This window comes from Alteromonas salexigens (assembly GCF_025628895.1).
Taxonomy (GTDB): Bacteria; Pseudomonadota; Gammaproteobacteria; order Enterobacterales; family Alteromonadaceae; genus Alteromonas; species Alteromonas salexigens.
On record NZ_JAOTJC010000012.1, the window covers coordinates 230,686 to 288,356 of the forward strand.

General features: G+C 52.2%; 52 protein-coding genes and 5 tRNA genes (2 of these 57 only partly in view). 46 read left to right on the plus strand and 11 right to left on the minus strand.

Annotated elements, in window-relative coordinates:
* Positions 1-584, plus strand: the 3' portion of a protein-coding gene (secD, locus tag OCL06_RS13810; RefSeq protein WP_262995543.1) for a protein translocase subunit SecD. Its footprint begins 1,261 nt before the window's first position; the window shows 584 of its 1,845 coding nt (coding positions 1,262-1,845); its start codon lies beyond the left edge, outside the window; the stop codon is at positions 582-584.
* Between the two features lie 10 nt (positions 585-594).
* Positions 595-1,536, plus strand: a complete 942-nt coding sequence (gene secF / locus OCL06_RS13815; protein WP_262995545.1) for a protein translocase subunit SecF — start codon at positions 595-597, stop codon at positions 1,534-1,536.
* A gap of 157 nt (positions 1,537-1,693) precedes the next feature.
* Here the strand turns inward: secF and suhB are convergent, their stop codons facing one another.
* Positions 1,694-2,470 (minus strand): inositol-1-monophosphatase, encoded by a 777-nt coding sequence (suhB, locus tag OCL06_RS13820; protein WP_262995547.1) that lies wholly within the window; start codon positions 2,468-2,470, stop codon positions 1,694-1,696.
* A gap of 187 nt (positions 2,471-2,657) precedes the next feature.
* Between suhB and trmJ the strand changes: the two genes are divergently transcribed.
* The 20 genes from trmJ to der all read left to right on the plus strand — a co-directional run bounded on the left by trmJ (position 2,658) and on the right by der (position 22,592).
* Positions 2,658-3,377 carry a tRNA (cytosine(32)/uridine(32)-2'-O)-methyltransferase TrmJ gene (gene trmJ, locus OCL06_RS13825; RefSeq protein ID WP_262995549.1) on the plus strand — a complete coding sequence of 240 codons (720 nt, stop codon included), beginning with the start codon at positions 2,658-2,660 and terminating at the stop codon, positions 3,375-3,377.
* 4 nt (positions 3,378-3,381) lie between these two features.
* Complete coding sequence (cysE, locus tag OCL06_RS13830; RefSeq protein ID WP_262995551.1) at positions 3,382-4,200, plus strand: serine O-acetyltransferase; 819 nt, start codon at positions 3,382-3,384, stop codon at positions 4,198-4,200.
* A 190-nt stretch (positions 4,201-4,390) separates the two neighbouring features.
* Positions 4,391-4,876, plus strand: a complete 486-nt coding sequence (gene iscR, locus OCL06_RS13835) for a Fe-S cluster assembly transcriptional regulator IscR (protein ID WP_262995553.1) — start codon at positions 4,391-4,393, stop codon at positions 4,874-4,876.
* Complete coding sequence (locus OCL06_RS13840) at positions 4,876-6,030, plus strand: IscS subfamily cysteine desulfurase (protein WP_262995555.1); 1,155 nt, start codon at positions 4,876-4,878, stop codon at positions 6,028-6,030. The genes iscR and OCL06_RS13840 overlap by 1 nt, the downstream gene beginning before the upstream one ends.
* Before the next feature lie 282 nt (positions 6,031-6,312).
* Positions 6,313-7,767: a Fe-S cluster assembly protein SufB gene (gene sufB / locus OCL06_RS13845; protein ID WP_262995792.1), complete on the plus strand. Its 1,455-nt coding sequence runs from the start codon at positions 6,313-6,315 to the stop codon at positions 7,765-7,767.
* Between the two features lie 3 nt (positions 7,768-7,770).
* Complete coding sequence (sufC, locus tag OCL06_RS13850) at positions 7,771-8,532, plus strand: Fe-S cluster assembly ATPase SufC (RefSeq protein ID WP_262995557.1); 762 nt, start codon at positions 7,771-7,773, stop codon at positions 8,530-8,532.
* Complete coding sequence (gene sufD, locus OCL06_RS13855) at positions 8,529-9,785, plus strand: Fe-S cluster assembly protein SufD (RefSeq protein WP_262995559.1); 1,257 nt, start codon at positions 8,529-8,531, stop codon at positions 9,783-9,785. The genes sufC and sufD overlap by 4 nt, the downstream gene beginning before the upstream one ends.
* Positions 9,782-10,999, plus strand: a complete 1,218-nt coding sequence (locus tag OCL06_RS13860; protein WP_262995561.1) for an aminotransferase class V-fold PLP-dependent enzyme — start codon at positions 9,782-9,784, stop codon at positions 10,997-10,999. The genes sufD and OCL06_RS13860 overlap by 4 nt, the downstream gene beginning before the upstream one ends.
* 9 nt (positions 11,000-11,008) lie before the next feature.
* The gene (locus tag OCL06_RS13865; RefSeq protein WP_262995563.1) at positions 11,009-11,365 is read left to right on the plus strand and encodes a HesB/IscA family protein; all 357 of its coding nucleotides are present in this window, start codon (positions 11,009-11,011) and stop codon (positions 11,363-11,365) included.
* Between the two features lie 11 nt (positions 11,366-11,376).
* Positions 11,377-11,910, plus strand: coding sequence for a putative Fe-S cluster assembly protein SufT (gene sufT / locus OCL06_RS13870; protein WP_262995565.1), 534 nt, complete (start codon positions 11,377-11,379; stop codon positions 11,908-11,910).
* Between the two features lie 21 nt (positions 11,911-11,931).
* A complete protein-coding gene (locus tag OCL06_RS13875) occupies positions 11,932-12,345 on the plus strand; it encodes a SufE family protein (protein ID WP_262995567.1) in 414 nt (137 codons plus the stop codon).
* Between the two features lie 151 nt (positions 12,346-12,496).
* Positions 12,497-12,928: a nucleoside-diphosphate kinase gene (gene ndk, locus OCL06_RS13880; RefSeq protein WP_218311929.1), complete on the plus strand. Its 432-nt coding sequence runs from the start codon at positions 12,497-12,499 to the stop codon at positions 12,926-12,928.
* Positions 12,929-13,344: 416 nt separating this feature from the next.
* A complete protein-coding gene (rlmN, locus tag OCL06_RS13885; RefSeq protein ID WP_262995571.1) occupies positions 13,345-14,463 on the plus strand; it encodes a dual-specificity RNA methyltransferase RlmN in 1,119 nt (372 codons plus the stop codon).
* Between the two features lie 28 nt (positions 14,464-14,491).
* On the plus strand, positions 14,492-15,568 hold the full coding sequence (gene pilW, locus OCL06_RS13890; RefSeq protein ID WP_262995573.1) for a type IV pilus biogenesis/stability protein PilW: 1,077 nt from the start codon (positions 14,492-14,494) through the stop codon (positions 15,566-15,568).
* An 8-nt stretch (positions 15,569-15,576) separates the two neighbouring features.
* Entirely contained in the window at positions 15,577-16,569 is a 993-nt protein-coding gene (locus OCL06_RS13895) for a RodZ domain-containing protein (RefSeq protein WP_262995575.1), read from the plus strand.
* 2 nt (positions 16,570-16,571) lie between these two features.
* Positions 16,572-17,690 (plus strand): flavodoxin-dependent (E)-4-hydroxy-3-methylbut-2-enyl-diphosphate synthase, encoded by a 1,119-nt coding sequence (ispG, locus tag OCL06_RS13900; protein WP_262995577.1) that lies wholly within the window; start codon positions 16,572-16,574, stop codon positions 17,688-17,690.
* A 116-nt stretch (positions 17,691-17,806) separates the two neighbouring features.
* Entirely contained in the window at positions 17,807-19,084 is a 1,278-nt protein-coding gene (hisS, locus tag OCL06_RS13905) for a histidine--tRNA ligase (protein WP_262995579.1), read from the plus strand.
* Positions 19,085-19,135: 51 nt separating this feature from the next.
* Positions 19,136-19,756 carry a YfgM family protein gene (locus tag OCL06_RS13910; protein ID WP_262995581.1) on the plus strand — a complete coding sequence of 207 codons (621 nt, stop codon included), beginning with the start codon at positions 19,136-19,138 and terminating at the stop codon, positions 19,754-19,756.
* Between the two features lie 18 nt (positions 19,757-19,774).
* Positions 19,775-21,034 (plus strand): outer membrane protein assembly factor BamB, encoded by a 1,260-nt coding sequence (bamB, locus tag OCL06_RS13915; protein ID WP_262995583.1) that lies wholly within the window; start codon positions 19,775-19,777, stop codon positions 21,032-21,034.
* Between the two features lie 112 nt (positions 21,035-21,146).
* A complete protein-coding gene (gene der / locus OCL06_RS13920) occupies positions 21,147-22,592 on the plus strand; it encodes a ribosome biogenesis GTPase Der (RefSeq protein WP_262995585.1) in 1,446 nt (481 codons plus the stop codon).
* A gap of 76 nt (positions 22,593-22,668) precedes the next feature.
* On the opposite strand, the gene OCL06_RS13925 is transcribed toward der, so the two are convergent.
* Positions 22,669-23,814, minus strand: coding sequence for a hypothetical protein (locus OCL06_RS13925; protein ID WP_262995587.1), 1,146 nt, complete (start codon positions 23,812-23,814; stop codon positions 22,669-22,671).
* A 106-nt stretch (positions 23,815-23,920) separates the two neighbouring features.
* Complete coding sequence (gene xseA / locus OCL06_RS13930; protein WP_262995589.1) at positions 23,921-25,288, minus strand: exodeoxyribonuclease VII large subunit; 1,368 nt, start codon at positions 25,286-25,288, stop codon at positions 23,921-23,923.
* A 101-nt stretch (positions 25,289-25,389) separates the two neighbouring features.
* On the opposite strand from xseA, the gene guaB reads away from it, so the two are divergent.
* The 5 genes from guaB to OCL06_RS13955 all read left to right on the plus strand — a co-directional run bounded on the left by guaB (position 25,390) and on the right by OCL06_RS13955 (position 32,578).
* The gene (guaB, locus tag OCL06_RS13935; RefSeq protein ID WP_262995591.1) at positions 25,390-26,859 is read left to right on the plus strand and encodes an IMP dehydrogenase; all 1,470 of its coding nucleotides are present in this window, start codon (positions 25,390-25,392) and stop codon (positions 26,857-26,859) included.
* A gap of 72 nt (positions 26,860-26,931) precedes the next feature.
* Positions 26,932-28,509 (plus strand): glutamine-hydrolyzing GMP synthase, encoded by a 1,578-nt coding sequence (gene guaA / locus OCL06_RS13940; protein WP_262995593.1) that lies wholly within the window; start codon positions 26,932-26,934, stop codon positions 28,507-28,509.
* Positions 28,510-28,792: 283 nt separating this feature from the next.
* Positions 28,793-29,812: a zinc-binding alcohol dehydrogenase family protein gene (locus OCL06_RS13945; RefSeq protein ID WP_262995794.1), complete on the plus strand. Its 1,020-nt coding sequence runs from the start codon at positions 28,793-28,795 to the stop codon at positions 29,810-29,812.
* A 183-nt stretch (positions 29,813-29,995) separates the two neighbouring features.
* Positions 29,996-31,615, plus strand: a complete 1,620-nt coding sequence (locus OCL06_RS13950) for a methyl-accepting chemotaxis protein (protein WP_262995594.1) — start codon at positions 29,996-29,998, stop codon at positions 31,613-31,615.
* A gap of 66 nt (positions 31,616-31,681) precedes the next feature.
* On the plus strand, positions 31,682-32,578 hold the full coding sequence (locus tag OCL06_RS13955) for a histone deacetylase family protein (RefSeq protein WP_262995596.1): 897 nt from the start codon (positions 31,682-31,684) through the stop codon (positions 32,576-32,578).
* 14 nt (positions 32,579-32,592) lie between these two features.
* On the opposite strand, the gene OCL06_RS13960 is transcribed toward OCL06_RS13955, so the two are convergent.
* From OCL06_RS13960 to tsaA, 4 genes are all read right to left on the minus strand, one after another.
* A complete protein-coding gene (locus OCL06_RS13960) occupies positions 32,593-33,474 on the minus strand; it encodes a phospholipase A (protein WP_262995598.1) in 882 nt (293 codons plus the stop codon).
* 57 nt (positions 33,475-33,531) lie between these two features.
* Positions 33,532-34,371, minus strand: a complete 840-nt coding sequence (locus OCL06_RS13965) for an MBL fold metallo-hydrolase (RefSeq protein ID WP_262995600.1) — start codon at positions 34,369-34,371, stop codon at positions 33,532-33,534.
* A gap of 41 nt (positions 34,372-34,412) precedes the next feature.
* Entirely contained in the window at positions 34,413-36,113 is a 1,701-nt protein-coding gene (locus tag OCL06_RS13970; protein WP_262995602.1) for a proline--tRNA ligase, read from the minus strand.
* Between the two features lie 101 nt (positions 36,114-36,214).
* Positions 36,215-36,934, minus strand: coding sequence for a tRNA (N6-threonylcarbamoyladenosine(37)-N6)-methyltransferase TrmO (tsaA, locus tag OCL06_RS13975; protein ID WP_262995604.1), 720 nt, complete (start codon positions 36,932-36,934; stop codon positions 36,215-36,217).
* Positions 36,935-37,200: 266 nt separating this feature from the next.
* Here tsaA and OCL06_RS13980 point away from each other — a divergent pair, with 266 nt between their 5' ends.
* From OCL06_RS13980 to OCL06_RS13995, 4 genes are read left to right on the plus strand one after another with little or no spacing between them, the layout of a single operon-like run.
* Positions 37,201-38,130: an ABC transporter ATP-binding protein gene (locus OCL06_RS13980; RefSeq protein ID WP_262995606.1), complete on the plus strand. Its 930-nt coding sequence runs from the start codon at positions 37,201-37,203 to the stop codon at positions 38,128-38,130.
* The gene (locus OCL06_RS13985) at positions 38,127-38,861 is read left to right on the plus strand and encodes an ABC transporter permease subunit (RefSeq protein ID WP_262995608.1); all 735 of its coding nucleotides are present in this window, start codon (positions 38,127-38,129) and stop codon (positions 38,859-38,861) included. Before OCL06_RS13980 ends, OCL06_RS13985 begins: the two co-directional genes overlap by 4 nt.
* A gap of 4 nt (positions 38,862-38,865) precedes the next feature.
* Complete coding sequence (locus OCL06_RS13990; RefSeq protein ID WP_262995611.1) at positions 38,866-40,713, plus strand: GldG family protein; 1,848 nt, start codon at positions 38,866-38,868, stop codon at positions 40,711-40,713.
* Complete coding sequence (locus tag OCL06_RS13995; RefSeq protein WP_262995612.1) at positions 40,710-41,702, plus strand: DUF4340 domain-containing protein; 993 nt, start codon at positions 40,710-40,712, stop codon at positions 41,700-41,702. The genes OCL06_RS13990 and OCL06_RS13995 overlap by 4 nt, the downstream gene beginning before the upstream one ends.
* A 21-nt stretch (positions 41,703-41,723) precedes the next feature.
* Here the strand turns inward: OCL06_RS13995 and OCL06_RS14000 are convergent, their stop codons facing one another.
* Positions 41,724-42,278 carry a DUF1415 domain-containing protein gene (locus tag OCL06_RS14000; RefSeq protein ID WP_262995614.1) on the minus strand — a complete coding sequence of 185 codons (555 nt, stop codon included), beginning with the start codon at positions 42,276-42,278 and terminating at the stop codon, positions 41,724-41,726.
* Positions 42,275-43,129 carry a bifunctional methylenetetrahydrofolate dehydrogenase/methenyltetrahydrofolate cyclohydrolase FolD gene (gene folD, locus OCL06_RS14005; RefSeq protein ID WP_262995616.1) on the minus strand — a complete coding sequence of 285 codons (855 nt, stop codon included), beginning with the start codon at positions 43,127-43,129 and terminating at the stop codon, positions 42,275-42,277. The genes OCL06_RS14000 and folD overlap by 4 nt, the downstream gene beginning before the upstream one ends.
* Before the next feature lie 298 nt (positions 43,130-43,427).
* Between folD and OCL06_RS14010 the strand changes: the two genes are divergently transcribed.
* The 11 genes from OCL06_RS14010 (at position 43,428) to OCL06_RS14060 (ending at position 53,018) form a co-directional block, all read left to right on the plus strand.
* Positions 43,428-43,504: transfer RNA gene (locus OCL06_RS14010), tRNA-Pro, on the plus strand.
* Between the two features lie 26 nt (positions 43,505-43,530).
* A tRNA-Arg gene (locus tag OCL06_RS14015) sits at positions 43,531-43,607 on the plus strand.
* A gap of 110 nt (positions 43,608-43,717) precedes the next feature.
* Positions 43,718-43,793: transfer RNA gene (locus OCL06_RS14020), tRNA-His, on the plus strand.
* Between the two features lie 6 nt (positions 43,794-43,799).
* Positions 43,800-43,884: transfer RNA gene (locus tag OCL06_RS14025), tRNA-Leu, on the plus strand.
* Between the two features lie 22 nt (positions 43,885-43,906).
* A tRNA-Pro gene (locus OCL06_RS14030) sits at positions 43,907-43,983 on the plus strand.
* A 354-nt stretch (positions 43,984-44,337) separates the two neighbouring features.
* Positions 44,338-45,642, plus strand: coding sequence for a trigger factor (tig, locus tag OCL06_RS14035; RefSeq protein WP_262995618.1), 1,305 nt, complete (start codon positions 44,338-44,340; stop codon positions 45,640-45,642).
* Between the two features lie 98 nt (positions 45,643-45,740).
* Positions 45,741-46,370, plus strand: a complete 630-nt coding sequence (clpP, locus tag OCL06_RS14040; RefSeq protein ID WP_262995620.1) for an ATP-dependent Clp endopeptidase proteolytic subunit ClpP — start codon at positions 45,741-45,743, stop codon at positions 46,368-46,370.
* Between the two features lie 77 nt (positions 46,371-46,447).
* Positions 46,448-47,722 carry an ATP-dependent protease ATP-binding subunit ClpX gene (clpX, locus tag OCL06_RS14045; RefSeq protein WP_262995622.1) on the plus strand — a complete coding sequence of 425 codons (1,275 nt, stop codon included), beginning with the start codon at positions 46,448-46,450 and terminating at the stop codon, positions 47,720-47,722.
* A 239-nt stretch (positions 47,723-47,961) separates the two neighbouring features.
* Positions 47,962-50,316 carry an endopeptidase La gene (gene lon, locus OCL06_RS14050; RefSeq protein ID WP_262995624.1) on the plus strand — a complete coding sequence of 785 codons (2,355 nt, stop codon included), beginning with the start codon at positions 47,962-47,964 and terminating at the stop codon, positions 50,314-50,316.
* Between the two features lie 318 nt (positions 50,317-50,634).
* On the plus strand, positions 50,635-50,907 hold the full coding sequence (gene hupB, locus OCL06_RS14055) for a nucleoid-associated protein HU-beta (protein WP_262995626.1): 273 nt from the start codon (positions 50,635-50,637) through the stop codon (positions 50,905-50,907).
* A gap of 218 nt (positions 50,908-51,125) precedes the next feature.
* Positions 51,126-53,018, plus strand: a complete 1,893-nt coding sequence (locus tag OCL06_RS14060) for a SurA N-terminal domain-containing protein (protein WP_262995628.1) — start codon at positions 51,126-51,128, stop codon at positions 53,016-53,018.
* A gap of 117 nt (positions 53,019-53,135) precedes the next feature.
* On the opposite strand, the gene OCL06_RS14065 is transcribed toward OCL06_RS14060, so the two are convergent.
* Positions 53,136-53,309 carry a hypothetical protein gene (locus OCL06_RS14065; RefSeq protein WP_262995630.1) on the minus strand — a complete coding sequence of 58 codons (174 nt, stop codon included), beginning with the start codon at positions 53,307-53,309 and terminating at the stop codon, positions 53,136-53,138.
* A gap of 316 nt (positions 53,310-53,625) precedes the next feature.
* Between OCL06_RS14065 and OCL06_RS14070 the strand changes: the two genes are divergently transcribed.
* Positions 53,626-53,928, plus strand: a complete 303-nt coding sequence (locus tag OCL06_RS14070; protein ID WP_262995632.1) for a hypothetical protein — start codon at positions 53,626-53,628, stop codon at positions 53,926-53,928.
* Between the two features lie 305 nt (positions 53,929-54,233).
* Here the strand turns inward: OCL06_RS14070 and rpsT are convergent, their stop codons facing one another.
* Positions 54,234-54,497, minus strand: a complete 264-nt coding sequence (rpsT, locus tag OCL06_RS14075) for a 30S ribosomal protein S20 (RefSeq protein WP_262995634.1) — start codon at positions 54,495-54,497, stop codon at positions 54,234-54,236.
* Positions 54,498-54,703: 206 nt separating this feature from the next.
* On the opposite strand from rpsT, the gene OCL06_RS14080 reads away from it, so the two are divergent.
* From OCL06_RS14080 to ribF, 3 genes are all read left to right on the plus strand, one after another.
* Positions 54,704-55,135, plus strand: a complete 432-nt coding sequence (locus OCL06_RS14080; protein ID WP_262995636.1) for a CBS domain-containing protein — start codon at positions 54,704-54,706, stop codon at positions 55,133-55,135.
* 90 nt (positions 55,136-55,225) lie between these two features.
* On the plus strand, positions 55,226-56,785 hold the full coding sequence (murJ, locus tag OCL06_RS14085) for a murein biosynthesis integral membrane protein MurJ (protein WP_262995638.1): 1,560 nt from the start codon (positions 55,226-55,228) through the stop codon (positions 56,783-56,785).
* 85 nt (positions 56,786-56,870) lie between these two features.
* Positions 56,871-57,671, plus strand: the 5' portion of a protein-coding gene (gene ribF, locus OCL06_RS14090; protein ID WP_262995641.1) for a bifunctional riboflavin kinase/FAD synthetase. Its footprint extends 135 nt past the window's final position; 801 of the gene's 936 nt are visible here — the first part of the coding sequence; the start codon lies at positions 56,871-56,873; its stop codon lies beyond the right edge, outside the window.

Here is a 57,671-nt window from a genome sequence, read left to right on the forward strand (position 1 = left end):
TGCTACTACGTGCCGGTGCCCTGATTGCACCTATCCAGATTGTTGAGGAACGTACTGTCGGTCCGAGTCTGGGTCAGGAAAATATCGAGCTGGGAATGCAGGCTATTATCTGGGGTCTGGCAGCGGTACTGGTATTCATGCTGATTTATTACAAAGCGTTCGGCATAGTGGCAAACTTCGCACTGGTAACGAACCTGGTAATGATCGTGGGTATTATGTCGATGATCCCAGGCGCCACGCTCACGTTGCCCGGTATGGCAGGTATCGTGCTGACGGTAGGTATGGCGGTGGACGCCAACGTACTTATTTTTGAGCGCATCCGTGAGGAAATAAGAGAAGGCCGCAGTCCACAACAGGCCATTCACCATGGTTACGACAGTGCATTCTCTACCATTCTTGACGCCAACATCACCACCTTCATCGCGGGCCTTATCTTGTTCGCTGTGGGCACCGGTCCAATCAAAGGGTTCTCAATTACTCTGATGATTGGTATTGCAACGTCTATGTTTACTGCCATCCTGGTTACCCGTGTCATTGTGAACGCGGTGTACGGTGGTCGTAAGCTAGAAAAACTGGCGATTTAAGGAGAACCGCATGCAGTTATTAAAGTTATCCGAAACCGTCAAGTTTATGCGCCTGCGGGTGCCGGCGATGATACTGTCAGCAGTTTTGCTTCTGGGGTCTATTGCCTCTCTGGCTGTCAATCAGCTGAACTGGGGGCTGGATTTTACTGGCGGGACGCTGATTGAAGTAGGCTACCCGGATTCCGCGAACCTGGAATCTATTCGTGAGCAGCTCAACGCTGCTGACTTTGACGATGCCATCGTACAGAACTTTGGCAGCAGTCAGGACGTGCTTATCCGCTTGTCACCCCGTGAAGGCGTAAAAGCGGCCACCATTGGTGACCAGGTCTTGCAGGCACTGCGTGCTGACGGCACCGATGTGGATATGCGTCGCATTGAGTTTGTTGGCCCTAATGTGGGTGAAGAACTCACCGAGCAGGGTGGTCTGGCTATGTTGGTCGCACTGATCTGTATCCTGGTGTACGTGGCTATGCGGTTTGAATGGCGCTTTGCATTGGGTTCTGTTTCAGCACTGATCCACGATGTGCTGCTGACACTGGGTTTGTTCTCAGTACTGCAGATTGAGTTTGACCTGACCGTACTGGCCGCGGTGCTGGCGGTAATTGGTTACTCGCTTAACGATACCATCGTGGTGTCTGACCGTATTCGTGAAAACTTCCGCAAGATCCGTAAGGGCGAGCCGGAAGAAATTGTGAATATCTCGCTGACGCAGACCCTGAACCGGACCATTATTACCTCACTGACCACGGTGTTGGTACTACTGGCGTTGTTCTACAAAGGCGGAGCGCTTATCCATGGATTTGCCACGGCATTGCTGTTTGGTGTAGTCGTAGGTACTTACTCGTCTATCTATATCGCCAGTTCAGTTGCGCTGGCGCTGGGGATCAGTAAAGAAGATCTCATGCCTCCACAGGTAGAAAAGGAAGGGGCGGATTTAGATCCCATGCCCTAGCCGGTAACTTCCCGCCATAAAAAAAGCCGCATGATGCGGCTTTTTTTATGGGAGGCTGTCACCGATATAGTTAAAGAATACTAATAACCAAAACACTAACGAGCAGGCATAAAAAAAGCGGTGCCATGCACCGCCTTTTAACAACAATGGGCGTGTTTTATTTCAGATGCTTTACCAGTGCCTGCACAACACGTGGGGCGCCTGCGACAATCTCACCTTTGAACAGGGGGTCATTGCCGCCTTTAAAGTCAGTCACCAAACCACCGGATTCACGCACCAGCAGTTCACCGGCAGCGATATCCCAGGGTTTAATGCCTTTTTCCCAGTAACCATCGTGGCGGCCTGCAGCCACATAAGCCATATCCAGTGCAGCAGAACCGGCACGACGGATATCACCACATTCGTGAAAAATTTTGTTCAGGCTAAGGGCGTATTCGCCGAATTGGGATTTGTCTTTAAACGGCAAACCGGTCGCCAGTACAGTTTCGTTCAGATCTTTGCTTTTGCTTGCGCGGATGCGGTAGCCATTTAACTGCGCGCCTTTACCGCGGCTGGCTGTGAATAGCTCACCACGAATAGGATCGAAAACCACCGCCTGGTCCAGACGGCCTTTATATAGCAGGGCAATGGAAACGGCAAAATGAGGGATGCCTTTTATAAAATTGGTGGTGCCGTCCAATGGATCAATAATCCACTGAAAGTCTTTATCAGAGCCTTCAATCTCACCGCTTTCTTCGCCCATGAAGGCGTGGTCAGGGTAAGACTGCTGAATTTTTTGAATGATCGCCTGCTCAGCGTCTTTGTCGATTTTGGTCACATAATCGTTGGACCCTTTTGATTCGGTCCCTTGCTCGCTGTGATTTTCAAAACCACGGGCAATGATTGTTCCGGCAACACGCGCAGCGCGCACCGCAATATTCAGCATCGGATGCATAATTTTTCCACCAATTGTCAAAGATCAGGTAGGCAGCTGTAGCGCTGCCTGAAACGCGCGCAGTGTAACAGAACCGTATACTGTTGCAAGATCAGACTGAGCTGCGCATTGATGAGAAGATAGCCATCTAGACCGCTGCGTGCTAGGATCCTTCGCAGATTTTTAGTAAGACTGGCAGCTATTATACATGTTAGACAATGTTCGTATTATTCTGGCTAATACTTCTCATACCGGCAACATAGGTTCGGCGGCGCGTGCGATGAAAACCATGGGCCTGAGTGATTTATATCTGGTCGACCCGGTACAGGCCCCCGACGGCAAGGCCAGTGCGCTGGCCGCTGGCGCCGGCGACGTGCTGGCGAACGCCAAAATTGTCTCTACGCTGGATGAAGCGGTGGCAGATTGCGGATTGGTGGTCGGTACGTCGGCCCGGTCTCGTACCCACTCCTGGCCGATGCTGGAGCCACGTGAGTGTGGTGAAAAGCTTATCCAGGAAGTCAATAAATATCCTGTGGCCCTGGTATTTGGCCGGGAGAACAACGGGCTTACCAATGAAGAACTGCAACAGTGTCATTTTCATGTTTGCATTCCTGCTAACCCTGAGTACAGCTCGCTCAACCTGGCTGCCGCTGTGCAGACTTTGTGTTATGAAACCCGCATGGCCTACCTGGCCACCGAAGCGCATGAGGAAGTTGAAGCCGATTACCCGCTTAATGACGATCTGGAACGTTTTTATGTGCATCTGGAGTCTACGTTAAAGTCCACTGGTTTTATTGTTGAGAATCACCCCGGCGTGGTGATGACCAAATTGCGCAGGCTGTTTAACCGGGCCCGCCCTGAGTCGCAGGAGCTGAATATTCTTCGTGGTATTCTATCCTCCATAGATAAGACCGTTAAAAAAGGCTAACAACGTGTTTTCCCGTATCCGAGATGATATTAAGGGCGTGTTTCACCGTGACCCCGCCGCCCGCAACACTTTCGAGGTGCTGACCAATTACCCCGGCCTGCACGCAGTATGGTTACATCGCATCAGCCATAAGCTGTGGAAGCACGACTGGAAATGGCTGGCCCGCAGCCTGTCGACGTTCGGACGCTGGTTAACCGGCATTGAAATCCACCCTGGCGCAACGCTGGGGCGACGGGTGTTTATCGATCACGGAATGGGTGTGGTCATCGGTGAGACTGCAGAGATAGGGGACGATGTCACCTTGTATCATGGTGTCACATTAGGGGGCACTACCTGGAAAGCGGGCAAGCGGCATCCGACGCTGGAAAGCAATGTAGTTATCGGGGCCGGCGCCAAGGTTCTGGGCCCTATTACCATTGGCGAAAATGCCAAGGTAGGCTCTAACTCTGTAGTCGTAAAGGACGCACCGGCGAACTCGACTGTAGTAGGGATCCCTGGTCGTATTGTGATCTCGGCCAATACGCCGCAGGACAGTAACGACAAACGCAACAAAATTGCCCGTAAGTACGGGTTCGATGCCTATGCGGTGTCACCGGATAATCCGGACCCGGTCGCCAATGCCATGGGCGTAATGCTCGAGCACATGCATTTAATGGACTCGAAAGTTGAGGAAATGTGCAAGGTCATCCAGTCAATGGGCGGGGAGGTGTGTACCGACAACCTGCACGCTATTTCAGCGCAGGACTTTGCTGAAACCGGGCTTTCTCCGGTAATGCCAGAAGCTCAGGATGGCTCACACGAGTCCTTCGATCCCAAGATATAGTGCACGCCAGAAGAGCAGGTTCCGCATAGCCCGTGCACAGGGGAGGCGGACCTGTCCTGGATGTCCTGACCCGTCTAATTGACGAGCCTGAGCGTTACCCAAATACCCGACCAAATTACTCAGGTAAATACTTGACCGTTTTACTCGGGTATGGAACAATTTTACCATCTGAACGAGATGGAGCGATACGATGAAATTGACGTCAAAAGGGCGCTATGCGGTCACCGCAATGCTGGATGTGGCCTTACATTCTACCCGGGGACCGGTACCGCTGGCTGATATCTCTGAGCGCCAGGAAATCTCGTTATCCTACTTAGAACAACTTTTCTCCCGCCTGCGCAAAGAGAAGCTGGTCGACAGCGTGCGTGGCCCCGGTGGCGGTTACCTGCTTGGGCGTGAAGCGGCCGACATTGCGGTCGGCGAGGTCATCAGGGCGGTAGATGAAACTGTCGATGCCACCCGTTGCGCCGGTCAGGCGGATTGTCAGGGAGGCGAGCGTTGCCTTACCCACAGCCTGTGGCAGGATTTAAGTGATCGTATCAGCCAGTTTCTTAATTCAATTACCTTAGGGGAGCTAATGGCCCAGCGGGATGTAAAAGAAGTCGCTGGCCGCCAGGACAAGAACAAGTCTCTTGCTCACCTCACTAAAGATATCGAAGTTAGTATTCAACTGTAATGCATCAGACACCTGTTTATTTAGATTACGCAGCGACCACGCCGGTTGACCCGGCGGTGGCGGAAAAAATGGTGGGCTGCCTTACCCTGGATGGCAATTTTGGCAATCCGGCGTCACGAAGCTATCGCTTTGGGTGGATGGCCGAAGAAGCCGTCGACATTGCCCGCAACCAGGTAGCCGATTTAATCAATTGTGACCCCCGTGAGGTGGTGTTTACCTCCGGTGCCACAGAGTCCGACAATCTGGCGATTAAAGGCGCAGCCCATGCGTATGCCGACAAAGGCCGTCACATTATTACCGTCAATACTGAACACAAAGCGGTAATCGACACCTGCGAAGCGCTACGGCAAGACGGTTTCGACGTCACTGTACTGGAAGTCGACAGTCAGGGGTTGGTGAGCGCCGAACAACTGACCGCTGCACTGCGACCGGATACCAGTGTAGTGAGCATCATGCATGTGAACAACGAGCTAGGCGTGGTCCAGGATATCGCCGCGCTAGGCGCAGTATGCCGTGAAGCCGGGGTGGTATTCCATGTGGACGCCGCGCAGAGTGCCGGCAAACTTCCCATTGACCTGGCAAACCTGCCGGTAGATCTGATGTCGTTTTCGGCACATAAGCTATATGGTCCTAAGGGCATTGGCGCGCTGTATGTCAGACGCCGGCCAAAAGTCCGCTTACAGGCGCAAATTCATGGTGGCGGTCATGAACGGGGCATGCGTTCTGGCACCCTGCCTACTCATCAGATAGTCGGCATGGGGGAAGCGTTTGCACTGGCTGCGGACTGCCTCGAAGAAGAAATAACACGATTAACGGCATTACGGGAAAGGCTGTGGAAAGGACTGCAAACACTGGATGATGTGCATCTGAATGGCCATCCAGAGCAGCGTGTGGCGGGTATTCTGAATGTCAGTTTTGGCGGCGTCGATGGTGAAAGCCTGATTATGGGCCTGAATGACATCGCAGTCTCGTCCGGTTCAGCGTGTACCTCTGCAAGCCTGGAGCCGTCCTACGTGTTACAGGCCATTGGTCGCAGCGCGGAACTGGCCCATGCCGGGATACGTTTTAGCGTAGGCCGCTTCACCAGCGCAGACGACGTAGACTACGCGCTGGAAAAAGTTACCACGGTCGTCTCCCGCTTGCGCGGCGCCTGATGGCGTTGTGCGTTGAATAACGACGGCTATTGGTGCATGATCCGCTGCTGCAAATTGGGCAGTGGTTAAATGGCCTGACCATTAACCGGAATTTTACAGTGAAGCGATGGCTGCTTTGCTGCTAATACTTGAGTGAAATAGTCAGGTATTATACACTATACGCAATTTAAGCGCTGTGTCTGCAAGAAGTCATAGGCAGGCTTCATGAGCAAATGTATCTGGCAAGACCGACATGGCCAGAACCCGGGCACAGTGAATACAGGCAAAAGTGAGATCACAAACATGAGTGAACAGATCGAACAGGCAGTGGAGCTTGAAGAAGCATTAGAGCGCAAGTATGAAGCTGGGTTTCATTCTGAAATTGAAGCGGATACGTTTGAAAGTGGCCTGGACGAATCAGTAATTCGTCGTCTGTCAGAAATCAAAGGCGAGCCTGAATGGATGCTGGAGTGGCGACTGAAGGCTTACCGCTCCTGGCTGGAGATGGAAGAGCCTGACTGGGCGCATGTGGATTATCCCAAGATTGATTATCAATCCATCTCATATTATTCCGCGCCTAAGAGCATGAAGGACAAGCCAAAGTCACTGGATGAAGTGGATCCGGAACTGCTGCGCACCTATGAAAAGCTGGGGATTCCGCTGCATGAGCAGGAAATGCTGGCAGGCGTAGCGGTTGATGCTGTATTTGACTCGGTGTCAGTGGTCACGACGTTCCGGGAAAAACTGGAAGAGGCCGGCGTTATTTTCTGCCCAATCTCCGAAGCGGTACATAAGTACCCGGAGCTGGTGAAAAAATACATGGGCTCGGTCGTCCCCCGTACCGACAACTATTTTGCTGCGCTTAACAGTGCGGTATTTACCGACGGTTCCTTTGTTTATATTCCCAAGGGCGTTCGCTGCCCAATGGAGCTGTCGACTTATTTCCGTATTAATGAACAGAACACCGGTCAGTTTGAGCGCACGCTTATCGTTGCTGACGAAGGCAGCCACGTGAGCTACCTGGAAGGCTGTACTGCGCCTCAGCGCGATGAAAACCAGCTGCACGCCGCGGTGGTTGAGCTGGTGGCGATGGACGATGCGAAAATCAAATATTCAACTGTTCAGAACTGGTACCCCGGCGACGAAAACGGCAAAGGCGGCATCTACAACTTCGTGACCAAGCGGGGTATCTGTCATACCAATGCCAAGATTTCCTGGACTCAGGTAGAAACGGGCTCTGCGGTGACCTGGAAGTATCCCAGTTGTGTGCTTAAAGGCGATAACAGCGTGGGTGAATTCTACTCAGTGGCACTCACCCGTGGCCGTCAGCAGGCTGACACCGGTACCAAGATGATCCATCTGGGTAAAAACACCCGGTCGACCATCATTTCCAAAGGGATCTCTGCCGGTAAAAGTAACAACGCCTACCGTGGTCTGGTCAAGATGGGGCCTAAGGCCGACGGTGCCAGAAACTTCACCGAGTGTGATTCGCTGTTAATCGGCGACACCTGTGGTGCACACACATTCCCGTATATCGAGAGCCGCAATCCGTCGGCCATTGTTGAGCATGAGGCGACGACCTCAAAAGTGAGCGACGAACAGTTGTTCCTGTGCAAGCAACGGGGACTGGATACCGAGAAAGCGGTCTCCATGATAGTTAACGGTTTCTGTAAAGAAGTATTCAAAGAGCTGCCAATGGAATTTGCCGTCGAAGCCGGCAAGCTGCTCGAAATTAGTTTAGAAGGTTCAGTGGGGTAATTAATGCTTAAAGTTAAGAATTTACATGCCAGCGTGGAAGATAAAGCCATTATCAAAGGCCTGAACCTGGAAGTGAATCCAGGTGAAGTTCACGCCATCATGGGCCCTAACGGAGCCGGTAAAAGTACCCTGGGCTATGTCCTGTCAGGGCGTGATGGCTATGAAGTCACTGACGGTGATATGACGCTGAACGATGCCAATTTGCTGGATATGGAAGTTGAAGAGCGTGCCCGGGCCGGCATGTTCCTGGCATTTCAGTACCCGGTTGAAATTCCCGGCGTCAGCAATATGGAATTCATGAAAGAGTCGGTGAATGCCATGCGCGAAGAGCGCGGTGAAGATCCGCTTACCGCCGCTGAATTTCTGAAAAAAGCCAAAGCAGCCTGTAAACAGGTGCAATTGCCCCTCGACTTCCTGAAGCGTGGCGTCAACGAAGGCTTTTCTGGCGGCGAGAAAAAGCGTAATGAAATCATGCAGATGATTTTGCTTGAGCCGTCGCTGTGCATTCTGGATGAGTCTGATTCCGGCCTCGACATTGACGCGCTGCAAGTGGTAGCCGACGGTGTTAACAGTCAGCGTGACGGCAAGCGTAGTTTCATTGTGGTTACGCACTATCAACGCCTGCTGGACTATATCAAGCCGGATTTCGTGCACATTCTGGCAGACGGCGAAATTGTCAAAAGCGGTGACGCCTCACTGGCGCTGGAAGTAGAAAAACACGGCTATGCATTCCTTGGCAAAAAGTACGAGGAGGCAGAAGCATGAGTCAATGGCTAAATCAGGTCATTGAGCAGGCGAAGCAGGTGGATGATTACCTGACGCCCGTGCGTCAGCAGGCCTTAAAAACATTACAAACTGAAGGCTGGCCCAGCCAGCGCAGTGAAGCGTGGCGGTTCACGCCACTCACGCCGGTGACCAATCGCGAGGTGCAGACAGCAGCCGCTGATCAGGCGGGCGAAGCCCCCGAAGTGGCGGGACTGAACGCCATTGATGTGGTATTTGCCAACGGTCAGTTGGTCACTGACCTGGATAACATTAGCTGGCCCGAAGGCGTTACCGTGACCTCATTAGCCGAGGCCGGTCAACACAGCGATGACGTGGCGGCCGTGTTCGGTCAGGTTAAACCACAGCGTCACCTGTTCGGACTGGTTAACGACGCGGTTTGTCAGCAGGGCATCTATATCGACATTGCCGATGGCGCCCAGGTTACTATGCCGATTCGTATCGTAAACCTGGCGACGCAGGACACAGACGCGCATACCCGCGTACTGGTACGCCTGGGTAAAGATGCCCGTGCCACGGTCATTGAACACGGTACCGGCGATGCGCAAAGCATGACAACGGCCTTTGCAGAATATGACATTGCCGCATCTGCGCACCTTGAGCATTATCGGTTTGCCATGTTTACCGGCAGTGCCTGTCACGTGGGTGGTAGTCACTTTAAGCTGGGTGACCATGCCGAGCTGAACAGCACGCTGGTCGGTTACGGCAGTCAGTTGTCACGGGTCGATGTGGATATACATCATGCCGGTGAATTTGCCGATGCCAAGATGAACGCAATTTATCTGCTGGCGGAAGGGGAGCTGTTCGACTTACACAGCACCATCGAGCATGCGGTACCGAATGGCACAACGGAAGAGAATGCCCGGGGCATCATCGGCGATCGTGCCCGTGCAGTATTTAACGGCCGTATTCATATCCACCGCGACGCACAGAAAACGCTGGCAGAACTGAATAACCGTAATTTGTTGTTGTCACGCCGGGCGTTAATTAACACCAAGCCCGAGCTGGAAATTTATGCCGACGACGTGAAGTGTGCCCATGGCGCCACGGTAGCCGAAATTGATGAAGGTGCGCTGTATTATCTGCTCACCCGTGGTGTACCGCGCAGCCGGGCGTTGATCATGCTTAATTTTGGGTTTATCCGTGAACTGGTTAACCTGATGCCGAACGAGGCATTGCGTGAGTGGTTACTGCCCGTGCTAAGCGAACGTTTTGCTAAGATGGAGGTTCGATGAGTCTGGATTTGCAATCACTGCGTGCCCAGTTTCCTATTCTGTCTCAACAGGTAGACGGGAAACCGCTGGTGTACCTGGACAATGCAGCAACGACGCAGAAGCCGCAGGCAGTTATTGATGCCATTGTAAGCTTTTACACGCAGTGCAATGCAAATGTGCACCGTGGTGCACACCACTTATCTGACGAAGCAACCCGCCGCTATGAAAAAGCGCGGGACAGCGTGGCACGGTTCATTAATGCCAGCGCCCGTGAAGAGGTTATTTGGACCAGCGGCACTACCGAGGCCATCAATTTAGTGGCTAACGGGCTGGCTTTTCAGCTGAAGCAGGGCGACGAGGTCATGGTGACCGAAATGGAACACCACGCCAACCTCGTTACCTGGCAACAAGCGTGTCTTAAGTCAGGGGCTACCTTAAAAGTGGTGCCCATCCATGACAGTGGCGAACTGGACATGAATGCGTTTGACAACTTGTTAAGTGCTAATACCCGACTGGTGGCAATACCGCATGTGTCGAATGCTTTAGGTACAGTGAATCCTATTCAGTCATTGACCGCGAAAGCAAAGCAACACGGCGCGCTGGTACTGATTGATGGTGCCCAGGGCATCGCCCATGGCAATGTTGATGTGCAAAGTATTGGTTGTGACTTTTATGCGTTTTCCGGCCATAAATTGTTTGGCCCTACCGGCATCGGTGTACTGTGGGGTAAGCAGAGTGTGCTGCAGGACTGGCCGGTGTGGCAGGTCGGCGGTGAGATGATAAGCGATGTGACCTACCAGAGCGCAACCTGGGGCGTGTTACCCAACCGTCTTGAAGCTGGTACCCCGAATATTGCAGGTGCTATTGGTCTGGGCGCAGCCGTCGACTGGTTTACCGCCCTTGATATGCCGGCGGTACAGGCCCACGAACAGCAGTTGCTGCAATCGGCGACTGAACAGGCAGAAGCGCTTGAGGGCTTGCGCATTATTGGCACCGCCCCCAATAAAGTAGGTGTGTTGTCATTTTTGCTGGCCGATGCGCATCCTGCTGATGTCGGCTTTATTCTGGATCGCCAGGGTGTGGCTATCCGTACCGGTGACAACTGCGCGCAGCCGCTAATGAAGCGGTTTGGGATACCGGGTACGGCCCGGGCGTCGTTTTCTATCTACAATACGCTGGAAGAAGTGGACATGCTGTTTAGCGCACTGAAGAAAGCGAAGATGATGTTGGCCTGAGGAGGGAACATGACAGTAGAAACCTTTACCCCTAGTTCACAAATAATCACGTTGACCGACAGCGCCATCAAACATTTTGAGAGCAAGCTGGCCGGCCAACCGGGTAAGCTTATCCGCTTATCTACCAAAGTCAGTGGCTGTACCGGCTACGCCTATGTACTGGATTTTGCCGATGGCCCGCAGGAAGGCGATGAAGTATTGAACTTCTCGGATACCCTGAGTGTGGCGGTAGCGGATGATGCATCCGGCCTGCTGCGCAACACGGAAATTGATTACGTTAAAGAAGGTGTTAACGGCGTCATCAAGTACAACAACCCCAATGTTGTTGACGAATGTGGTTGTGGCGAGAGCTTTAACGTAGGGTAAGCCAGCGTATTATGCAGCAGAAAATGGTAGTCACCGAGCGTGACTGTAAAGCACGGCTGGTGCCGGCCGGTGACAAAGCGGTTATCCCGGAGGGTGAATTTGTTAATATCACCCAGGATCTCGGCGGTAACTTTACCGTCACCTGGCGCGGTAATATGTATCGTATTGACGGCACTGACGCCGATGCGATTGGCCGCAAGCCCCAGAAGCTGGACTTTCCTGAACCCGATGACGGGCAGATCAGTGAACAGCAGGTATGGGATGCCCTTGAAACAATTTTTGACCCTGAGATCCCGATTAATCTGGTGTCGCTGGGCCTGATTTACAAAGTGGCAGTGGATCAGGAAAAAAGTCGGGTAAATATCGATATGACCCTGACCGCGCCGGGCTGCGGCATGGGGCCTGTGTTAGTGGGTGATGTGGAGTACCGGGTAGGGCTGGTACCACACGTGGAGCAGGTTAATGTAGAACTGGTGTTCGATCCCCCCTGGTCCCGGGAAATGATGAGTGAAGAAGCCCAGTTAGAAGCGGGCCTGTTTTTCTAACCGCTTACCACAGAGAGAGCTATGCAATTACCTAGCACCGATGAAATTGTTGATGATCTGGAATTTTTTGATGACTGGGAAGAACGTTACCAGTACATCATTGATTTAGGGAAAAGCATCCCCGGTTTATCAGAAGAGCAACGCACCCCGGACCGCCTGGTTAAAGGCTGTCAGAGCAACGTTTGGTTAATCTCTGGTATCAATGGCGGGGTGATTGAGTTTGATGTGGACAGTGACGCAGTCATTGTGCAGGGATTACTGGCACTGGTGCTGGCTGCCTATAATCGCAAAACCCCGCAGCAGATCCTGGACTTTGATATCAATGGATATTTTGAAGCGCTGGATCTGGAGCGTCATATTACGCCCACCCGAGGCAATGGGTTACGAGCGATTGTCGGAAAAATTCAGTTACTGGCAAAACAGGCCATTCACTAAATTTCGTACAATTGTCATCGGCAGCGCGCGTTAAACGTGCTATAAACCGTCGGGCAGTATTGGTGGCGCAATCGCCTCTGGTCAAGCCGCGCAGAATTGCCTATAATTCGCGGCCAAAATTTTTACAAGACTTACTTGGAGACAGAAAAGCATGGCTCTAGAGCGTACTTTTTCGATTATCAAGCCTGATGCGGTTGCTAAAAACGTCATCGGTGCAATTTACAACCGTTTTGAATCTGCGGGCCTGCGTATCGTAGCGTCTAAAATGATCCACATGAGCAAAGAACAGGCTGAAGGCTTTTATGCAGAGCATAAAGAGCGTCCTTTCTTTGGCGCGTTGGTTGATTTCATGACCTCTGGTCCGGTAATGGTTCAGGTTCTGGAAGGCGAAAATGCGGTAGTTAAAAACCGTGAAATCATGGGTGCAACTAACCCAGCTGATGCGGCTGCCGGTACCCTGCGATCAGATTATGCAGAGTCTATCGACGAAAATGCCGTACACGGTTCTGATGCACCAGAATCTGCTGCACGCGAAATTGCTTACTTCTTTTCTGAAGAAGAAATTTGCCCGCGCACGCGTTAATTCGTTTCGCCGGTAAATAAGAAAGGAGCCGCAGGCTCCTTTTTTTGTGCCAGAACAAGGCCCACACTCTTAAAAGTTTCCGCCACGGCGCATCCGGCTGGTATAGCAGGTAAACCAAGGCGAGGCTTTCTTAGCAACTTGCGCTGTGGTAGAATTTGCGACCAATTTTTAAGCAGTTGGTCAGTTCGCTTCGTTAAAAGAAGAAGCGTACAAACAGCACCGAATCGCGAGAGGTTGTCGTCAGCCAGTGGGGCAACGCCCTGCAACGAGACGAACACACCAATAAATTCATGGAACGACGGTAAACTTGTCGCTATCTTTGCGGTCCAAGCAGGATAGCGCTACGTCGGTGCCTGACGAACAGCACTGTTGCGCGTTATCGCAGCAAAACCAGGTAAAGTAAGGTCATATAGGCAATGTCAAAGACAAACTTGTTAAATTTAAACCGTGCAGGCTTACGGTCGTTCTTCAAAGACATCGGCGAGAAGCCCTTCCGCGCCGAGCAGTTAATGAAATGGATTTATCAGCAGGGTGTCAGCGACTTTGACGAAATGTCTAACCTGAATAAAGGCCTGCGTGAAAAGCTCAAAGCCGAGTGCGAAATTGTGGCCCCTGAAATAGCCTATTTTCAGGAAGCCAGTGACGGCACCATCAAATATGCCCTGACCCTGAACGGTGGTCAGGAAGTGGAAGCGGTATGGATCCCGGAATCCGACCGTGCCACCCTGTGTGTTTCCTCGCAGGTAGGGTGTGCATTGGAATGCACGTTCTGTTCTACCGCACAGCAGGGTTTTAACCGCAACCTGTCGGTCAGTGAAATTATCGGTCAGGTGTGGCGGGTAGCCACCCATCTTGGTCTGTCTAAAGACTCCAGCAAGCGCCCGGTGACAAATGTGGTAATGATGGGCATGGGTGAGCCACTGCTTAATCTTAAAAACGTAGTGCCCGCCATGGATATCATGATGGATGACTTCGGCTTTGGCTTGTCAAAGCGTCGGGTTACGCTGAGTACGTCAGGCGTTGTGCCTGCGCTGGATATGCTGGGCGACCAGATTGACGTGGCACTGGCTATTTCGTTGCACGCGCCGAACGACAAGTTGCGTGATGAAATTGTTCCCGTCAACAAAAAGTACAACATTGAAACCTTCCTGGCGGGAGTACGTCGCTATCTGGAGAAGTCTAAAGCGAACCAGGGTAAGGTCACCATTGAGTACGTCATGTTGTCACACATTAATGACAGCACCGATCAGGCCCACGAACTGGCGCAAGTGCTGAAAGATACGCCCTGTAAGATCAACCTTATCCCGTTTAACCCTTATCCGGGCTCGCCGTATACCTGCTCAAGTAATTCCCGTATCGATCGCTTCTCAAAAGTCCTGATGGAGCACGGTTATACTGTGATGGTGCGTAAGACCCGGGGAGACGATATTGATGCTGCCTGCGGTCAGTTAGTAGGCGATGTGGTTGACCGGACGAAAAGAATGTTGAAAAAACAGATGAAGGGCGAAGAAATTTCAGTAAAAATGGCACAATAATAATAAATGACCCAGGAGTAGGTGTCTCATGCGTATAGCCTTGCTAGCGCTAATGTTGTTCATGTCAGGCTGCGTGAGTCAATCGCAGTTGGGCCAGCAGTATGGTGATGACTTTGACCGCGAAGAAGCGGCCAAGACACGAATTTCGCTGGGGCTCACCTACCTAAAAAATGGCGATTACCAACAGGCAAAGGCTAACCTCGACAGAGCACTGGCTTTTGCGCCACGGTTGGCCGATGCCCACTATTCGCTGGCGTACTATTATCAACTGGTAGAAGAAAATCAGCGCGCAGAAGAAGCCTACCAGGCTGCGATGGATCTGGCGCCAGACAACGCCACCATTGCTAACAGTTACGGCGCATTCCTATGTCAGACCGGCCAGTACGACAGTGCCAAACGCTATTTCCTGAAAGCGGTGAACAGCCAGCAATACGCTAATAGCGCCCAGACTTACGAAAATATGGCCATGTGCGCCCAGGAACAGGGCGAGTTTGCCGATGCCATTGATTACTTTTCTACAGCACTTAATTATCAGCCTACCCGGGCAAAGAGTTTATTTCTGCTCACCGAGCTATACCTGAAAACCGAACAATGGGACAAAGCCGCGCAAACCCTGACCCGCTTTGAGCGTGTGGCACGGGTCAGTCCTGAGTCATTGTGGCTGGCAGTGCGGGTTGCGCAAGGGCAGCAAAACCTTGAAAAGGCTAAAGGCTTCGGTGAGATGCTGTTGAGCATGTATCCGGATAGTCAGCAGGCTGCGGCCTACCTACGCAGTCGCGAAGACGAACCGGCGGCGGTCATCATGCGCAAAGCGAAGCCGTCGATCACTAACGCAGAAGAAGTTGCGGATAACCCCGCGGCTGAATCTGCGGTTGACGAGTCCGCTAACAGTGCCAAACGGAAAAGCGCACCGACTGACACAAATAAAGATGCCGCGATGCCGCGGTTTCATGTTGTGCAAGCGCAAGAGAACTTGTACCGTATCTCATTGAGATACAACCTCAAAATGGCCACGCTGCAGGAGTGGAACAATCTTGAAAGTGCTGGCGCGATTTTTGCCGGTATGAAGCTTTGGTTAGTCCCACCACAACAGCAGGAGGAATAGCAAGTCTGATGGTGTCAGAAGAACAACAACCTAATCCGGAACAACACACAGACACGCCGCCCGCGGCCAGCCCGGGGAAGATGCTGCGCGAAGGTCGCGAAGCGCAGGGCCTGACTCAGGACGAGATAGCCTCACGCCTGTTTCTCAAAGCGTCGCAAATTGACGACATTGAAAACGATCGGCTGGACGACAGCATGTCAGTCACTTTTACCAAAGGCTATGTTCGCAACTATGCGAAACAACTTGGGCTGGACTCACAGACCGTTGTGGCTGAGTTCGAACGTTGCCACGACACGCCAAGATCCTCGGCGAATTTACAAAGCTTTTCCCGTCGGGTTGCGAAGCAAGCCCACGATGATCGATGGATGATGGTGACCTGGGTAATCGCTCTGCTACTGATTGCCGGTGTGGTGGCGTGGTGGTATCAGCAATCAGACGATGCGCAGCTAGGCCAGGAACAAACCGCAGTGGAAACGCCAGTGTCTGCGAAAGAGGCCAGTGAACGTGATAGCGATGCAGTACAGCCGTTAGGCGGGAGCGGACAGATACCGGTGAGCGAAACCCGGCGCACCGACACTGGCACAGCGGACAGCTCTTCTCCCGCTGAAAGCGATAACAGCGCTGATACCCTCAACCAGATGGCTTCGCCGGAAGAAACCACCCCCGCAATTCAAGCAACTGATGGCAGTGAAGAGGCTGCGCTCACTGCAGCTGAGTCGACTCCAGCCAGCAATAACCAGGGTGGGCAGGCCCAACCCATCAACATGGCGTTTACCTTTGGTGAAGACTGTTGGGTGAATATTAAGGACGCCACCGGAGAAGCGATCGCCTACGGCGTAAAACAAGCTGGCCGGGTTATGCAGCTTGAAGGCGTACCACCGGTTGAAGTTACCCTCGGTGCACCGGATAATGTGCAGATTACTGTTAATGGCGAGCCGGTCGACATGTCTTCTTATCAAAATGGTCGTACCGCGCGGTTCTCGCTGCCGATTCAGGAATAACGATGTTTTCAGAAAGTCCTATTAAACGCCGTAAATCTACCCGTATCAATGTGGGTAATGTCCCTATTGGCGATGGCGCGCCCATTGCCGTTCAGTCTATGACGAATACACCCACCACGGATGTGGCCGCCACGGTTGACCAAATTAACCGGATTGTGGCTGTAGGTGGTGAGATAGTGCGGGTTTCCGTACCGACGATGGATGCGGCCCAGGCATTCCGCGAAATTCGTAAACAGGTCTCCGTTCCGTTAGTGGCAGATATTCATTTTGACTACCGTATTGCACTGAAAGTGGCGGAGTACGGCGTAGACTGCCTGCGTATCAACCCCGGTAATATTGGTAATATGGAGCGGGTTCGCTCCGTTGTTGATTGTGCCCGCGACAAAAATATTCCTATTCGTATCGGTGTGAACGGCGGTTCGCTGGAAAAAGACCTGCAGGAAAAGTATGGCGAACCCACCCCGGAAGCGCTGGTGGAGTCGGCCATGCGCCATGTGGATATTCTCGATAAACTTAACTTTGATCAGTTTAAAGTCAGCGTTAAAGCATCTGACGTGTTTCTGGCGGTAGGCGCCTACCGGTTGCTGGCCAGTAAAATTGATCAGCCCTTGCACCTGGGTATTACCGAAGCCGGCGGCCAGCGTGCCGGGGCAGTGAAAAGCGCGGTGGGCCTGGGTATGCTGTTGTCCGAAGGTATCGGTGACACGCTACGGGTGTCACTGGCCGCTGATCCGGTAGAAGAAATTAAGGTGGGGTTTGATATCCTCAAGTCACTGCGTATTCGCTCCCGTGGCATTAACTTCATTGCCTGTCCGAGCTGCTCCCGGCAGGAATTTGATGTCATTGGTACAGTCAATGCGCTGGAGCAAAGACTGGAAGATATTCTTACGCCAATGGATGTATCCATCATTGGCTGTGTGGTGAATGGCCCGGGTGAAGCCGAAGTGTCAGACCTGGGTTTGACCGGTGCGCGTAACATGAGTGGTTTCTATATGGACGGAAAACGTCAGAAAGAACGCCTCAAAAACGATGAGCTGGTTGACCAACTGGAAACCCGCATACGTGCTAAAGCCTCACAGCTTGACGCAGCAAAGAAAATACCGGTAGCGGTTAAAGAGTAGTCAGTTCGTAGGACAACCTGGTGGCGTGATGCCGCTGAGGCGACCTTCGATTGTTGTTTCACAGTAAAGCCCCTATAATGCGGGGCTTTTATTTATACGCGGTATGAGATTTTTACGTGGCTAAAACAATTCAGGCTATACGCGGCATGAACGATTGCCTGCCGGAAGTATCCGGCACCTGGCAGAAAGTTGAAGCAGTGCTGAGACAGGTGGTCGCCAGCTATGGCTACCAGGAAATTCGAACGCCCATTGTCGAAAGCACCGATCTGTTCAAGCGCTCCATCGGCGAAGTAACCGACATCGTCGAAAAAGAAATGTACACCTTTGAAGATCGTAACGGCGACAGCCTCACGCTGCGTCCGGAAGGAACGGCCAGTTGTGTACGGGCAGGTAACGAACACGGGCTACTGTACAATCAACAACAGCGGTTATGGTACTTAGGGCCCATGTTTCGTCATGAGCGCCCGCAAAAAGGCCGTTACCGTCAGTTCCATCAGTTTGGCGTAGAAGCCTATGGCCTGGCCGGGCCAGATATAGATCTGGAAGTCATCCTGTTGAGTGCCCGCTTGTGGAAAGCATTTGGCATTAGCGACCACGTCACCTTGCAGATTAACACCCTGGGCTCGAATGAAGCCCGTCAGCGCTATCGCGATGCGTTGGTAGACTACTTAACGGCACGCACCGACAAGCTTGACGAAGATTCATTGCGTCGTCTGGAAACCAACCCGTTGCGGGTATTGGACAGCAAGAATCCACAGGTTCAGGAAGCTACCGCCGATGCGCCTTCGCTGATGGACTACCTGGACGAAGAGTCCAAAGCGCACTTCGAGACCTTGTGTAGCCGTCTGGAAAGCGCCGGTATCAGCTTTGAAGTCAATCCACGTCTGGTACGTGGCCTGGATTACTACAACCGCACCGTGTTTGAGTGGGTAACGGATAGCTTAGGCGCCCAGGGTACTGTCTGCGCAGGTGGCCGTTATGACGGACTGGTCGAGCAACTGGGTGGAAAAGGCACGCCTGCAGTAGGCTTTGCAATGGGCATGGAGCGGCTGGTCCTGCTATTGACTACCTTGCAACCGGAAGCACTGCCGGATACCTTTGCCGACGTGTATGTGACGGCGCTTGGTGATGATGCGCAACAGTATGCGGTGGAAGTGGCCGAGCAGCTGCGTGAAACTATGCCTGGTACGCGGGTAATGATGCATTGCGGCGGTGGAAACCTGAAAAAGCAGCTCAAACGGGCGGATAAAACCGGCGCGCGTGTTGCCTTGTTACTGGGCAGCGAAGAAGCAGAACAACAGTCGGTAGTGGTTAAGCCATTACGTAATGGCGGAGAACAGCAGTCAGTTAATCTGGATGCACTCGCCGCAACGCTAGAGACAGTGTTAGATTAACGGAACCGTGCCGGCGAAGTTCGGCCACAGTTGTAACATCGAGAGGAAAAAATGGAACAGTTCGCGACAGAAGAACAACAGGTAGAAGCGATTAAACGGTTCTGGAAAGAGCATGGTACTGCCATTATCGTAGGCGCGGCACTCGGCCTTGGTGGCCTGTGGGGCTGGCGCTGGTATACAGATAATCAGCTTGAATCCCGTGAGCAGGCGTCAATCGCCTATCAGGAAAAAGTAGAACAGCTGGGGCAGGACGGCGCCTCGGCAGAGTTGGATGCGTTTATCAAAGCGAACGCGGACAGTGGCTATGCTGGTATCGCCTCGCTGCTTGCTGCCCGTCAGGCGGTGGCTGAAAGTGACTGGGATGCGGCCGCGTCGCATCTGACTACGGTGGTTACCCATGCCGAAGATGAACACATAAAGAGCATTGCGGGTATTCGTCTGGCGCGGGTGCAATTAGAAATGAACCAACCGGACGCTGCGCTGTCGACACTCAATGATATTAATGATGAAGCCTTTGCCGCACAAGTGAGTGAAGTTAAAGGTGACGTTTACGTGCGTCAGGACAAGTTTGACGACGCGCGTATGGCTTACTCCAGTGCGCTGGAAAAAAATGCAAATAACCCACTGCTGCAAATGAAGTTAGATAATCTGGCTGTTGCAGCGGGTTCATAAAAAAACGGAGTAATTGAATTGTCTCTGAAAACGTGTGACCGCACAGGTCGACTTACACGCGCTATTGGTTTGGCACTGGCTTTGTCGGTGTCACTGTCAGGGTGTACAACGGTATCGAACTGGTTCGCCGATGAGGAAGAACTGGAAATTCGTACCCTTAAGCCTATTGATGCGGAATTCACCCCGCAGGTGAAATGGACTACCGATATTGGCGAGGGGGTGGATCATTACTTCTCCCGTCTGCGTCCGGTATATGCGTACGATACGCTGTACGTTGCTGACCGGCATGGTGACGTACGGGCGCTGGATCCTGCCAGCGGTGACACCATTTGGGAACGTGATCTTGCGACGTTCCGCGATAGCGGTTTTTTCACCAGCGTCAGTAAAATCTGGAGCAGTGGAGAGTCGGCCAAAGTAGGTGGCATTGCAGTAGGCAACAATAAACTGTTTCTTGGCACCGAAGACGGCCTTGTTATGGCCATGGACGCCAAAAGCGGTGAGCCGCTCTGGAAAGCATCGATTGCCGGCGAAGTTCTGGCTCCGCCAGCACTGGACGAAGGCATTCTGGTAGTTAATACCGGTGCCGGCGTGATGTTTGGCTTTGAGGCTGACACCGGTGAGCAGTTATGGCGCCATGAAAGTGATACGCCGCCGCTGACGTTGCGCGGTATTTCTTCACCCGTGGCGGCAAACGGCGGCGCATTGATTGGCACGCCAACCGGCAAGCTGCAGGTGAACCTGTTGCAAACCGGTGTGCTGGCCTGGGAAACACAGATTGCTACACCGTCAGGGGCGACCGAGCTGGAGCGTATCGTCGATATTGATACCTCACCTCTGTTATTTGGCGGTCTGGTATACACCATCTCTTACAACGGCACCTTAGCAGCAGTAGAGCTGCGCAGTGGCCGAATTGTATGGAAGCGTGAGTATGCGGCATACCGTAATGTGGCGCTACAGGGTAACCAGCTGTTTGTGGTGGACAAGAAGTCTAACGTGTATGCGCTGGACCGTCGTAATGGCGTAGAGTTGTGGTCGCAGAGCAGCTTGAAAGGGCGCTCTCTGACTGCCGCTGAGCCAGTAGGCGATCACATTGTAGTAGGGGACAACTGGGGATACCTGCACTGGCTTAACGCTGAGAGCGGTAAAGTCGTCGCGCGGGTTGCCGTTGGCGACGATGACGATGATGAATCAATCTTCGTCGCACCTCTGAAAGTAGATGATGCCGTTGTGGCCGTCACCCGCGATGGTGTGGTGGCTGCGGTGACCACGCCAGACTAGCCAGTACCGCCACTACTGACTCAGTGTGGCGAAACAGGTATACTCCCGCCATAATATAACTGGCCGCAATTAATGCGGCCGGTTTTCGTTTTATTCAGTTTTAGGATTTTTCATGATTCCTGTAGTTGCACTGGTTGGCCGACCTAATGTGGGCAAATCTACCTTGTTTAACCGGCTTACTAATAGCCGCGATGCACTGGTGGCTGACTTTCCCGGTCTCACCCGTGACCGCAAGTACGGCCAGGCTACCTTCGAACAGCGTCAGTTTATTGTAGTGGATACCGGCGGTATCACTGGCGATGAAGAAGGGATTGATGCGCACATGGCACAGCAGTCACTACTGGCAATTGAAGAAGCCGATGTCGTCATGTTTCTGGTGGACGCCCGTGCAGGACTGTTACCCGCCGATCAGGGCATAGCCGATCACCTGCGCAGACTCGACAAAAAAGTCCTGTTGGTGGCAAACAAAGTGGATGGCATCGACGGCGACAGTGAAAGTGCGGAATTCTACTCATTGGGCCTGGGCAGCATTTATCAGATTGCTGCAGCACATGGGCGGGGCGTGAGTCAGTTGATGAACACCGCGCTGGAGCCGCTGGCAGAGAGTTTCCCCGACATGCAGGTGCAGCCGCGTCAGGACGAGGAAGAGGAAGACGCCGAAAGCCAGCTGGAGCGACTGCAAAACCGGCCGATTAAACTGGCCATTGTCGGTAAACCGAACGTCGGTAAATCTACGCTGACAAACCGTATCCTCGGTGAAGAGCGGGTGGTGGTATACGACTTACCGGGTACCACCCGGGACAGCGTGTATATTCCGATGTCCCGTGACGAGCGGGAATATATTCTCATTGATACGGCCGGGGTCAGAAAGCGCCGGAAAATCACCGAAGCAGTGGAAAAGTTTTCGATTGTTAAGACCCTGCAGGCCATCGAAGAGTCCAATGTAGTGCTGCTGGTAGTAGATGCCCGGGAAGGGCTGTCTGATCAGGATCTGAGTCTGTTGGGTTTTGTACTGAATTCCGGACGCTCACTGGTCATAGCGGTAAACAAGTGGGATGGCCTGAATACCGATATCAAAGATGAAATTAAACGTGAGCTTGATCGTCGGCTGGGCTTTATCGACTTCGCCCGTCTGCACTTTATTTCGGCGCTGCATGGCTCAGGGGTCGGTAACCTGTTCGAGTCAGTTCAGGAAGCTTACAACAGCGCTACCAAGCGAATTAATACGTCCATGCTGACGCAAATTATGGAAATGGCGCAAGAAGATCACCAGCCACCGCTGGTTCGCGGTCGCCGGGTGAAAATGAAGTACGCTCACGCAGGGGGCTATAATCCGCCAGTGATTGTTATCCATGGTAACCAGGTGCACGACCTGCCGTCTTCCTACAAACGGTTCTTAATGAACTATTTCAGACGGTCACTGGATGTCATGGGTACGCCCATTAAAATTGAGTTCCGTGAAGGGGCCAATCCGTTTGAAGATAAGAAGAACCAGCTGACGTTGTCGCAGCAGCGCAAACGCCGGCGTATGATGTCGTTTCATAAGAAAACGAAGTAATGTAACCATTGCTACAACCAAAAACGGCGCCTGAACAGGCGCCGTATTTGGTTGTGTGGCCACTTAAACTCGAGTACTACTGGTTCTGTGTACTTGGTTGGCGGGTCTGCAACCGGCGGATCTCCGTCATCAGCCGTGACGGGCCGGGCACAATAATTTCAGGCAACGCTTTCGCTATCAGCGGGTCAGCGACATGACGGGGAAAGGTGGTGGTAAATTTAACTATCTTGTCCTGCTGCCTGAACACATACGTGCTGGCAAATAAGGTCTCCTCACGGTCAGCGCTGGCCGCCAGTTGCAATACCCGGCCTTCCTCCATTGTCTGCGCACCAGGGATGACAATAGGCTGAATTCCGCCATGATCATCCAATGTCATGCCCTTATCCAGCGTTACCGCCTGTGCCTGTAACTTATCCTGCTCCAGTTCGGCATCGAGCGCTGCGGGCGGCGTTTGAAAGTTTGCCGCGAGGATAGGGTACACAGTCACATCCAGCATGGCACTGTCATACTGCGGGTGCAGGTAGCGGCTGATAACGCCTTTAAACGGATCATGATACAACTGAGTATCCTGACGCACGAATTCACCTATCGACTGCGGCAGCGTCATCTGAGTGAAATAGTCACTGGCCTTCAGGGCCGAAAACAGAAAACGGGCACTGAATACCCTGGCCTCGCTTACCTCCAGCCACCATTGCGACAGAATGGTATTTGCCGAGTGGTGTTCGGTGCTTGCATCCAATGCGTTGACATCAAGATTAACTATCCGACTGTCTATTTCTACTCCCCGCCACTGAACAGTCAGCTCGGTAAAACTGCGTAGCTGGGTGGGGAGCTCAACATAGCCCAGCGAACTGTTATGCAAAAACTGCTGCCACGGCGAAGCAATCTGCATGGTGGCAGTCTGGTTAGCGACTAACAGTTCGTAGTCAGCAGCGGTTGCTGAGGGTAATACCTCGCTAAACCAGTCGCTGGCGGTAAGCGTTGACAGAAAGGCCTGGGGTGAGACCAGATCATCCACACAGGGTGTGCCAGTATCGCTGGCTTCAAGACAGGCCTCACTGGCGGCTTCACTGGGAAACGTAGAGAAAAACGCAATGGGTGCGTTGACACGGTACTCGGTTTCAACAGGTTGCGTTAACAACTTTTCATCACCGAGTACTGCCGGGGCCGACTGACAACCGACTAATATTCCAGATACCGCTATCACAACCAGCCTGTTCACACACCCTGTCCATCAGTTAGAGGTAGCAACCTTGCTACCAGATAGGGCAGTGTGACGTAATTTTTACAGCGGAACAATGCCCGCTTTAACATCTTGCGCTAATCGTCTAAGAAGACGGGTTTTTTGTTGCTTCAGTGCTTTTCACCACACTGATAATTTCGCCGTTTTTCACCCGGGTCCGCAGAGTGTCGCCCTTATTCAGTGACGTTACGTCGGTAACGGCTTTGTCGTCTTGCAGCGTAATGCTGTAGCCACGGCTCAGGGTAGATAGCGGACTCACAGAGTTAAGTAAATGCATCTGCTGACTGAGCCCGGCCTTAGCGTGTTGCAGACGCAACTGCATGGCACGGGCGTTACGGTGAGTGAGATCTGCACAGCGTTCCTGTTGGCGTCGGATCATACGCGCAGGATCCTGCTGGCGTAAGCGCGACGCCAGTACGGCACTGTGCTGACCAGCCTGGTTGATACGTCGCTGCATGGACTGCACCAGCGCCGCCTGCATACGGTCAAGGGTTTGTGACTGATACTGAATACGGGTGACGGGGTGCTGAACAGTCAGGCGCTGCTGCTGATTGCGCAGAGTGTGCCGGGCGTTGTCACTATGGCGTTGCCAGGCCCGTATCAGCCGTTGCCGGTATTGCATGAGCTGCTGAACCACGCCGCCAAGATCCTGGCTTAACTGCTCAGCAGCCGCCGAGGGGGTAGGGGCGCGCATATCGGCCACAAAGTCGGCGATGGTGACATCCACCTCATGGCCGACCGCGCTGACGATGGGTAAAGACGAATTGGCAATGGTGCGTGCCAGCGTTTCGTCATTAAAGCACCAGAGATCTTCCAGCGAGCCCCCGCCGCGGGTTAACAGGATCACGTCGACCTCGTTGCGGGCATTGGCGGTATGTATGGCATTAATAAGCTGGGCCGGGGCTGTCTCACCCTGCACCATGGACGGATAGACGATAACTTCGGTGGCGGGGCTGCGCCGGGCGAGGACGCTCAACACGTCGTGCAGAGCGGCCCCGCTTGGCGAGGTAATGACACCAATGCGGCGAATGTGCTCCGGTAACGGTTGCTTGCGGGTGCTGTCGAACAAGCCCTCGCCATGTAGTTTCATTTTCAGGGCGTCGAACGCTTGTTTCAGGCGTCCCTCGCCGTCGCTCTCCATGTGTTCAACCACTAACTGGTAGTCGCCCCGGGGCTCGTATAAGCCCACCGAAGCACGCACTAGTATCTTATCGCCCTCTTTCGGACGATTGCGAACCGTACGATTGGCATTGCGGAACATCGCGGCACGCACCTGGGCTTTATTATCCTTCAGGGTGAAGTACCAGTGGCCGGAGGCGGCGCTGACAAAATTAGAGACTTCGGCAGACAGCCAGACCAGCCCAATTTCGCTTTCCAGAATAGTGCGAGCCAACCGGTTAAGGCGGGTGACCGAAAGAATTTGGCGTGTTGAGCCTGGGGATGTCGATATCATTTGAAAAAAGTGTCCTGATCCATGCGAATAGAGTTTACCTGAAATATAAAAAACACTACAATTGCGCCGCAATTAACCCTTAACTGAATAGGTGTTGTTGCATGCTCCGAATCGTCCAAGAAGCTCTCACTTTCGATGATGTTTTGCTGGTTCCCGGCCATTCATCGGTTCTTCCCCATACTGCCAATCTGAAAACCCGGCTAACCCGCGGGGTTACGCTGAATATTCCTATGGTTGCTGCCTCAATGGACACGGTCTCTGAAGCCCGTCTGGCTATTGCACTCGCCCAGGAAGGGGGCATGGGATTCATCCACAAAAATATGCGCCCGGAAGAACAGGCCAATCACGTTCGCGAAGTGAAAAAATACGAAAGCGGCGTGGTATCCGACCCGGTTACGGTAAAACAGGACGCCACCATAGGGGAAGTTATCTCCCTGAGCAAGCGTTTGGGTTATTCCGGATTCCCTGTTACTGACGAAGAAAACAATCTTATCGGGATTGTTACCGGCCGTGACCTGCGCTTTGAAAAGCGTCTTGAGCTGCCTATCAGTCGTGTGATGACCGGTAAAGACGATTTGGTCACGGTAAAAGCCGGCGCCAGCTCTGAAGAAGTGCTGGAAATGATGCACGAGCACCGCATTGAGAAAATTCTGGTGGTGGACGATGCATTCAAACTGGCCGGCCTGATTACTGTAAAAGATTTCCAGAAAGCAGAAAACAAACCTAACGCCTGTAAAGACTCCTTAGGTCGTTTACGGGTAGGCGCCGCTGTTGGCGTTGGTCCGGGTACCGATGAGCGTATTGAGCTACTGGTCGATGCCGGTGTGGACGTACTGTTAATCGATACCTCGCACGGGCATTCGGAAGGGGTTATTAACCGCGTTAAAACCGTACGTAAAGCCTATCCTGATTTGCAAATTATCGCGGGCAACGTGGCCACCGCTGCCGGCGCAAAAGCACTGGCAGAGGCCGGCGTTGATGGCGTTAAGGTAGGTATTGGTCCGGGCTCAATCTGTACCACGCGAATTGTTACCGGTTGTGGCGTACCGCAAATTACCGCAGTGGCCGATGCAGTGGAAGCGCTTAAGGATACTGACATCCCGGTTATTGCCGACGGTGGCATTCGTTTTTCCGGCGATATCGCTAAAGCACTGGCGGCGGGTGCCAGCTGTGTGATGGTTGGCAGCATGCTGGCCGGTACCGAAGAAGCCCCGGGTGAAGTTGAGTTGTACCAGGGACGTTATTACAAGTCTTACCGTGGTATGGGCTCGCTGGGTGCTATGAACCAGAGTCACGGTTCATCCGACCGTTACTTCCAAGAATCCAATAACGCCGAAAAACTGGTACCGGAAGGTATTGAAGGACGGGTGGCATACAAAGGGCCTATCGCTACTATTATTCATCAGCAGATGGGCGGACTGCGGTCAGCCATGGGGCTGACCGGGTGTGGTACCATCGAAGAGCTGAACACCAAGGCACAATTCGTGCGGGTCACTTCGGCCGGAATGGGCGAATCTCATGTGCATGACGTCAGCATTACCAAAGAAGCCCCTAACTACCGTCTGGGCTAAGCACATAACTTAATACTCATAGCAGGCTGGTTTTTACCAGCCTCTTTTGTTTTACATTTTACGGGCTATACCATGACCACAAACATACATGATCAACGCATTCTTATACTGGATTTCGGTTCTCAGTACACACAGCTTATCGCCCGCCGGGTGCGGGAAATTGGCGTGTACTGTGAACTGTGGGCATGGGATGTCACCGAAGCACAAATCCGTGAATTTAACCCCCAGGGCATTATCTTGTCAGGCGGGCCTGAGTCAGTGCCAGAGCCGGGCTCACCCCGCGCCCCGGACTATGTGTTTGAAGCGGGTGTGCCTGTGTTGGGCGTTTGCTATGGCATGCAGACCATGGCCGCACAGCTGGGTGGTGGTGTATTGGGGGCGGATAAGCGTGAATTCGGCTATGCCCAGGTAGAGGTTATCAAGCCGAGCCCGCTGCTGACACACATTGAAGACACCATTGGCGGCAATGGTAATGCCCTGCTGGATGTCTGGATGAGTCATGGTGATAAAGTCTCCGCGGTGCCTGAGGGCTTTGAAACCATTGCGCAGACGGCGACCTGCCCCCATGCGGCTATCTATCAAGAAGAAAAGCAGTTTTACGGGGTGCAATTCCACCCTGAAGTAACCCACACCAAACAGGGCTTGCGGGTGCTTTCTCACTTTGTGATGGATATCTGCGGGTGTGAAAAGCTGTGGACGCCAGGTGCCATCATCGACGATGCGGTGGCCCGGATTAAAGAGCAGGTGGGTGATGACAAAGTGGTGCTGGGGTTATCCGGCGGGGTCGACTCTTCGGTAACCGCCATGTTGTTACATCAGGCCATCGGTACCAACCTGACCTGTGTGTTCGTGGACAACGGATTACTGCGCCTGAATGAAGGCGAGCAGGTTATGGAAATGTTTGGTGACCACTTCGGTCTTAATATCATTAAAATTGATGCTGAGGATCGCTTCCTGGACAAATTGGCGGGGGTAGAAGATCCGGAAGCCAAACGTAAAGTGATTGGCAACGAATTTGTGCACGTTTTCGATGAAGAAGCAGGCAAACTGGTAAATGCTAAATGGCTTGCTCAGGGCACCATTTATCCGGATGTGATTGAGTCAGCAGGTTCAGCGACGGGTAAGGCCCATGTCATCAAGTCTCACCATAACGTGGGGGGCCTGCCAGAAGAAATGAACCTGGGGCTGGTTGAGCCGCTTCGGGAACTGTTCAAAGACGAAGTACGGAAAATCGGCCTGGAACTGGGGCTGCCCTACGACATGCTTTATCGCCATCCGTTCCCGGGACCAGGACTGGGCGTGCGCGTGCTGGGAGAAATTAAGAAAGAGTACTGCGATCTGCTGCGTCGTGCGGATGCCATCTTTATTGAAGAACTGCACAAAGCCGAGCTGTATCACAAGGTCAGTCAGGCATTTACCGTGTTCTTGCCAGTGCGTTCGGTTGGGGTTATGGGCGATGCCCGTAAATATGACTGGGTTGTGTCACTGCGCGCAGTAGAAACTATCGATTTCATGACCGCCCACTGGGCCCACCTGCCGTATGATTTCCTTGGACGGGTGTCGAACCGGATCATTAATGAAATTAACGGCATATCACGGGTGGTGTATGACATCTCCGGCAAGCCGCCTGCGACCATTGAATGGGAGTAGGGGAGAACGGATAGCAGTTAAGTAATTTGCTGCCTTTGACATTAAAGTTAGAAGAAGCCTTGTTAATCAAGGCTTTTTTTGTCCTCTAAGGGCTCGTCGCCAGGTAAAAAAGAAACTACCTGGGTCATGATGAAAGCAGCCAAGCTTAACGGTAAGGTAAAACTACCCTGCCGCCAGGGTAGCGAGCAAATAAACTTAACGTGTGCCGGTAAACTGACTGACCTTGTCAGCAGTATTGAAGCCCACTACAGTGATTGTTAATTCAGAAAACAAAGGAGTGACCATGCTGGCGATAGGTTACAAACAAGCGTCCCCTGAGCTATCCCCTCACGCATTTCAGGCGGTAAATATGGCAAAACCTGCCCCGGCGGGTCACGACCTGCTGGTAAAGGTTGATGCGGTTTCCGTTAACCCGGTAGATACTAAAATTCGTAAAACCGCCGAGCCGGATGCCCAGGGCTTTAAAGTATTGGGCTGGGACGCGGTAGGTGTAGTGCAGGCGACTGGCAGTGAGGTTTCACATTTTAAGGAAGGTGACCGGGTATTTTACGCGGGCGATATTAGCCGGTCCGGCAGTAACGCCGAATACCAGCTGGTAGACGAGCGTATTGTAGGGCCGGCACCCACCTCGTTATCAGATGCAGAATCGGCGGCGTTGCCCCTTACCGGTCTTACGGCCTGGGAGTTACTGTTCGACCGCTTCGGCGTGGTCCCTGATACCAACGGCAAACCAGGCACGTTGCTGGTAATAGCCGGCGCCGGTGGTGTGGGCTCGATGCTGATTCAGCTGGCCCGGCAACTCACATCCCTTACTGTGGTTGCTACAGCGTCGCGACAGGTAACCCGGGAGTGGGCCACTGAAATGGGTGCTCATCACGTGCTGGATCACAGCCAGCCGCTGGGGCCTCAGTATGAGGAAGCAGGGCTGGCACCGGCAGATTATGTGGCCAGCTTAAGTCATACACAGCAACATTTTGAGTCAGCAGTGAATATTCTGCGTCCACAAGGAAAATTCGGCCTGATTGATGATCCGGGCGCGCTGGATATCAGTCTGCTGAAGCGCAAAAGTATTTCGCTGCACTGGGAATTCATGTACACCCGCTCACTGTTTAATACCGATGACATTACTGCCCAGCGCGATATTCTGACCAGTATCAGTAAGCTCTGCGATGCAGGCACGTTGAAGACTACACTGCGTCAACACCTGGGGAAACTCAACCCGCAGAACCTTTATGAAGCCCATAAATTGCTGGAGTCTAATCGCACCGTGGGCAAAATCGTGCTGGAAGGTATAGAAGGCTAACCGAAGTCTTCCTGCGTTTTCTGGTGCCTAAGCGCAAGCAAGAGAGGCGCTTAGGCTTACTTAACTGAGGGTATGTGTCAACATACCCGCTTATACCGGATTATACCGGTGCTGTCACGCACCTGTCACAAACCTGCTCTTTAATAGCTGACTTCTTCGTGCGTTATCGTAAAGGTTGGAATTGTGAACTACACCAGTATCAGCAAGCTGGTTATGACCCCTGTGCTTGCCAGCTTATTTTTGCTTGTGCTGCTGAATGCCTCATCAATTGTGAAAGCATTCTCATTATTAAATCAGGTAGACGAGCTTGAGCATACACTGGTGCAGGCCGAGCGGGATGTGAATGAGGTACTCAGTATCTTCAAAACCCAGGTACAGGAATGGAAAAATGTCCTGATACGAGGCCATGATAACGCCGACCGGGAAAAGTACTGGAAACGGTTTAAGCAACGCGAAGCGCAAATAACCCAGGCATTCACTGAACTCCTGGCAAATCCGGCAGTGAGTGAGCAGGCCAGAGCTGATATTAAGGCTTTCACTGAAGCCCATGCCCATATGGCAAAAAAATACCGTGAAGGTTTTCAGGCGTTTGTCGCATCTGGTTATGATCCTCAGGTGGGTGACAGCTATGTACGCGGTATTGACCGTGAACCAGCTAAATTGTTAACCATCATTGCTAACACCATAGCAGACAACTCTCAGGCGGCATTTATTACCCTGCGGGCCGACACCCGTACTACCTTGTGGTGGATTTTGGTGGCCTCTGTGGTGCTCTCTGTCTTATCGGTAATGTATGTGGTCTACCGGTTGCGTACTCAGGTTATTGGGCCAACCCGGGAAGTGGCCAGAGGCATTGCGGGACTGGCAAAGAGTCAGTATGACGTGACCATCCACCACCAGAGTCAGCATGAGCTGGGGGTGCTGGCTGACTCAGCCCGGGCGCTGCAGGCTAAACTACATCAGTCGGTTACACAACTACAGCAAGCCGAAACAGAAATGAGCCGGGCAGTATCAACACTGGGTGAAGTCAGTACCGCTATTCAGGAGGGAGCGGATGATCAGCATGCAACCTCACAATCGCTGGATGCCAGTACAGACTCACTGCGTGCTATTGTGCAGAATCTGGTCGCCATTACCAATCAGGTTGCCGTCGCCACCCAGCGCTCCGAAAGGAACGTGGACAGCTGCTATCGTACATTTGAAAAAGCAAATGATGGCTTTCGGCAGTTGGCCGCCACAGTTTCCGGCTCCAGTGACACGGTGAATGCATTACAAACCCGCAGTGCCAACATCCTTAAAGTGGTAAACGTCATTAATGAAATTGCCGACCAAACCAATTTACTGGCTCTGAACGCAGCCATTGAGGCGGCGCGCGCCGGTGAACATGGGCGCGGATTTGCCGTTGTGGCGGATGAGGTCAGGGCACTGGCTGCCAAAACCCAGCAATCCACAAAAGAGATCAATGATATTCTGACCAGCTTCCAGGCAGACGCGAAGGGGGCAGTGCAGGCCATGGATGAGGGCAAGCAGCTTTCCGAAGCAAATGCTGCCGAAGCAGAAGCGGCGCTTGCCACGCTGGATATTGTGGTTCATGACATCCGGGAAACAGCCAGTGTGGTGGAAGCACTTAATGCCGCGGCCGATGAACAGGGTGTGGTGCTGGGCAATGTCGAAGCTATTATTGCCCGGGTGGTTGCGTCATCCGGACGTTACCGCGCGCTGTCGCAGCGCAGTGATATTTCCACCTCTTTAAACAGCATGTCGGAAAATGTGCAAAAAGTCGTGGATGGCTTGACCCGATAAGCGGCTATTGCCAGTATGCGTAACGGCGGTGAGGACTCGCCGCCGTACTTATTGCAACGAGGTAGCATGATCCCGCTGGTTTTCCATCCTATTTACAGTCAACTGAGTTTGCCCCGACGACACCGGTTTCCGATTGAAAAATATCAGGGGATCCGCGATGCGCTTGCCAGCCACAATGTGCCCGACGCGTGGTTTCATACGCCGTTGCCGGTCACTGAGAACGCGCTAAAGCAGTACTTTCACACCAACTATGTCAATGGCCTGCTGAACGGTACACTGGACACAAAAGCCATGAGGCGGATAGGTTTCCCCTGGTCGGAGCAACTTATCGCGCGCAGCATGACGGCAGTGGGGGGAACCTGTCTCACCGCCGAACTCGCCCTTAAGCACGGTGTGGCGCTTAACCTCACTGGAGGCTATCACCACGCGTTCGATACCTTCGGGTCAGGCTTTTGCCTGTTTAATGATTTATATCTGGCGGCCAGAACGATGTTGCAACATGCTGATATTGACCGGGTGCTGATCATCGATTGTGACGTTCATCAAGGCGATGGTACGGCCTGGCTGGCCCGCAATGATGCGGATATCGTCACCCTGTCGCTGCACGGCGAAAAGAATTTTCCTCATCGTAAACAGGTGTCTGATATGGACGTGCCTTTACCCAAGGGCAGTGGAGACAGCGAATATCTGGATACGCTCGACAGTGCCCTGACCCTGGCGTTCCGGTATCAGCCTGATGCCATCATTTATGATGCGGGGGTAGACATTCACACCCACGACGATTTAGGCCATCTGGACATTACCACGCAGGGGGTACTGGCCCGGGATAAGATGGTGTTTGCTGCCTGCCAGGCGCAGCAATTACCCATAGCCGCAGTGATAGGGGGCGGATATCAGCGTGACATTTCTGCGCTGGTGGATGTTCACTTGCAGCTATACCGCGCTGCCGGTGTAATAACGTAAGTACCGCTGCGAAACTACAGAAACATCAGCTGGAAACCCAACCCGATGCGTTCCTGCGAGCGATTGTAATCTATCAGTGAGTCACCGTAGCCGTTGAAGTACTGTAGCAGGAGTTCGTAGCGGTCGGAGAGCGGGTAGGTGAGGTTCAGCTGAATGCTGCCGCGGTTGTGACCGAAGTTCAGGTTATTGCGCACCAGCGCCAGCAGTTTGAAGTTCCCCATCTTAGTACCATAACCGAGCTCTACGCGGCCATAATAGTCCAGAATATCCGGGTTATCGTCGCCGGTAGGATCTATAGGATCGGCTTTTTCATCTTCGGGCAATCGGTACCAGGTTTTCAGGTAGTAAAGCTCATCTTCATCGCTGAAGAGTACCGACGCAAACAACCTGTTCCAGCTTCTGGAGCGCAGGCCACTCTGGCCGTTGGACATATGATTAAAGCCTACCTGCAGGGCATTAAAGTCATAACCTAGCAGGGTAATATCAGCAGCCTGCTGCCAAAAAATTTCGGGTTCGTAATTAGTTTCCCGAAACGGTTTGGAAACCTCACTGTTGTACAACTGCCAGAAGGAAGTCAGCGTGAAGCCAAAATATAAACCATCGGCTTCTTCCCGCAGATACAGGGGCAGCTTGACGCTAAGTTGAAATTTCGCTTCCCGATTATCCACCGTGGCGGGGGTCAGTTCGCTGTTTCCCAGAGAGTTAGGATTGGTAACAAACGTAAACGGTAACACATAGTTTTGCCGGTGCTGAGTAATGGAAAATAAATTGGACAAGGCTTCCTGATCGGCTTCAAAACGGGAACTCAGTATACCCGGGGCTTTTTGCTGCTCTTCCTGCTGTGTGGAAGCCGGTTGGGGCTGTTCGGTTTGCGCCACTGCGGGTGGGCACAGCAAAATTACAGCTAACAAGGAGCGAAAAGGTATCACGGTACTGGCATCTCCGTAAGATAATTAAAGTGTCAGTGACAGGCCTTCGGCCGCAGCGAACAAATCCAGTTTTGACTCGGCCACGTTCAGGTAGTGGCAGCAGTGCGCCACCATGGCATCTATGTCATCGTCCGTGCGTTCCGGATCGTGGCTGTACAACGCCATGCGTTTTGCGTTGCAGGCCATGCCCAGCTTCGCCGCTTCTTCGGCGATACTGTGGCCCCAGCCTGCCTTGGCTGGCATATCAGACACCATATACTGGGCATCGTGGATCACCAGATCGGCATCCTGTGCAAAGCTGACAAAGCTCAGAAAGTCCGTGTCTTTTTTGTACGGCGGATAAAGCTCATTGTCGGTTATATAGGCCAGCTTGCTGCCGCTGTCGGTGATCAGATAGGCGCTGCCCTTGCCGGGGTGATTCAGTCGCAGGCGGCGGATGGTGGCGCTACCAATGGTCCAGCTGTGCGTATCATCCGCTTGCACACATAAATTAATTGAGGACGTCAGCGCGGCGGCAGGAACCGGAAATACGGTACCCTGCATCTGACGCAGGATTTGATCGTGCTCGGCCGGGGCGGTCTGGCCCGGATAAATATTAATTTCCCGTTGTTTCTGGTAGATGGGCGCGAAAAACGGAAAACCCTGGATATGGTCCCAGTGATTATGGGTGAGCAGCAAATGAATAGGTGTGGTTTTTTTAACCAGCTGATTGCCCAGTGCCCGGATACCGGTGCCGGCATCCAGAATAATATCGGTGCCATCACTCAGGGTAACGTGGACACACGCAGTGTTGCCGCCATAGCGGACAAAGTCGGCGCCGGGGCTCGGTATTGAGCCTCTGACACCATAAAAAGTTACCTGCATGTCTCCTCCGTTACATCCTGTTGGCGGGCAGGAGCGGTTCGCTATAGGGCGCGAACAAACTCACTTACTGCATCAACATCGAGTAATTGTTTTTCACCACTACGACGATTCTTATACTCAACCTGCTGGTTGTCCAGGTTTCTTTCGCCAATCACGATGCTGTGGGGCACGCCAATCAGCTCCATGTCATTGAACATGACCCCTGGACGCTCTTTACGATCGTCAAACAGCACTTCCACGCCAAGATCAGTGAGTTGCTGATAAATAGCTTCAGCAGTGTCTTTGATCCGCTGTGATTTATGCATATTCATTGGGATCAGAGCGACCTTGAAGGGGGCTATAGGATCGGGCCAGATGATGCCAAATTTATCATGGTTCTGCTCGATTGCCGCCGCCACGATACGTGACACACCAATGCCATAACAGCCCATCGTCAGCGTCTGGTGTTTGCCTGTTTCACTGAGCACGCCGCAATTCATCGCCTGAGAATATTTGTCGCCAAGCTGGAAGATATGACCTACCTCAATACCACGCTTAATTTCCAGTGCGCCTTCACCATCCGGTGATGCATCGCCGGCTTCAACGTTGCGCAGGTCCGCAGTGGCAGGTTGCTCCTGCCAGTTTGCGTTTATCAGGTAGGTGTCGGCGGTGCCCGCGCCACAAATAAAGTCGGCCAGCGCTGCGGCACTGTAATCGGCTACTACAGGCAGTTTGCACTCTAGCGGGTTTGCGCTGAGTGGGTTGCAACCAAGTAACTGGGTGGCCTTTTCTTCACTGGCGATGGTCAGTGGCGCAGCCACACTTTCAAGCTTTTCTGCTTTAACACTGTTGAGAGTATGATCGGCCCGCAATACCAGGGCTACCCAGGTTTCAGCGTCATCGTCGCTATGGCCTTTGACAACCGTCACGGTGAGCGCCTGGTTGGCTTGTTTGCCCTGCGCTGAATAGAACGCATCCAGGCTGGTGTTGCTGTCTTTGGTTGCAGTAGTGACAGGTGCGCCTGAAGAGACTTGCGCGTCGGCAACCGGCGCAGGCGCCATTTCGACATTGGCGGCATAGCCCGAGCTATCAGAGAAAGCAATGGCGTCTTCGCCGGACGCGGCAAGTACGTGGAATTCGTGAGACACACTACCGCCGATGGCACCCGAGTCGGCGATAACCGCCCGGTAGTCCAGGCCCATTCTTTCAAAAATGCGGCAATAGGTGTCATACATCACTTCATAGGTTTTCGCCAGACAGCTATCGTCAAGGTGAAAGCTGTAGGCATCTTTCATGGTGAATTCGCGGCCGCGCATGATGCCGAACCGGGGACGTACCTCGTCGCGGAATTTGGTTTGGATCTGGTACAGATTCAGGGGTAATTGCTTGTAACTGTTCACTTCAGTGCGAACCAGCGACGTGATCACCTCTTCATGGGTTGGACCAAGCACAAAGTCCCGCTGCTGACGGTCTTTTACGCGCAGCAATTCAGGACCATATTCGTCCCAGCGACCGGACTCCTGCCACAGGTCGGCAGGCTGTACCACCGGCATGAGTACCTCTACGGCACCTGCACGATTCATTTCCTCACGCACGATGTCGGCTACTTTATTCAGCACCCGCAAGCCAGAAGGCAGCCAGGTGTACAGACCGGAGGCCAGTTTGCGGATCATGCCAGCACGAATCATTAATTGATGGCTGATCACTTCAGCTTCGGCAGGGGTCTCTTTTTGCGTCGACAGTAAATAGTTGCTCGTGCGCATTGCGAGTGGATTCCTTGTAACAATTTTCAAATTTTGCGTATTCTAGCCCTTACGCCCGGTCAAAAAAAGGAAAATGACTCGGGCGGGCGCAATCACTGTTGCTATTCACTCAGTGGGTCAATACTCAGCACTTCAACAGTGCCATCGGTAACCCGCCAGCTGATGTCATTGTGATAAAGCACTACCTTGTACACTTTGGGATCGGTCGCGAGTTTCTGACGATAGGCCGGGCGGGGATCTTGTTGCAAAACACGGCACAGCAGCGCGCGAAAGTCAGGATGTTGCTGGCTCAACGTGTCGGCAGTCAGACTGGCCTCGTCATGAAAACGTACCGAGCGCTCAGGCAGCGGGGCATAGCTATCCAGCTTGTCTTCAGCGTCAGCCACCGCATCCGCATAAGCCAGATAGGGTTTAATATCTATGATGGGAGTGCCGTCCAGCAGATCCACACCCGAGACAAGCAGTTGTAACTGGTCATCCTGCTGATGCCACCCTTCATTTTTTACCACTGACATCCCGATGCCATTCGGCCGGTGAGTGCTGCGAGAGGCAAACACACCCATGGTGTCGTTGCCCCCCAGACGCGGGGCTTTCACGGCAGGCTTCCAGCCCCGGGACAGGGTTTCATGGAATATAAATAACAGCCACAGGTGAGAATAGTCCTCAATCCCCTTGAATACCCGGGGGTCGGCCACCGCCTCAGACAGGGTGATGCAGCCCCGGGCTCTGGTGAGTGCTGACTGCCGGGGAATGGCAAATTTTTGCTGAAAAGGCGTGGCAATGTGACCAATGGGGTTGAGCGAATACGAGTGGGCTGTCATGGTAGCGAGGTTAACACTAAGGATATCTGACGGTAGTGTCCCATTTGTTTGGGTTGTATGGCAAATGCGTGATTGCTTCGCGGATATGGCTGCCAAATAGACCGACAGTTATTTCATTATTTTCTTTGTTTGAACCACTGAATCAGGTGATTGAATTTTCCGCCTGTGACACTATATTACTTGCGCCGGTGATGCCTGCCGGCCGACGATTCTGGTGATGTACAGGAACAATCAGAACAAACCACAGTGATCGTATTAGGAAGCTTATGATCTCAGTACAAAATCTTTCCAAATATTTCGACCAGTTCAAGGCGGTTGATGACCTGACGTTTGATATCGGGCCCGGCGACATCGTGGGTTTTTTAGGCCCCAATGGCGCAGGTAAGTCAACCACGATGAAAATGCTGACCGGTTTTCTTGCGCCGTCCTCAGGCAATATAGAAATTAATGGCCAGAACGTTGCCGAGCACAGTAAAGCTATTCAGCAACAGATTGGTTATCTGCCAGAAGGTGCGCCAGCATATGGCGATATGACCGTTTATCAGTTTCTGCACTTTATCGCTGACATTCGCAAACTGCGCGGTAAAGAGAAGCAAGCCCGGGTGGCGGCAGTGACAGACCGGCTGGAATTACACAGTGTGCTTAACCGCCCTGTTGAAAACCTGTCCAAAGGCTTTAAACGGCGGGTGGGGCTTGCTCAGGCTATCATTCACGACCCCGCAATACTTATACTGGATGAACCTACTGATGGGCTGGACCCGAATCAAAAGCACCAGGTTCGGGAACTCATCCAGGGCTTATCGGAAGATAAAACCGTGATTATTTCTACTCACATTCTTGAGGAAGTGGCGGCGGTGTGTAATCGCGTGATGATTATCGCCAAGGGCGCCCTGCAGTTCGATGATACGCCCGGTGCGTTGCAGCAACGTTCGCGGTTTTATCAGTCAGTCAGTTTGACGTTAAGCTATGCCGCCGATATTTCCGGCCTGGCCGAGCTGGATGGCGTGGCTGATATGGAGGTGGATCGCAAAACCGGCCGGGTGACGCTGTTTCCTGAATCCGGTCAGCCTATCTTGCCTCAGGTTACCGAGCACATTCAGCTGCGCCGGTTACCGGTGGAGGATTTGCACGTAGAGCAGGGGCGGCTTGACGACGTCTTTCGTGAGATTACAACGCAACAGGAGGTGCGGGGATGAGAAATATCTGGATTATTGCCCGCCGCGAATTCAGCAGCTTTTTTGCCACCCCGGTGGCCTACGTATTTATTGCGATCTTTCTGGTATTAAGTGGCATTTTCACCTTCTTCATTGGCAACCTGTTTGAGCGTGGACAGGCAGATATGTTGCCGTTCTTCAATTTCCATCCCTGGCTGTATTTGTTTCTGGTCCCTGCCATTGCGATGCGCACTTGGGCAGAAGAGCGCAAGTCAGGCACTATCGAATTGTTGATGACCATGCCAGTGAGTATTGGTGAAGCGGTCCTTGGTAAGTTTCTGGCGGCATGGGCGGTTCTCGCGCTGGCGCTGGCGCTGACATTCCCGTTATGGCTGACGGTGACATACCTTGGCGCGCCGGATCACGGCATTATTATTGCTGCCTATTTGGGCAGCTGGTTAATGGCAGGGGCTTTTCTTGCCATAAGTATGTGTATGTCCGCGCTCACTAAAAACCAGGTAGTGGCGTTTATTCTGGCAATCGTGGTGTGTTTTCTGTTTGTTGTCAGCGGCTCAAACATTGTGCTGGACGCGTTTCAGATGTGGGCCGGCAATGCGGTGATTGATACCGTGGCATCGTTCAGCTTTTTGTCACATTTTGAGTCGATGGCGAAAGGAGTACTGGCGATGAATGATGTGGGGTACTTCGTTATTGCGATTGGCGTCTGGTTGTACGCCAGTCTGATCATTATTGAACAGAAAAAGGCAGACTGACATCATGAAAAAACTTTCTGTATTTTTCAGCCTTGCGCTGTTGATTATTCTGTTTGTGGCGCTGGTGGTAGTGAACAACCAGGTACTGAGCCAGTTCCGTGCGGACCTCACCGAAAATGACGTGTATTCCCTGTCGGAAGGCAGTAAAGCGGTACTGGACGAACTGGAAGAGCCCGTCACGCTGTATTTTTTCTTTTCTGACACAGCATCGAAAGGGATGACTGGTCTGCGTAATTATGCCAATCGGGTGCAGAGTCTGCTGGAAGAGTATGAGCAGGCATCAGGGGGCAAGGTTAAACTTAACATTGTCGACCCGGAGCCTTTTTCTGAGGCAGAAGATCAGGCTACTCAATTTGGATTGACCGGCGCTGCCATTGGCTCTGTGGGGGATTCGGTTTACTTCGGGCTGGCTGGCACCAATACGCTGGATGATCAGTTTACTATTGGTTTCTTTGACCCTCAGAAAGAGCAGTTTCTGGAGTATGAAATCAGTAAGCTGATTTACCAGCTCAGCGACCCCGATCCGGTAACACTGGCGCTGGTTACATCATTGCCCGTGTCCGGCGGGCAGAATCCCATGACGGGTCAGTACCGTCAGCCCATGGTCATCTACGAACAGCTTAGCCAGTTATTTAATGTTGAGGTGGTGACCGAAGACGCTCAGAGTTTACCCGCCGACACCGATGTGGTGATGCTGGCGCACCCCACCGGACTGAGCGAATCGCTGAAATATGCCATCGACCAGTTCGTGATGAATGACGGCCGGGTGCTGGCATTTGTCGATCCTCACTATGAATCCGACCCACTTGCTGCTATGGGGGCTATGCAAGCCAATGCTTCCGACAGTTCGCTACTGCGCGCCTGGGGAATTAAACTGGTTGAGAATAAAGTGGTGCTGGATGAACAGCTGGGTCTGGAAATACGTGCTCAGGCTGGAGGAATTGTTCGTCACCCCGGTATTCTGGGGCTGAGTGAAGCCTCGCTGAACCGCGAAGATGTGACCACCGCTAACCTTGAAGTCATTAACGGCGCGTCATTTGGCACGCTGACGCTCAGTGATTCCAGTGAATTGCAGGAGGAAGTCCTGATGACGACCTCTGCCAATGCATTGCTGTTAGATGCGCAAACTTACGCGCAAACGCCGGATCCCGCGTCGTTATTGCTCGGCCAGACTGATGAGCGTACCCGCTTGCCGCTGGCTGCACGGTATACCGGTAAATTATCGTCGGCTTTTGACGCCGCCCCCGCCGATACTGATGAAGCACTGATCCCCACCACTGACAACGCCAATATCATTGTGGTTGCCGATGTCGATACGCTGGTGGAGCAGTTCTGGGTGCAGCAATCCAGTTTCTTTGGCCAAACCTTGTATACGCCTTTTGCCAACAATGGGGACTTTGTGACGAATGCAACGGAGAATCTGGCCGGCAGTAACTCACTGATTAGCGTGCGCAGCCGTGGTACGTTCGCCCGCCCGTTTACCCGGGTACAGGCAATAGAAATGCAGGCTGAAGCACGTTTCCGCGAGCAGGAAGAGAAATTACAGAAGCAACTGGCAGACACCGAGCAGCAACTGGCGCAACTGCAGTCGCAACAGTCCCAGGGCGGGGCGTTGGTGTTAACCGACGAGCAGCAGTCTGCCATTGACGACTTTATGCAACAACGACTGGAGATTCGGAAGGCGTTACGGGATGTGCGTTATCAGTTAGAGCGGGATATTGACGCCCTGGGTAACTGGTTGAAACTCATTAATATTGCCGCTGCGCCTCTGGCACTGGTATTTCTGTTGTTTGTGCTGGCCTGGTTACTCAGGCGGCGGGCGCCGGCCAGTATGAAGGAGGAACGGGAATGATGACTCGAACGGCGGTATTACTGATACTGGTTGTGCTGACCGTGGGCGGTGCGTACTGGCTTAGCCTGGATAACGCGAGTCCCGGTGTGGCCGAAGAGCATCGCTGGCTGAATGAATTCAGCGCGCAGGCCTCCTCCATAAATGCAGTGACTGTGTCAAACGCGCAGGGTGTGTTGTTTGCGGCAACTCAGATCAATGGCGACTGGATGGCCACTCATGTGGATGCCAATCAGGCGTTTCCGGTTAACCGTCAGGCGCTGGGGGAACTGGTCAGCACGCTCAGGCAAACCAGCGTAGTAGAGCCAAAAACTGCCAGTGCTGAGTATTATCCCCGGTTGGGGGTTGAACCGCTCTCCAGTGCCGATGCACAGGGTACCCTGGTGGAGCTGGGGACCGGCAAACAAAGATGGGCAGTCATAGTGGGGAATACGGCCACCAACGGCATGGGTCAATATGTGCGCGAGCAACAGGCTGACATCAGTTACCTGATTGATGCGTCTGTCCCGCTGCCGTCTTCCGCCACTGACTGGTTAATCAGTGATGTATTGCCTTTTGGTGCTGCAGAGGTGGCAGGAATAGAAATCACGCATGCAGACAACCGCAAAATTACACTGAGTCGCAATGATGACGATATGGCCGCGCCCTGGCGCTGGCAACAGCAACCCCGAAACCGGACGCTGACCTACCCGGGCGTATTAGCCCAATCGGTGGCCGACATCGTGGATATACGGTATGCGGGGGTAGCACCTTATATTCAGGAAGAGTGGGAGCAACGGGCGCTGCTCGGTAACGTGCGGATTACACTGAAATCGGGTAGTGAGGTTGTTGCCTATCTCGCTGAGGCCGATGAAGCGGGCGCGTACCGTCTGTGGATCAGCACTCCGGATAACCCGCAATGGATCAGCGACTGGGTTTTTGAATTGAGTGACTTCCAGGCTGCGCCTTTCCGGTTGACTGCTGACGACCTGCTGCAGTCAGAGGACAAGTAGTACAGAAATGGCCACGCAGCGCTAATCGCGCTGCGCGTGCTTGCACTGCTTTAACAGCGTTTTAAAGTAAGCCTGGCCTTTTTCTTCTGTCACTTCCATGTTGTCTTCGTATATCTGCTCTGGGGCACCATAAGACGCCAATGCTTTTTCAATGTCATCTTCACGGATCAGATGCAACACCGGGTGTGGAGAGCGGTTTGTGAAGTGGCTGGCGGCGTCTTCTGGTTCACCGTCAAACAGATAGTCAGGATGAAAGCTGGCTAGCTGATACACCCCCCGGTAACCCCATTCCTCCAGCAATCGTTCGCCCATGCCCAATATATCCAGATAGCCTGCAAAGGATGCGGTGGATTCACTGTCCAGAATAATCAGCGTAGTGGCGACTTCAGGGTCGCTATCCAGCATTCGACATTCCTGGAAAAGATCCTCAAGAATATCCCCGGCGGTTCCTTTACTAACCCGATAGCGGATACGATCGGGCTGACGAACAAAGCGGGCAAACGGGCAAAAATTGTGGGCAATAACCACATCGTCCACCCACTTTCTGGTGGCCGTAATTACTGGATGGTCACTCATGAATGGAATTTCACATACGCTTCCAGGGTATTTTCAATCAGGCTGGCCACGGTCATCGGCCCAACCCCGCCGGGCACCGGCGTGATCCAGCCAGCGCGGTCGCGGGCTTTGTCGAATTCAACATCACCCACCAGGCTGCCATCCTTACTGCGGTTAATGCCCACGTCAATCACGATAGCGCCGGGTTTGATCCAGTCGCCCGGAATGAAGTTCGCCTTACCTACGGCCACTACCAGCAGGTCGGCACGACTCACATGTGCACGCAAATCACCGGTAAACTTATGGCAGGTGGTCACTGTACAGCCCGCTAATAACAGTTCCAGACTCATGGGGCGGCCGACGATATTGGACGCGCCAACGATTACCGCATCCAGTCCTTTGATGGGACGCTTAGTGGCTTCAATCATGGTCATAATGCCTTTTGGCGTACAGGGACGCAGAGCGGGGATACGCTGCGCCAGACGGCCGATATTGTAGGGATGAAAACCATCGACATCTTTATGCGGATGTATGCGCTCAAGCACCTGTTCGGCATTCAGACCGGCAGGGAGGGGCAGCTGAACCAGTATGCCGTCAATTTCGCGGTCTTCATTTAAGTCATCGACCAGCTTAAGCAAATCCGCTTGCGAGGTATCGGCAGGTAAGTCAAATGAACGGGATACAAACCCGACTTCTTCGCAGGCGCGCCGCTTATTAGCCACATACACCTCGGAAGCGGCATCGCTGCCAACCAGCACCACAGCAAGACCCGGTGGGCGTTTATTCGCTTCTTTAAGCGAACTTACATATACGGACACGTCCTCGCGGACTTGTTTGGCTATCTGTTTACCATCGATTAAATGCGCAGTCATAGGGGTGGGAGTCCATCGTTATAACAGTTCAGGTTATTGTTTCATAAAAGCGTGGGAAGCTACCAGCGCAAACTTCCGCCAATATACTAACAACCAGATGGCGGATACGCCGAAGGGGCAAAGTGTATTAATAGCGGCGGGATAGTAGAAAAACTGCCCATATCGAACAAAAAAACACAGATCTGATCGGTTTGCGAGCAGTTGAACATTTTACTTAAAAAAGGGTTTGACGAGGTGGGGGGGAGTGGGTAATATGCGCACCCCGTAGCGGTAGTGAAGTTCACAACCCCTACACAGTCGGTGAGTGGCGCAGCTTGGTAGCGCACTTGGTTTGGGTCCAAGGGGTCGCAGGTTCAAATCCTGTCTCACCGACCACTTTTTTGCAAGTGAAGATTCGTCGAGCGCCCGTAGCTCAGCTGGATAGAGCAACGGCCTTCTAAGCCGTGGGTCGCAGGTTCGAATCCTGCCGGGCGCGCCATTGGCGGGCAGGTAGGTAAACAACCTGAACGAAATGGAAAGAATCGTCAGGCGAATAATTTAGTGATATACTCACTGCGAAATTGTTTGCCAGTTTGTAACACCTCTATGGTGGGCGTAGCTCAGTTGGTAGAGCCCCGGATTGTGATTCCGGTTGTCGTGGGTTCAAATCCCATCGTCCACCCCATTTTCTGCGGAAGTGGTGGAATTGGTAGACACGCTGGATTTAGGTTCCAGTGCTTCACGGCGTGAGAGTTCAAGTCTCTCCTTCCGCACCATTAAAATCCCTAAGTAATATATCGGTGAGTGGCGCAGCTTGGTAGCGCACTTGGTTTGGGTCCAAGGGGTCGCAGGTTCAAATCCTGTCTCACCGACCATCTTTTGAAGTTCTTCAGCCCTGTTTTAAATTACCTCTGTTACGGCAATGATGTTCATCAGCATCGTTCTGCACTAATTTTACGGATCACGTTTTGGCATAATGCCATCTGATAAACAAAATCCACCCAAATCGCTTCGAAATGCGCTTTTACTCTCGACTCTCCAGTGTGCTGACTGTATACTACCGCGTCTTTTTTTAACCAATGCGTTAAACCGAAGCAGTTGGTTCAGACCACTAAATCGGTTGTAAGCGCGAGATATCGACCTCTACCCCGGTGTGATATGCCTAACGGCAGACGGGAGAGGGGAATGAGCACAAAGCGTCTGTAGAGACGTAAAGTTGAGGTAACAGAATGCAAGTTTCAGTCGAGACGACCCAGGGTTTAGAACGCCGTCTTACTATCACCGTTCCAGCTGACTCCGTTGATTCAGCAGTTAAATCTCGCCTACAGCAACTGGCGAAAACACAGCGTATCAATGGCTTCCGTCCAGGTAAGGTACCAGTAAGCGTAATTAAAAAGCGCTACGGTCAGGCGGTTCGTCAGGAAGTGGCTGGTGATGTTATGCAGCAGAATTTCTACCAGGCGGTGATGCAGGAAAAACTGCAACCAGCGGGTATGCCAAAATTTGAACTGACCAACGACAAAGACGGTCAGGATCTGGAATTCGTTGCATCATTCGAAATCTACCCAGAAGTAGAAGTGAAAGGCGTTAGCGATATCGAAGTAGAGAAGCCAGTAGTGGAAATCAAGGATGAAGACCTTGATAACATGATGGAAACGCTTCAGAAGCAACACGCGACCTGGAAAGAAGTGAAACGCAAAGCGAAGAAAGATGATCGCGTTGTGATTGATTTCGTAGGCACTATCGACGGCGAAGAGTTCGAAGGCGGTAAAGCTGAAGACTTCACGCTGGAGCTGGGTAAAGGCCGCATGATCGAAGGCTTTGAAAAGCCAATCGTTGGTGCCAAAGCCGGTGAAGAAGTGACAGTAGAAGTTACTTTCCCTGAAGACTACCACGCAGAAGCCCTGAAAGGGAAAGACGCGGTCTTCCAGGTGACTGTGAAGAAAGTAGAAGGTCAGCAACTGCCTAAAGTTGATGATGAGTTTGCCACGCTGTTCGGTGTGGAAGAAGGCGGCGTTGAAGCGCTTAAAGCTGAAGTTCGCAAGAACATGCAGCGTGAACTGGATCAGACTCTGAAGACTCAGGTTAAAGAAGATGTTATCGCCAAGCTGGTAGAAGCGAACGAAATCGACATCCCTGAAGCACTGATCGAGCAGGAAGTTAATGCACTGCGCGAGCAAGCGAAACAACGCTTCAGCCAGCAGGGCGGAGGCCAGAATATGCCAGAACTGCCAGCTGAGCTGTTTACCGATAACGCCAAGCGTCGCGTATCAATTGGTCTGCTGTTAGGTGAAATCATCAAGCAGAACGAGCTGAAAGCTGACGAAGCGAAAGTAAACGAGATGATCGAAACACAGGCTTCTGCCTATGAAGATCCTCAGGAAGTGATCGACTACTACAAGAACAACCAGGAACTGATGCAACAAATGCAGAATGTTGCCCTGGAGGAGCAGGCGATCGAGTGGGTTCTAGACCAGGCTAAGGTCAACGAAGTCACTAAAGAGTTTGACGAGGTAATGAACAAACAGGCGTAATTTGTTACTGTCTGATTGACTTAACCTGTCAGCAACTGCTTAAATGCTCGGAGCCTTCCGAGCATTTTTGTTTTTAACGCTAAGAATTCAAGGTAGCTATGACTAATACCCCGTTTGATCCAATGAATGCACTCGTTCCCATGGTCGTTGAACAGACCTCTAAAGGTGAGCGTTCTTATGATATTTACTCACGTCTTCTGAAAGAAAACGTGATCTTTCTGGTTGGACAAGTGGAAGACCACATGGCTAACCTGATTGTCGCCCAAATGCTGTTTCTGGAAGCTGAAAATCCAGAAAAAGATATTTTCCTGTACATTAATTCTCCAGGTGGCTCGGTAACTGCCGGCATGGCCATTTATGACACGATGAATTTTATTAAGCCAGACGTCAGCACAGTATGTGTGGGACAGGCAGCAAGCATGGGCGCATTCCTGCTGTCTGGCGGCGCGAAAGGTAAGCGCTATTGCCTGCCTAACTCGCGGGTGATGATTCACCAGCCACTGGGCGGCTTCCAGGGCCAGGCGTCAGATTTTGAAATCCACGCCAAAGAAATTTTATCCATTAAAGAAAAACTGAACCGTCTGTTGTCGCAGCACACCGGACAGGATTACGAAACGGTTGCCCGCGATACTGATCGCGATAACTTTTTGTCAGCCACAGAAGCTAAAGAATATGGCCTGATAGATCAGGTTCTGACAAATCGATCTGACGCAGCCACAACTAAGTAGTATAGTTATAAGAACACCTGACCGCGTGCTACGGCACGCGAAATCAATTCAATTCAGGTAAGGCAGAGGCAAACATAATGAGTGATAAACAGAACGGTGACGGTGATAACAAATTACTGTACTGCTCGTTTTGTGGCAAAAGCCAACACGAAGTGAGAAAGCTGATCGCCGGCCCGTCGGTATTTATATGCGACGAGTGCGTAGAGCTTTGCAACGACATCATTCGTGAAGAAATTAAGGAAATTGCACCTAAACAAAAACAGGATGCACTTCCCAAACCTCACGAGATCCATGAACACCTGAATGATTATGTCATTGGTCAGGAACATGCCAAAAAGGTGTTGTCAGTGGCGGTGTACAACCACTACAAGCGGTTACGCAGTGGCGATGTCCATGAGGGCGTTGAGCTCGGCAAAAGTAATATTCTGCTGATCGGTCCTACGGGTAGCGGTAAAACCCTGCTGGCTGAGACGCTGGCACGGCTGCTGGATGTACCTTTCACAATGGCTGATGCCACTACATTAACCGAAGCGGGTTATGTGGGTGAGGATGTAGAGAACATCATCCAGAAGCTATTGCAGAAATGCGACTACGATGTGGAAAAAGCGCAGCGTGGTATTGTGTACATCGATGAAATTGACAAAATTTCACGTAAGTCCGACAACCCGTCAATTACCCGGGATGTGTCGGGCGAAGGTGTCCAGCAGGCCCTTCTGAAACTCATCGAAGGCACAGTAGCCTCGGTTCCGCCACAAGGCGGCCGTAAGCACCCGCAACAGGAATTTTTGCAGGTAGATACCTCGAAGATTCTGTTTATCTGTGGCGGGGCGTTCGCCGGGCTGGATAAGGTCATTCAGCAACGTGCGCAGACTGGCAGTGGTATCGGTTTCGGTGCTAAGGTGAAGTCGAAAGAAGATGAGAAGCAGGTTAGCGAGCTGTTTAAGCAGGTCGAACCGGAAGATTTGGTGAAGTACGGGTTAATTCCTGAGTTCATTGGTCGTCTGCCGGTGGTCACCAGCTTAGAAGAGCTGAGCGAAGACGCGCTTATTCAAATTCTGCGCGAACCGAAGAACGCTATTACCAAGCAATACGGAGCGTTGTTTGCGCTGGAAGACACCGAGCTGGAGTTCCGTGACGATGCGCTTTACGCGATAGCCAAGAAAGCCATGCAGCGCAAAACCGGTGCCCGTGGCCTGCGGTCAATTGTGGAAGCTGTGTTACTGGACACCATGTATGACTTACCCTCAATGGATAACGTCAGCAAGGTAGTGATAGATGAAACCGTAATCAGAGGGGAATCAAAACCTATCCTGATATACGACAACGCGGACAAAAAAGCCGCGTCAGAATAAAAAAAAGGCCTGCGGGCCTTTTTTTATGCCCGCCATCCTATCCATCTGCAACCAAACACCGCTGAGTGCCAGAATTATTGTTCACCCTGAATTAAGGGTTGCCATTACGGTAAAAATCGATAATGGTGAAATCTGGCATGCGCAATCATGGATAGATAGCCAATCAATCAAAAAGCAGATTGAACTTTGTTATCGCATCCCCATATAAATCGACATTGAAAATAAGATAGAGAGCACGTATGACAGACGAGCGCGATAATCGCATTGAAATTCCCGTACTCGCGTTACGGGACGTGGTAGTGTACCCGCACATGGTCATACCCTTGTTTGTAGGACGAGACAAGTCTATTCGCTGCCTTGAGGCAGCAATGGAGAACGACAAGCAGATATTTTTGGCTGCCCAGAAAGACGCCGGTGTTGATGAGCCTGAGTCTGATGATATTTATGGTGTGGGCACCATTGCCACCATCCTTCAGTTACTTAAATTGCCTGACGGTACCGTCAAAGTGCTGGTAGAGGGTAATGTGCGTGGCGAAATCACTGAGTACACCCAGTCTGAACCGTATTTTACCGCCCAGGTAGACCGGATAGCAGATGAAGCTATCCCGGAAAGTGAGCAGGAAGTGCTGATCCGCTCAGCTGTGTCACAGTTTGAAGGCTACGTTAAGCTAAACAAAAAGATCCCACCTGAGGTGCTGACCTCGCTGAATGGCATCGATGACGCCGCACGTTTAGCCGACACAATGGCCGCGCACATGCCACTTAAGCTCACTGAAAAGCAAAAAGTGCTGGAAATGAAAGGCGTGAATGAACGCCTGGAATATTTGATGGCTCTGATGGAAGGTGAAATCGATCTGTTGCAGGTAGAAAAGAAAATTCGTACCCGCGTGAAAAAGCAGATGGAAAAAAGCCAGCGTGAGTACTATCTGAATGAACAGATGAAAGCCATCCAGAAAGAACTGGGTGAGCTGGACGATGCGCCGGACGAATTTGAAGCGTTGGGGAAAAAAATCGACGACGCGAAGATGCCTAAAGAAGCCGAAGAAAAGGCACGGGCAGAGTTACAGAAACTGAAAATGATGTCCCCCATGTCCGCCGAGGCCACGGTGGTGCGCAGCTACATTGAGTGGCTGACCTCAGTGCCGTGGAATAAGCGTAGCCCGGTGAAGAAAGATTTGTCACGGGCCGAACAGGTGTTGGATGCCGATCACTATGGGCTTGAGAAAGTCAAAGAGCGCATCGTTGAATATCTGGCTGTACAACAGCGGGTGAAGAAACTCAAAGGCCCTATTCTGTGCTTAGTCGGGCCACCAGGGGTAGGTAAAACCTCGCTTGGGCAGTCAATTGCCAAAGCCACCGGGCGTAAATACGTGCGCATGGCGTTAGGTGGTGTACGGGATGAAGCTGAAATTCGTGGTCACCGTCGTACTTATATCGGCTCGCTACCGGGCAAGCTCATTCAGAAAATGTCTAAGGTGGGTGTGAAGAACCCGTTATTTTTGCTGGATGAAATAGACAAGATGTCTGCGGACATGCGGGGCGACCCATCATCGGCACTGCTGGAAGTGCTCGACCCGGAGCAAAATAACAGCTTCAGCGACCACTATCTTGAAGTCGATTACGACCTGTCGGATGTGATGTTCGTAGCGACGTCAAACAGCATGAATATTCCCGGGCCATTGCTGGATCGGATGGAAGTGATCAGGCTGTCGGGTTACACCGAAGACGAAAAGCTGAACATTGCCACCCGCCACCTGATCAACAAACAGATGGAACGCAACGGCCTCAAAAAGAAAGAACTGGACATCACCGAGTCGGCCATCATTGGTATTATTCGGTACTACACCCGTGAAGCGGGCGTCCGGAACTTAGAGCGGGAAATTTCCAAGGTATGCCGTAAAGCGGTTAAAGACATCCTGTTGAACAAAAACAAAGATACCGTGGTTGTGTCGCAGGATAACCTGAAAGATTTCCTGGGCGTGCAGCGCTTCGATTACGGCAAAGCCGACAAGGAAAACCAGATTGGACAGGTCACAGGCCTGGCCTGGACGCAGGTAGGCGGAGACTTACTGACTATCGAAACGACAGCCGTACCGGGTAAAGGCAAAATGACGTCCACCGGGTCACTTGGCGACGTGATGCAGGAGTCGATCAAAGCGGCCATGACGGTAGTGCGTAGCCGCGCAGATAAACTGCGTATCAACGATGACTTCTACGAGAAGCGTGACATTCACGTCCACGTGCCTGAAGGTGCCACGCCAAAAGACGGCCCCAGCGCGGGTATTGCCATGTGTACTGCCCTGGTGTCTTCGCTAACGGGCAACCCGGTGAAGTGTGAAGTGGCCATGACCGGCGAGATCACCCTGCGTGGTGAGGTCCTTGCCATTGGCGGTCTGAAGGAAAAACTGCTGGCCGCCCACCGGGGAGGTATTAAGACCGTGGTGATTCCAAAAGACAACGAACGCGATCTGGAAGAAATTCCGGATAACGTCAAAAAAGACCTGGATATTCATCCGGTACAGTGGATAGACGATGTGTTAGACATCGCTCTGCAGGAACCGGTGGAATCCTTTAAGGTAGTGTCTGCCAAGTAATCATCAGTAAGGCTGCAGCACCTGTTTTATAAGGGCTGCAGCCTTTTTTTATTAGTTTTTGCGTAAAAAATATACATATACGCGCGGATTCGCTGAATTTTTTAAAATTAGGGCTTTCAAGACCAGGAAGTTGTGTTACCTTTACTGAGTACTCGCTTGAAGCCTTGTCACTAAAGGGATGCAGCGATTCATTAAAAGTTAATTATTTGTTACATCTAGCTTGATGTTAACTTTCAAGCTTGTTATAACGTCCAAGCAAACATGAATGATAATGTGTTTCGGACAACCATATAATAACAATCGAAGGGGATCATAATTGTGAACAAGTCTCAACTCATCGACCAAATTGCTGCTGGCGCAGATATTTCTAAAGCAGCAGCTGGCCGCGCTTTGGATGCATTCACTGACTCAGTAACTGCAGCGCTTAAAGATGGCGATCAAGTTGCACTGGTAGGTTTCGGTACATTTGCAGTTCGTGAGCGTTCAGCTCGCAGCGGTCGCAACCCACAGACTGGTGAGACTATTCAGATTTCTGCAGCGAAAGTTCCTTCTTTCAAAGCTGGTAAAGCTCTGAAAGACGCTTGTAACTAAGCATTAGAAACACCACGAAAAGGCGATGGTATATCCATCGCCTTTTTTATTTGTGCAAACTAAATTCCCACTGAGTGAAAACGCCGCTGTGCGAGCAAAAGTGTCGCGTTCAGGTCAGGGATTACGCTATAATCACCGCTTATTTTGTCGGCCCCCATGCGCAATACGTTAATACGGTGGCAGGCAAGGGTAGTAAGCAACGGAGTTGAAAGTAAATCATGCTAGAAAGAATCAGAGAAGGTTCTCAAGGCCCTTGGGCGATGATCGTCATCGGCCTCATTGTTCTGAGTTTCGTCTTTGCCGGTGTCGGCAGTTACCTGACTTCATCAGGTAGTACGGCAGCAGCCACCGTTAACGGCGAGGAAATCACAGCACAGGAGCTTGAGCGCGCCTACCAGAACCAACGTGGTCGCATGGAGTCACAGTACGGCGAAAGTATTGCGAATCTGTTTGCCAATGAAAATTATCTGCAGGATTTCCGCCGCAATGTGCTGGATCGCCTGATTGCCGAAAAGCTGGTGCAGCAAAAAGCGACTGAGCTTGGGTTGCGGGTAAGCGATGAACAAATTCGCGAAACCATCGTTACCATGCCAGAGTTTCAATATAACGGGCAGTTTGACAACGAACGGTTTAAAGCCATCCTGAGCCAGAACGGTTACCAGCCGGCGGATTTCCGCGATTATCTGCGTACGCAAATGACGCAGTCGCAACTAGCGGCCGCGCTGACAAACTCAGAATTCGCGCTACCCAGTGAAATTCAACGCGCTAATGCCTTACAACAGCAAACCCGCGATGCGAAAACTGTACTGGTGAGTGCGGAGCCGTTCGCAGAGTCTGTGACCGTGTCGGATGAAGACGTGCAGGCTTACTACAACGAAAATATCAGCGCCTTCGACACCGAAGAGCGTATTCAGGCAGCCTACGTGGTACTGGATGCCGATAGCCTGAAAGACGACGTGACAGTGACCGAAGACGAAGTTGCCAGCTATTATGAAAATAATATGGGCGCATACATGACGGAAGAAGAGCGTCGCGTGTCACATATTCTGATTGAGCCAGGCGACGACGAGCAAGCCGCTCGTGAGCGTGCTGAAGCTTTACTGGCGCAGCTGAAAGACGGTGCAGATTTTGCGGATCTGGCAGAAGAGCACTCTGATGATACGTTTTCTGCCGAGAATGGCGGTGACCTGGATTTCATTACTGCTGAGATGATGGATCCTGCATTTGACGAAGCTGCGTTCGCGCTGGAAAACGTCGGTGACTATTCCGATGTCGTTGAAGGCGAGTTTGGTTTTCATATCATCAAGCTGACAGACATCAAAGAAGAACAGGTTACAGCGCTGGCAGATGTGAAACAGGAAATTCGCGATACGCTGGCCACTGACAAAGCCATGGAGCGCTTCTACGAGCTTCAGAATCGCATGGCGGAGGTTGCCTTCGAAATGCCCGATACATTGCAGGACGTAGCCGGGGTTGCCAACGTTGACGTACAGGAAACGGGTTTTTATACCCGCAATACCGCACCGGCACCACTTGATTCAGCCAATGCAGTGGATATTGCTTTCTCGGCGGAGCTGATTGAAGATCGGGTGAACAGCGATATTATTGAGCTTAGCCCTACCAGAGTGGCCGTAATGCGGGTAGCCGGCCACGAGCCACAGCGTACTCAGGCGCTTGAAGAAGTATCTGAAAGCATCGTTGCTACCTTGCGTGCTGAAAAAGCTCAGTCTAAAGCAGAGCAGTGGGCACAAGAGGTGGTGGAAGCATTGCGCAATGGCGAAGATGTGACAGCTAAGCTTAACGAATATGGCCTTGAGTGGCGCGCTCACGAAGCTGTGAGCCGGAATGGCGGTGACCTGGCCCGTGCGCTGGTAGACACCCTGTTCCGGTTGTCGCCGGCTGAGGGCGAAAATCTGGAGGTGACCGCATTGGCGTCAGGTGATGTGGGTATCGTTCAGCTTCTGGACGTCAACAAGGGCGCTGAGCTGCCTGAGGAAGCCCGTGAGTCGCTGAGTCAGCAGCTGGCACAGCTACATAGCCAGACTATGTATCAGACGTACGTAGACGCACTGCGGGAAGAAGCGGAAGTAACAGTGAATCCTAACCTGTAACCACTTACGTTTCCCAGATATACAAAAGCCGGCCATCAGCGCCGGCTTTTTTGTGTCTGTTTGTTCGCGGATATTGCAGCCAGATAGTCTTTACTGAGCTTCTGTTGGTCAGGCCTTTCAGAGGTGGGTGAGGTAAAGCATTAACGTATAAAACCCGGCGATCACCAGCGAGATAATCAGGATATAAGTGAACCCCTGTTTACCCTGCGCCAGTGAGTAACCATTAGATTTCAAATATCCTAACCACAGGGCGCTGAGAATAAGCGGAATAAGAACAATGATTTTCAGCATCGCGTCCGTCCTTTAATGGCTGAGAAGAGCTGGCATAGCGGCCGCTTCTTTTATTATTCAGGTATATAAAAACTGTAAGCAATTGGCAACTTTTACACGGCTGCTCCCCGTGGGTATTCCACCACGTTAACATAGTTTAATTTTAAGTTACTGAAAATATGAATTTTAATTTAAGTTTCACGGGGCGGAACAGTAATTGCAGTTCAAACGGCACCAGTCACGGGCAACCATGCCGGACACGGTAAGTCGGCTTGCGCAGAGATTTCTCTGGCGGCTCGGCAGGTTGCATCAAGTGTTGTTATTTTGGAGTCAGAACATGCGGTACCGTGTAATTGTTTTCTGTGTCAGTGCGTTATTTTTCTCATCTTCGAACGCAGCCGACCGTGGCCATGGTCCGGTTGAAATTATCCCGTCGGTCACCGAAACTAAAAAGCGTCTGCCGTCAGGCTGGCAACAGCAGTTGCAGGTGGGTGGTATTTTACACCACCGGGTTTTTGAAGCGTCTGAGATAGTTTATCGAGACCCTGCACTGGGTTTGCTGACTATTCAGCTGGAAGATAAATTCGTGCGGTTGGTAGAGGCCACCCATGAGATTGTTGATATCCACGATGACTTTTGAGGCCCCTCGGAAAGATCCCTCGCAGAACTAACGTAGCACTATGCAATTAACCGGCCGTAGCACGCCCTTGTGGTGGCTACTGCGCGCGCCTGGCTCCCGCTGATGAGGATATCCGTTCTATTAACAACGACATCAGAGCGAACCTGCCAGATGAAGCAACCCAACCCAATTCATCGTATTATGTGATAACCCCCAATCGCGCTTTTAGCTGAGCGATATCAGCGATACATCACAGTATTGCGCATCCCAAATTCCAGACATAAAAAAAGCACCCGAAGGTGCTTTTTTCTGCTCGGTCAAACCGATTAGCCAAGCGCTTTGATTTGCGCAGCTAAACGGCTCTTATGACGAGCAGCTTTGTTCTTGTGAATCAAACCTTTGGTTGCCATTCTGTCAAGAATCGGAGCAGCAGAAGAGAATGCAGCTTGCGCGCCTTCTTTATCGCCTTTAGCGATAGCCGCTACTACTTTTTTGATGCTTGTACGAGTCATGGAGCGGCGGCTGGCATTATGCTGACGACGCTTTTCGGCTTGAATTGCACGTTTCTTAGCAGACTTAATGTTAGCCAAGGTGTAACTCCCAAAATAAATTCATGTCAAAAACGAGGGTGCGGAGTATGCAGAGTCAACGGCGATTTGTCAAACAGTTTTGCAAGAATAAGCTGATTTTTCACTGATAGCGACTTCGTTATCATTCAGCATCCACTGCAGGGCTGCACACAGCGTCTATTATTACTAAACAGACCTGCTGGCTACGCCTTTGCAAGGAGCCTGGTATGATTACCATTGCCGATATTATGAGTTCACCTGTTACTACCCTTACTACACAGGACACACTGAAAACTGCACACGATCTCACCCGTAAACTAGGTATTCGTCACTTGCCTGTAATTGACCGGGAAAGCGGCCAGTTACGCGGCGTGGTAACGCAACGCACTATGGTAGCAAAAATCCTCAGCTTGCTAAACCTCTATGGTGCTGGCGCGATAAATGAGCGGGAAGCGGCGACCAACGTGATGGAGGTGGCGGTAGTAGATTTCAGGCAAGTAAACGAAAATGAGCCGGTTAAATCGGTGGCCTCCGGGTTTCTCCACAATAAACACGGGTGTTTGCCGGTGATAAACGAGGCCGGTGCGCTTACAGGCATTGTGACTTCGTCAGATTTTGTTAAATTATCCCTCTCGTTGCTGGAGCAGGTGGATCCCTAATCTCAGGTGTCCTGGATACGGCCCGGCAATTTCCTCATCCCACTCGATAGTGCAGGTTTTGGCATTGTCTGAAGACAAGTAAGGGCAATTGTGTCAGGGAAGTTAATAAGATCGGGGCTGGTGGTCAGCCTCATGACGTTGATGTCGCGTGTGCTGGGCCTGGCACGGGATGTGGTTGTGGCACGCCTGATGGGCGACGGCGCGGCGGCGGATGTTTTCTTTTTTGCCAATAAAATTCCTAACTTTTTACGTCGGCTGTTCGCTGAAGGGGCTTTTGCACAGGCGTTTATTCCGGTATTAACAGAAGTTCATCAGCAGGACGACCGGCAGCAGCTACGGGAATTTGTCGCCAAGGTTTCTGGCACGCTGGGTGCTATCGTGTTTGTGGTATCACTACTTGGGGTTATCGCTTCCCCCGTGTTGGCAGCCTTGTTTGGTACCGGGTGGTTTCTGTCCTGGTGGCAGGGCGATCCGGCCGGGGAAAAGTTTGAGCTGGCCTCCACCATGCTGAAAATAACCTTTCCCTATCTGGCATTCATTTCTCTTACCGGGCTGGCAGGCGCCATCCTCAATACGCTTAACAAGTTCGCGGTAGCGGCGTTTACGCCGGTATTGCTAAATGTGTGCATCATTTTGTTTGCGGTGCTGCTGGCACCTGATATGGCGCAACCTGCCTTTGCCCTGGCCTGGGGGGTATTTGTCGGGGGCATCGTGCAGTTAGTGTTTCAGTTGCCCTTTTTATACCGTGCCGGGCTGCTGGTGAAGCCCAGATGGGGCTGGCACGCTCCCAACGTAGTGAAAGTGCGTACGCTGATGATCCCGGCGTTGTTTGGGGTCTCGGTGGGACAAATTAACCTGCTGTTTGATACATTTATCGCCAGTTTCTTAATGACAGGCTCCATCAGCTGGTTGTACTACTCCGACCGGCTGCTGGAGTTCCCGCTGGGATTATTCGGTATTGCTATCGCCACCGTTATTTTGCCAACGTTGTCCCGTAATCATGTCGCCAAAGATCCGCACGCGTTTTCAGACAATATGGACTGGGCTGTCCGCATGGTGTGTGTGCTGGGTGTCCCTGCCGCGGTAGGGCTGGGAACCATGGCCGAACCCATCCTGACAGTGATATTTCAGCGCGGCGCATTTACCGCGGAAACCGCCCGGATGGCGTCCTACTCACTCACTGCCTATTCCTTTGGCCTGCTCAGTTTTATGCTGGTGAAAGTGCTGGCACCGGGGTTCTACTCCCGTCAGGACACGAAAACCCCGGTCAAGTTCGGCATTTGGTGCATGGTCGCAAATATGGTGTTTAACCTGATCTTTGCCATCCCGTATGGCTACATCGGGCTGGCTATTGCGACCAGTTTATCCGCGACACTAAACGCCGGCTTATTGTATTTTACCCTGCACCGTCAGCATGTCTTTCGCATGAGTAATGACACCGTGTGGTTTTTGATTAGGGTATTAGTGGCCTGTATCGCCATGGCCGCAGTTATTCTGTACCGGGACCGCGGCGATGCCTTTTATACATTGTCATTACTGGCTCAAATTGAACAGGTGGCGACGACGATTGCGCTGGCCGTTGCGGTCTTCGGTAGTGCTATGGTGCTCATTGGCGCACGCCCACGACATTTCCGTGCTACCGGCGGATAACAGATCATTGGTATTCCGGTGCGGGTCGTTTATAATCGCGGGCTTTGTTAGGCAAGCGCAAGTGAATCAAGGGTAGCATTACACAGTGGAATTTATCCGCGGGCTTCAAAACATCCGTCCACATCACAGCGGCAGTGTGCTCACTATCGGTAAATTTGATGGTGTGCATCTGGGTCATCAGGCTGTCTTGAAAAACGTGAATGAAAAAGCGCGCGCGTTGGGGCTGCCAGCGACAGTGATGGTCTTTGAACCGCAGCCGGAAGAAGTGTTCAGTCCGGCTACGGCGCCTGCCAGGTTAAGCCCGTTACGTGAAAAATACCTGCTGCTCAAAGCGCAGCAGGTGGATCGGTTACTGGCGGTAAAGTTTAACCGCGCGTTCGCCAGTCAAAGTGCAGACACCTTTGTGCATGATCTCCTGGTAGATCAACTGGGCGTGAAATACCTGGTGGTCGGTGACGATTTTCGGTTTGGCCGTGGTCGGGAAGGGGACTTTGCCATGTTGACCGAAGCCGGTAAAAAATACGGCTTTGAAGTGGTCAGCACGCAGAGCTTTCGCATGGACGACTGCCGCATCAGCTCGACCGCCATCCGCGAGGCACTGGCGATGGGTAACTTTCGTCGCGCCCGTGATATGCTGGGTCGGCCGTTTTCTATCCGTGGGCGGGTTGTGCACGGCGAGAAAAAGGGACGTACCATTGGATTTCCCACCGCCAATGTGCTGCTTAAAAGGTGCAAAGCGCCGCTAGCAGGGGTGTTTGCCGTCACCGTCGCCATCGATAACAATACGTATCACGGGGTGGCTAATATTGGCACCCGGCCCACTGTGGACGGCCAGCGAAGTCAGCTCGAAGTGCACTTATTCGATTTCGACAGGTCGCTGTACGGT

Excerpts from the sequence above, each read along its gene's own strand:
- OCL06_RS14000 (WP_262995614.1), bottom strand. The coding sequence starts at position 42,278 with ATGAGTGACCATCCAGTAATTACGGCCACCAGAAAGTGGGTGGACGAT.
- sufC (WP_262995557.1), top strand. The coding sequence starts at position 7,771 with ATGCTTAAAGTTAAGAATTTACATGCCAGCGTGGAAGATAAAGCCATT.
- clpP (WP_262995620.1), top strand. The coding sequence starts at position 45,741 with ATGACTAATACCCCGTTTGATCCAATGAATGCACTCGTTCCCATGGTC.
- clpX (WP_262995622.1), top strand. The coding sequence starts at position 46,448 with ATGAGTGATAAACAGAACGGTGACGGTGATAACAAATTACTGTACTGC.
- OCL06_RS13865 (WP_262995563.1), top strand. The coding sequence starts at position 11,009 with ATGACAGTAGAAACCTTTACCCCTAGTTCACAAATAATCACGTTGACC.
- OCL06_RS14070 (WP_262995632.1), top strand. The coding sequence starts at position 53,626 with ATGCGGTACCGTGTAATTGTTTTCTGTGTCAGTGCGTTATTTTTCTCA.
- tsaA (WP_262995604.1), bottom strand. The coding sequence starts at position 36,934 with ATGACAGCCCACTCGTATTCGCTCAACCCCATTGGTCACATTGCCACG.
- OCL06_RS13875 (WP_262995567.1), top strand. The coding sequence starts at position 11,932 with ATGCAATTACCTAGCACCGATGAAATTGTTGATGATCTGGAATTTTTT.
- OCL06_RS13995 (WP_262995612.1), top strand. The coding sequence starts at position 40,710 with ATGATGACTCGAACGGCGGTATTACTGATACTGGTTGTGCTGACCGTG.
- OCL06_RS13840 (WP_262995555.1), top strand. The coding sequence starts at position 4,876 with ATGCATCAGACACCTGTTTATTTAGATTACGCAGCGACCACGCCGGTT.
- OCL06_RS14080 (WP_262995636.1), top strand. The coding sequence starts at position 54,704 with ATGATTACCATTGCCGATATTATGAGTTCACCTGTTACTACCCTTACT.
- guaA (WP_262995593.1), top strand. The coding sequence starts at position 26,932 with ATGACCACAAACATACATGATCAACGCATTCTTATACTGGATTTCGGT.
- OCL06_RS13990 (WP_262995611.1), top strand. The coding sequence starts at position 38,866 with ATGAAAAAACTTTCTGTATTTTTCAGCCTTGCGCTGTTGATTATTCTG.
- rlmN (WP_262995571.1), top strand. The coding sequence starts at position 13,345 with ATGTCAAAGACAAACTTGTTAAATTTAAACCGTGCAGGCTTACGGTCG.
- sufB (WP_262995792.1), top strand. The coding sequence starts at position 6,313 with ATGAGTGAACAGATCGAACAGGCAGTGGAGCTTGAAGAAGCATTAGAG.
- OCL06_RS13860 (WP_262995561.1), top strand. The coding sequence starts at position 9,782 with ATGAGTCTGGATTTGCAATCACTGCGTGCCCAGTTTCCTATTCTGTCT.
- OCL06_RS13980 (WP_262995606.1), top strand. The coding sequence starts at position 37,201 with ATGATCTCAGTACAAAATCTTTCCAAATATTTCGACCAGTTCAAGGCG.
- sufT (WP_262995565.1), top strand. The coding sequence starts at position 11,377 with ATGCAGCAGAAAATGGTAGTCACCGAGCGTGACTGTAAAGCACGGCTG.
- folD (WP_262995616.1), bottom strand. The coding sequence starts at position 43,129 with ATGACTGCGCATTTAATCGATGGTAAACAGATAGCCAAACAAGTCCGC.
- guaB (WP_262995591.1), top strand. The coding sequence starts at position 25,390 with ATGCTCCGAATCGTCCAAGAAGCTCTCACTTTCGATGATGTTTTGCTG.
- lon (WP_262995624.1), top strand. The coding sequence starts at position 47,962 with ATGACAGACGAGCGCGATAATCGCATTGAAATTCCCGTACTCGCGTTA.
- OCL06_RS14065 (WP_262995630.1), bottom strand. The coding sequence starts at position 53,309 with ATGCTGAAAATCATTGTTCTTATTCCGCTTATTCTCAGCGCCCTGTGG.
- ispG (WP_262995577.1), top strand. The coding sequence starts at position 16,572 with ATGTTTTCAGAAAGTCCTATTAAACGCCGTAAATCTACCCGTATCAAT.
- OCL06_RS14060 (WP_262995628.1), top strand. The coding sequence starts at position 51,126 with ATGCTAGAAAGAATCAGAGAAGGTTCTCAAGGCCCTTGGGCGATGATC.
- ndk (WP_218311929.1), top strand. The coding sequence starts at position 12,497 with ATGGCTCTAGAGCGTACTTTTTCGATTATCAAGCCTGATGCGGTTGCT.
- OCL06_RS13970 (WP_262995602.1), bottom strand. The coding sequence starts at position 36,113 with ATGCGCACGAGCAACTATTTACTGTCGACGCAAAAAGAGACCCCTGCC.
- OCL06_RS13910 (WP_262995581.1), top strand. The coding sequence starts at position 19,136 with ATGGAACAGTTCGCGACAGAAGAACAACAGGTAGAAGCGATTAAACGG.
- iscR (WP_262995553.1), top strand. The coding sequence starts at position 4,391 with ATGAAATTGACGTCAAAAGGGCGCTATGCGGTCACCGCAATGCTGGAT.
- OCL06_RS13965 (WP_262995600.1), bottom strand. The coding sequence starts at position 34,371 with ATGCAGGTAACTTTTTATGGTGTCAGAGGCTCAATACCGAGCCCCGGC.
- der (WP_262995585.1), top strand. The coding sequence starts at position 21,147 with ATGATTCCTGTAGTTGCACTGGTTGGCCGACCTAATGTGGGCAAATCT.
- OCL06_RS13955 (WP_262995596.1), top strand. The coding sequence starts at position 31,682 with ATGATCCCGCTGGTTTTCCATCCTATTTACAGTCAACTGAGTTTGCCC.
- sufD (WP_262995559.1), top strand. The coding sequence starts at position 8,529 with ATGAGTCAATGGCTAAATCAGGTCATTGAGCAGGCGAAGCAGGTGGAT.
- secF (WP_262995545.1), top strand. The coding sequence starts at position 595 with ATGCAGTTATTAAAGTTATCCGAAACCGTCAAGTTTATGCGCCTGCGG.
- OCL06_RS13985 (WP_262995608.1), top strand. The coding sequence starts at position 38,127 with ATGAGAAATATCTGGATTATTGCCCGCCGCGAATTCAGCAGCTTTTTT.
- suhB (WP_262995547.1), bottom strand. The coding sequence starts at position 2,470 with ATGCATCCGATGCTGAATATTGCGGTGCGCGCTGCGCGTGTTGCCGGA.
- OCL06_RS13895 (WP_262995575.1), top strand. The coding sequence starts at position 15,577 with ATGGTGTCAGAAGAACAACAACCTAATCCGGAACAACACACAGACACG.
- pilW (WP_262995573.1), top strand. The coding sequence starts at position 14,492 with ATGCGTATAGCCTTGCTAGCGCTAATGTTGTTCATGTCAGGCTGCGTG.
- trmJ (WP_262995549.1), top strand. The coding sequence starts at position 2,658 with ATGTTAGACAATGTTCGTATTATTCTGGCTAATACTTCTCATACCGGC.
- tig (WP_262995618.1), top strand. The coding sequence starts at position 44,338 with ATGCAAGTTTCAGTCGAGACGACCCAGGGTTTAGAACGCCGTCTTACT.
- xseA (WP_262995589.1), bottom strand. The coding sequence starts at position 25,288 with ATGATATCGACATCCCCAGGCTCAACACGCCAAATTCTTTCGGTCACC.
- OCL06_RS13945 (WP_262995794.1), top strand. The coding sequence starts at position 28,793 with ATGCTGGCGATAGGTTACAAACAAGCGTCCCCTGAGCTATCCCCTCAC.